This window comes from Burkholderia sp. MSMB1498 (assembly GCF_001526245.1).
In the GTDB taxonomy this organism is placed as follows: Bacteria; Pseudomonadota; Gammaproteobacteria; order Burkholderiales; family Burkholderiaceae; genus Burkholderia; species Burkholderia savannae.
This window is the reverse complement of sequence record NZ_LOYJ01000053.1, coordinates 57,672-114,800: the sequence shown is the minus strand read 5'-3', so window position 1 is coordinate 114,800 and position 57,129 is coordinate 57,672. Positions and strand designations below refer to the sequence as shown.

Annotated in this window: 48 protein-coding genes and 1 pseudogene (1 of these 49 cut by a window edge); 18 read left to right on the top strand and 31 right to left on the bottom strand. The window is 69.9% G+C overall.

Annotated elements, in window-relative coordinates; all coding sequences use genetic code 11:
- Positions 1-443: 443 nt before the first annotated feature.
- Positions 444-1,280, top strand: a complete 837-nt coding sequence (locus WS91_RS09600) for a thioesterase II family protein (RefSeq protein WP_081989791.1) — start codon at positions 444-446, stop codon at positions 1,278-1,280.
- A 660-nt stretch (positions 1,281-1,940) separates the two neighbouring features.
- On the opposite strand, the gene WS91_RS09595 is transcribed toward WS91_RS09600, so the two are convergent.
- On the bottom strand, positions 1,941-2,492 hold the full coding sequence (locus WS91_RS09595) for a hypothetical protein (protein WP_059670197.1): 552 nt from the start codon (positions 2,490-2,492) through the stop codon (positions 1,941-1,943).
- 311 nt (positions 2,493-2,803) lie between these two features.
- Between WS91_RS09595 and WS91_RS09590 the strand changes: the two genes are divergently transcribed.
- Positions 2,804-3,340 (top strand): TlpA disulfide reductase family protein, encoded by a 537-nt coding sequence (locus WS91_RS09590; protein WP_038750595.1) that lies wholly within the window; start codon positions 2,804-2,806, stop codon positions 3,338-3,340.
- 77 nt (positions 3,341-3,417) lie between these two features.
- On the opposite strand, the gene WS91_RS09585 is transcribed toward WS91_RS09590, so the two are convergent.
- From WS91_RS09585 to WS91_RS09555, 7 genes are all read right to left on the bottom strand, one after another.
- Positions 3,418-4,776 carry a sigma-54-dependent transcriptional regulator gene (locus tag WS91_RS09585; RefSeq protein ID WP_059670181.1) on the bottom strand — a complete coding sequence of 453 codons (1,359 nt, stop codon included), beginning with the start codon at positions 4,774-4,776 and terminating at the stop codon, positions 3,418-3,420.
- 46 nt (positions 4,777-4,822) lie between these two features.
- The gene (locus tag WS91_RS09580; RefSeq protein ID WP_059670180.1) at positions 4,823-6,856 is read right to left on the bottom strand and encodes a sensor histidine kinase; all 2,034 of its coding nucleotides are present in this window, start codon (positions 6,854-6,856) and stop codon (positions 4,823-4,825) included.
- 2 nt (positions 6,857-6,858) lie between these two features.
- Entirely contained in the window at positions 6,859-8,148 is a 1,290-nt protein-coding gene (locus WS91_RS09575; protein WP_038750637.1) for a dicarboxylate/amino acid:cation symporter, read from the bottom strand.
- A gap of 436 nt (positions 8,149-8,584) precedes the next feature.
- Positions 8,585-9,790, bottom strand: a complete 1,206-nt coding sequence (locus WS91_RS09570) for a CaiB/BaiF CoA transferase family protein (protein WP_038750604.1) — start codon at positions 9,788-9,790, stop codon at positions 8,585-8,587.
- A gap of 25 nt (positions 9,791-9,815) precedes the next feature.
- A complete protein-coding gene (locus WS91_RS09565) occupies positions 9,816-10,958 on the bottom strand; it encodes an acyl-CoA dehydrogenase family protein (RefSeq protein ID WP_059670179.1) in 1,143 nt (380 codons plus the stop codon).
- A gap of 402 nt (positions 10,959-11,360) precedes the next feature.
- Positions 11,361-12,572 carry an acyl-CoA dehydrogenase family protein gene (locus tag WS91_RS09560; RefSeq protein WP_038750609.1) on the bottom strand — a complete coding sequence of 404 codons (1,212 nt, stop codon included), beginning with the start codon at positions 12,570-12,572 and terminating at the stop codon, positions 11,361-11,363.
- Between the two features lie 51 nt (positions 12,573-12,623).
- The gene (locus tag WS91_RS09555) at positions 12,624-14,750 is read right to left on the bottom strand and encodes a 3-hydroxyacyl-CoA dehydrogenase NAD-binding domain-containing protein (protein ID WP_059670178.1); all 2,127 of its coding nucleotides are present in this window, start codon (positions 14,748-14,750) and stop codon (positions 12,624-12,626) included.
- Between the two features lie 158 nt (positions 14,751-14,908).
- Here WS91_RS09555 and WS91_RS09550 point away from each other — a divergent pair, with 158 nt between their 5' ends.
- Complete coding sequence (locus WS91_RS09550) at positions 14,909-15,811, top strand: LysR family transcriptional regulator (protein WP_038750614.1); 903 nt, start codon at positions 14,909-14,911, stop codon at positions 15,809-15,811.
- 156 nt (positions 15,812-15,967) lie between these two features.
- On the top strand, positions 15,968-17,857 hold the full coding sequence (gene ggt, locus WS91_RS09545) for a gamma-glutamyltransferase (protein ID WP_059670177.1): 1,890 nt from the start codon (positions 15,968-15,970) through the stop codon (positions 17,855-17,857).
- 391 nt (positions 17,858-18,248) lie between these two features.
- Here ggt and WS91_RS09540 read toward each other — a convergent pair whose 3' ends face one another.
- Positions 18,249-19,160, bottom strand: a complete 912-nt coding sequence (locus tag WS91_RS09540; RefSeq protein WP_059584344.1) for a LysR family transcriptional regulator — start codon at positions 19,158-19,160, stop codon at positions 18,249-18,251.
- Positions 19,161-19,263: 103 nt separating this feature from the next.
- Here WS91_RS09540 and WS91_RS09535 point away from each other — a divergent pair, with 103 nt between their 5' ends.
- Positions 19,264-20,253 carry a zinc-dependent alcohol dehydrogenase family protein gene (locus WS91_RS09535; protein WP_059670176.1) on the top strand — a complete coding sequence of 330 codons (990 nt, stop codon included), beginning with the start codon at positions 19,264-19,266 and terminating at the stop codon, positions 20,251-20,253.
- A gap of 612 nt (positions 20,254-20,865) precedes the next feature.
- On the opposite strand, the gene lipA is transcribed toward WS91_RS09535, so the two are convergent.
- The 3 genes from lipA to WS91_RS09520 form a co-directional block, all read right to left on the bottom strand.
- Complete coding sequence (lipA, locus tag WS91_RS09530) at positions 20,866-21,855, bottom strand: lipoyl synthase (protein WP_059584340.1); 990 nt, start codon at positions 21,853-21,855, stop codon at positions 20,866-20,868.
- Positions 21,848-22,621 carry a lipoyl(octanoyl) transferase LipB gene (lipB, locus tag WS91_RS09525; protein ID WP_059670175.1) on the bottom strand — a complete coding sequence of 258 codons (774 nt, stop codon included), beginning with the start codon at positions 22,619-22,621 and terminating at the stop codon, positions 21,848-21,850. Before lipB ends, lipA begins: the two co-directional genes overlap by 8 nt.
- A gap of 86 nt (positions 22,622-22,707) precedes the next feature.
- On the bottom strand, positions 22,708-23,034 hold the full coding sequence (locus WS91_RS09520) for a DUF2917 domain-containing protein (protein WP_059670174.1): 327 nt from the start codon (positions 23,032-23,034) through the stop codon (positions 22,708-22,710).
- Positions 23,035-23,135: 101 nt separating this feature from the next.
- Between WS91_RS09520 and WS91_RS09515 the strand changes: the two genes are divergently transcribed.
- Complete coding sequence (locus WS91_RS09515; RefSeq protein WP_038755299.1) at positions 23,136-24,101, top strand: transcriptional regulator GcvA; 966 nt, start codon at positions 23,136-23,138, stop codon at positions 24,099-24,101.
- 10 nt (positions 24,102-24,111) lie between these two features.
- Here the strand turns inward: WS91_RS09515 and WS91_RS09510 are convergent, their stop codons facing one another.
- The 3 genes from WS91_RS09510 to WS91_RS09500 all read right to left on the bottom strand — a co-directional run bounded on the left by WS91_RS09510 (position 24,112) and on the right by WS91_RS09500 (position 26,759).
- A complete protein-coding gene (locus tag WS91_RS09510; protein ID WP_009893214.1) occupies positions 24,112-24,420 on the bottom strand; it encodes an HP0495 family protein in 309 nt (102 codons plus the stop codon).
- A 30-nt stretch (positions 24,421-24,450) separates the two neighbouring features.
- Positions 24,451-25,362 carry a D-amino acid aminotransferase gene (locus tag WS91_RS09505; protein WP_059670196.1) on the bottom strand — a complete coding sequence of 304 codons (912 nt, stop codon included), beginning with the start codon at positions 25,360-25,362 and terminating at the stop codon, positions 24,451-24,453.
- Positions 25,363-25,448: 86 nt separating this feature from the next.
- The gene (locus tag WS91_RS09500; protein ID WP_038755301.1) at positions 25,449-26,759 is read right to left on the bottom strand and encodes a D-alanyl-D-alanine carboxypeptidase family protein; all 1,311 of its coding nucleotides are present in this window, start codon (positions 26,757-26,759) and stop codon (positions 25,449-25,451) included.
- 25 nt (positions 26,760-26,784) lie between these two features.
- On the opposite strand from WS91_RS09500, the gene WS91_RS36755 reads away from it, so the two are divergent.
- On the top strand, positions 26,785-27,042 hold the full coding sequence (locus WS91_RS36755; RefSeq protein ID WP_226377160.1) for a hypothetical protein: 258 nt from the start codon (positions 26,785-26,787) through the stop codon (positions 27,040-27,042).
- Positions 27,043-27,141: 99 nt separating this feature from the next.
- Here WS91_RS36755 and WS91_RS09490 read toward each other — a convergent pair whose 3' ends face one another.
- From WS91_RS09490 to WS91_RS09460, 7 genes are all read right to left on the bottom strand, one after another.
- Positions 27,142-27,786, bottom strand: coding sequence for an alpha/beta hydrolase (locus WS91_RS09490; RefSeq protein WP_038755302.1), 645 nt, complete (start codon positions 27,784-27,786; stop codon positions 27,142-27,144).
- A gap of 35 nt (positions 27,787-27,821) precedes the next feature.
- The gene (locus tag WS91_RS09485; RefSeq protein ID WP_038755308.1) at positions 27,822-28,139 is read right to left on the bottom strand and encodes a (2Fe-2S) ferredoxin domain-containing protein; all 318 of its coding nucleotides are present in this window, start codon (positions 28,137-28,139) and stop codon (positions 27,822-27,824) included.
- A gap of 91 nt (positions 28,140-28,230) precedes the next feature.
- Positions 28,231-29,442: a VanZ family protein gene (locus WS91_RS09480; RefSeq protein WP_197422229.1), complete on the bottom strand. Its 1,212-nt coding sequence runs from the start codon at positions 29,440-29,442 to the stop codon at positions 28,231-28,233.
- Between the two features lie 31 nt (positions 29,443-29,473).
- The gene (locus WS91_RS09475; RefSeq protein WP_038755310.1) at positions 29,474-30,112 is read right to left on the bottom strand and encodes an ABC-type transport auxiliary lipoprotein family protein; all 639 of its coding nucleotides are present in this window, start codon (positions 30,110-30,112) and stop codon (positions 29,474-29,476) included.
- Positions 30,113-30,130: 18 nt separating this feature from the next.
- Positions 30,131-31,060 (bottom strand): MlaD family protein, encoded by a 930-nt coding sequence (locus WS91_RS09470; RefSeq protein ID WP_059644218.1) that lies wholly within the window; start codon positions 31,058-31,060, stop codon positions 30,131-30,133.
- Positions 31,061-31,083: 23 nt separating this feature from the next.
- The gene (locus tag WS91_RS09465) at positions 31,084-31,926 is read right to left on the bottom strand and encodes an ABC transporter ATP-binding protein (RefSeq protein ID WP_059670173.1); all 843 of its coding nucleotides are present in this window, start codon (positions 31,924-31,926) and stop codon (positions 31,084-31,086) included.
- Entirely contained in the window at positions 31,923-33,047 is a 1,125-nt protein-coding gene (locus WS91_RS09460; protein WP_038755306.1) for an MlaE family ABC transporter permease, read from the bottom strand. Before WS91_RS09460 ends, WS91_RS09465 begins: the two co-directional genes overlap by 4 nt.
- Before the next feature lie 311 nt (positions 33,048-33,358).
- Here WS91_RS09460 and WS91_RS09455 point away from each other — a divergent pair, with 311 nt between their 5' ends.
- From WS91_RS09455 to WS91_RS37260, 3 genes are all read left to right on the top strand, one after another.
- Positions 33,359-35,422, top strand: coding sequence for a bifunctional 2',3'-cyclic-nucleotide 2'-phosphodiesterase/3'-nucleotidase (locus tag WS91_RS09455; RefSeq protein WP_059670172.1), 2,064 nt, complete (start codon positions 33,359-33,361; stop codon positions 35,420-35,422).
- Positions 35,423-35,975: 553 nt separating this feature from the next.
- A complete protein-coding gene (locus WS91_RS09450; protein ID WP_059670171.1) occupies positions 35,976-36,863 on the top strand; it encodes a tetratricopeptide repeat protein in 888 nt (295 codons plus the stop codon).
- A gap of 722 nt (positions 36,864-37,585) precedes the next feature.
- Positions 37,586-40,282 carry a hypothetical protein gene (locus WS91_RS37260; RefSeq protein WP_231752009.1) on the top strand — a complete coding sequence of 899 codons (2,697 nt, stop codon included), beginning with the start codon at positions 37,586-37,588 and terminating at the stop codon, positions 40,280-40,282.
- Between the two features lie 349 nt (positions 40,283-40,631).
- Here the strand turns inward: WS91_RS37260 and WS91_RS09440 are convergent, their stop codons facing one another.
- Positions 40,632-40,961, bottom strand: coding sequence for a hypothetical protein (locus tag WS91_RS09440; protein WP_156432340.1), 330 nt, complete (start codon positions 40,959-40,961; stop codon positions 40,632-40,634).
- Between the two features lie 30 nt (positions 40,962-40,991).
- Between WS91_RS09440 and WS91_RS09435 the strand changes: the two genes are divergently transcribed.
- The 3 genes from WS91_RS09435 (at position 40,992) to WS91_RS09425 (ending at position 43,280) form a co-directional block, all read left to right on the top strand.
- Positions 40,992-41,990, top strand: coding sequence for a biotin--[acetyl-CoA-carboxylase] ligase (locus WS91_RS09435; RefSeq protein WP_059670168.1), 999 nt, complete (start codon positions 40,992-40,994; stop codon positions 41,988-41,990).
- The gene (locus WS91_RS09430) at positions 41,987-42,766 is read left to right on the top strand and encodes a type III pantothenate kinase (RefSeq protein ID WP_059670167.1); all 780 of its coding nucleotides are present in this window, start codon (positions 41,987-41,989) and stop codon (positions 42,764-42,766) included. Before WS91_RS09435 ends, WS91_RS09430 begins: the two co-directional genes overlap by 4 nt.
- Before the next feature lie 124 nt (positions 42,767-42,890).
- Positions 42,891-43,280, top strand: a complete 390-nt coding sequence (locus WS91_RS09425; RefSeq protein WP_038747150.1) for a hypothetical protein — start codon at positions 42,891-42,893, stop codon at positions 43,278-43,280.
- Between the two features lie 66 nt (positions 43,281-43,346).
- On the opposite strand, the gene rfaE2 is transcribed toward WS91_RS09425, so the two are convergent.
- The 7 genes and pseudogenes from rfaE2 to WS91_RS09395 all read right to left on the bottom strand — a co-directional run bounded on the left by rfaE2 (position 43,347) and on the right by WS91_RS09395 (position 49,792).
- Complete coding sequence (gene rfaE2, locus WS91_RS09420; protein ID WP_038747148.1) at positions 43,347-43,838, bottom strand: D-glycero-beta-D-manno-heptose 1-phosphate adenylyltransferase; 492 nt, start codon at positions 43,836-43,838, stop codon at positions 43,347-43,349.
- Between the two features lie 133 nt (positions 43,839-43,971).
- Complete coding sequence (locus WS91_RS09415; protein ID WP_038747145.1) at positions 43,972-44,847, bottom strand: ferritin; 876 nt, start codon at positions 44,845-44,847, stop codon at positions 43,972-43,974.
- 101 nt (positions 44,848-44,948) lie between these two features.
- Positions 44,949-45,427 (bottom strand): annotated as a pseudogene (locus WS91_RS37255) (hypothetical protein).
- 71 nt (positions 45,428-45,498) lie between these two features.
- Entirely contained in the window at positions 45,499-46,785 is a 1,287-nt protein-coding gene (locus tag WS91_RS09410; RefSeq protein WP_059670166.1) for a patatin-like phospholipase family protein, read from the bottom strand.
- A gap of 36 nt (positions 46,786-46,821) precedes the next feature.
- The gene (locus WS91_RS09405; protein ID WP_038747142.1) at positions 46,822-47,640 is read right to left on the bottom strand and encodes a PhaM family polyhydroxyalkanoate granule multifunctional regulatory protein; all 819 of its coding nucleotides are present in this window, start codon (positions 47,638-47,640) and stop codon (positions 46,822-46,824) included.
- An 85-nt stretch (positions 47,641-47,725) separates the two neighbouring features.
- Positions 47,726-48,553 (bottom strand): enoyl-CoA hydratase/isomerase family protein, encoded by an 828-nt coding sequence (locus tag WS91_RS09400; RefSeq protein WP_059670165.1) that lies wholly within the window; start codon positions 48,551-48,553, stop codon positions 47,726-47,728.
- Positions 48,554-48,799: 246 nt separating this feature from the next.
- Positions 48,800-49,792: a fumarylacetoacetate hydrolase family protein gene (locus WS91_RS09395; protein WP_038747134.1), complete on the bottom strand. Its 993-nt coding sequence runs from the start codon at positions 49,790-49,792 to the stop codon at positions 48,800-48,802.
- Between the two features lie 117 nt (positions 49,793-49,909).
- Between WS91_RS09395 and WS91_RS09390 the strand changes: the two genes are divergently transcribed.
- The 5 genes from WS91_RS09390 (at position 49,910) to metH (ending at position 56,686) form a co-directional block, all read left to right on the top strand.
- A complete protein-coding gene (locus WS91_RS09390; protein ID WP_038747131.1) occupies positions 49,910-50,773 on the top strand; it encodes an IclR family transcriptional regulator in 864 nt (287 codons plus the stop codon).
- 76 nt (positions 50,774-50,849) lie between these two features.
- Positions 50,850-52,205: a DUF3108 domain-containing protein gene (locus WS91_RS09385; protein WP_059670164.1), complete on the top strand. Its 1,356-nt coding sequence runs from the start codon at positions 50,850-50,852 to the stop codon at positions 52,203-52,205.
- Positions 52,206-52,391: 186 nt separating this feature from the next.
- A complete protein-coding gene (locus WS91_RS09380) occupies positions 52,392-52,649 on the top strand; it encodes a BTH_I0359 family protein (protein ID WP_009893251.1) in 258 nt (85 codons plus the stop codon).
- 193 nt (positions 52,650-52,842) lie between these two features.
- Positions 52,843-53,922: a homocysteine S-methyltransferase family protein gene (locus WS91_RS09375; RefSeq protein ID WP_038747125.1), complete on the top strand. Its 1,080-nt coding sequence runs from the start codon at positions 52,843-52,845 to the stop codon at positions 53,920-53,922.
- A gap of 46 nt (positions 53,923-53,968) precedes the next feature.
- Positions 53,969-56,686, top strand: a complete 2,718-nt coding sequence (metH, locus tag WS91_RS09370; RefSeq protein ID WP_059670163.1) for a methionine synthase — start codon at positions 53,969-53,971, stop codon at positions 56,684-56,686.
- Between the two features lie 224 nt (positions 56,687-56,910).
- Here the strand turns inward: metH and WS91_RS09365 are convergent, their stop codons facing one another.
- Positions 56,911-57,129, bottom strand: partial view of a DUF1840 domain-containing protein gene (locus WS91_RS09365; protein ID WP_038747120.1) — the 3' portion only. It continues 105 nt past the right edge of the window; the window shows 219 of its 324 coding nt (coding positions 106-324); its start codon lies beyond the right edge, outside the window — the gene reads right to left on this strand; it ends in the stop codon at positions 56,911-56,913.

Genomic DNA, 57,129 nt, shown 5'->3' with positions numbered 1-57,129 from the left:
CGGACCGTGCCGAGCCGCGATCGGGATGCCCACCGGGTTACGAGCGGCACGAAATCATCGCCTCGGCAACCGGTCGATCGACGCCCTCGCACGGCCGGCGATCGCCGCCATTCAAGCAGCGATTTTCAAGCGGCGCCTGCGTGACGCAAACGCGGAAAGGCGTTCGAAATGCGTTCCGGAATCGTCGCTCGCCGCCACGCGAGCGTCGCGCAATGGGTCCGGTAATCTCCGCGCCCGACGCGCTGCTGCCGAGGAAGAGGGCGCGGCCAGGCCGGGCGATCGTACCGCGAAGCGACGACGGGAAGCAGCGGCAAATCGTAATATAGTACGCCGATTGACGCACCGAACCTCAACGACGACACCGTCCGGCGTCCCGCGCCGCGAGCATTCGCGACGCCGCCGGACCGTCCAGGATTGGCCTTCCCTGACTGGAGCGATCGCGCATGGCCTTGCTGCCCGGCACCCTCACCATTCCCGACCGGCGCGAACGCGCGCGGCACCGGCTGCTGATGTTCCATCACGCGTGCGGCTCCGCGACGAATTACTACAGATGGGCGGCCGCGTTTCCGGCCCACATCGAGGTATGGCTCGTCGAGCTGCCGGGCCGCGGCAGAAGCCTCCACCGCCCCGCATTCGACACGCTGCCGCAACTGCGCGACTACCTGCGCGAACTCGCCCCCGAGCTTCCGGCCGATTACGCGATCTTCGGCCACAGCATGGGCGCGCTCGTCGCGTATTGCTTCGCGCACGATATGACGCAACTCGGGCGTCCGCCGCGCTGGCTCGGCGTGTCGGGAGCCGATTCGCCGTTTGCGGCGTCGCGACGCCGCGCGCATCCGGTCCACGCGCGTCCCGACGCGGCGATCGTCGATCATCTCGCGTCGCTCGGCGGCACGCCGCCCGAAGTCTTCGCGCACGACGAGCTGCGCGCGATCCTGCTGAAGCTCGCGAAGGCGGATTTCCGGATCGTCGAGGCGTTCTTCCCACTCGCGTCGCCGACGCCGCTGCCCGTGCCCGTCACGGTCTTCGCCGGCAAACGCGATGCGGTGCTGTCCGAGGACGGGCTGCACGACTGGCGGCGCGCGTCGACGCTCCCGATCGAACGCAAGACGTTCGACGGCGGACATTTCTATCTGCTCGACACCCCGTCCGCGGTCCGCGACGCGATAGAAGCCGCATTGACGAAGCACGAACGGCGCTCGAGCCTGCCAGCCACCCCGCAACCGGAGGAAGGCGGCACGGGCGCCGGCATATTCGACGGAGCGCGCTGCGCCGGTTAGCCGCAACGCCCGGCGCCTTCGTTTGCCCGGCAAATGTGGTTCAGGCGTCGCGCCACGGCCCGGCGGACCTCGCCCGCGATCAGACGAGCACCAAAGCGCGGCGCGCGAACGTGCGATCGCCACATCGACGCTCGATGCGCGAACGCGCCGGCAAGCTGCCGGCCGGCACTTTCCCGCCCCATTTCCGGCCCCCCTTTTCCGGCCCATTCCTCCTCCAGCCGGCCAGCCGACGTCGGCCAACGCGCCGCGCGAGGCGAGCGGAGACCGCCGGAGCCGGCCTCCCCCCGCCGTCAGCGGCCCTCCGCGCACAGCTTCGAGGTCGGCCACTTTCGATCGATTGGCAAAAAAATGCCTGTCAAGACTTGACTTATGCACAATTAGCGGAAACCGACCCGACTATCGCGCGCCCCAGCGATCACTTGAAGCCTATTTTGCAATGCATTGATTTTATTGATTTTTTGCAAGTGCGAAGATTGCGGGCAATCTAACTGAAAGCCCCTCCGGTGGGCCTTTGCCGCCCACCCGCCGAACTTTTCAACAAAGTTATCCACACAGTCTGTGGATAGCCGGAAAAATCCCGCAAAATCCGGCGATTAGCCACCGTTCTTGCGAAGGAACTTTCACTTTCGCATCGGCTCTTAGGCGGCCTGCGTCGCCCGATCAATCGAGTTTTAACGAGCCGAAAAATTGTTCGAGCGCCTCGGATGCGAGCGGCGCATCGGATATCACGATCACTTCGTACACGTGCCGGCCATGCGCGACGAGCCGCGCAATCACCGTCTTCGACGCTCGCACGCCGGACGACGCCCCGCCCGCCTGCCCCTGCGCGCCGGACGCGCCGTCGGGCGCTCCGCTCATCCGCAGCTCGACGCCCGCCGCCTGGCCCCCGGCCGCGAGCGGCACGAGCACCGCCTGCTCGGCGGGCTGCGTGCGCAGATTGCGCGCCAAACCAGTGCGCAGATAGTCGAGCACCGCGTGCTGGGTCGCGTCGCGATCGTCCGGCAGCATCACCGTGCCGACCGCGAACACCGCGCCGCCAACGTGCGCCGCCTGCATCCGCATTTTCATCGGCGCCCCGCCGATCGCGACCGGATGCTCTTCGACGGTCGGCTTGGCCGGCAGGTCGATCGTGTAGCCGGCGTCGTTGTGCAGCGTGCGCCAGTCGTAAGCGGGCGAGCAGGCGGCAAGCGACGCGAGCGCGCCGAGCACCATGGCCGCGCGGCGCGCGCGGGCGCCGAACGACGCGACAAGCGTGCGCGCCGGCCGCCGCGGGCGTAAAGGAGCCGACAGGCCGGCCACCCCGGGCCGACGAAGCGGACGAAGCGAGCGCGCGTGGCGAAGAGCGGCACGAATCATGAAGAAAACGGGTAGCAATGAACGTTGAACGAAGCCGCATTATGCCGGCCGGCGCGAACGCGCGGCGCCGGTGCGCGCGCCAGATTGACGGTACAATGAGCGCCGTTCGCACCGGTCGGACGCCCCGCGCGGCGTCGCCCGGAGTCCGCATTCCAGAGGTCTTGCAGATGAGCCCCGCTCCCGCCCCCACCGGCCGCCGCGCCGGCCCGTTGCGCTACGTGGCGATCGCCGTCGCCGCCGTCGCGATCGCCGTCGCCGGCTATTTCGCGTTCAACGGCAAGTCCAGCGCGCCCGAAGCAACGTTTACGCTGTTGTCCGGCCAGAAGATTTCGACCGCCGCCGATCTGAAGGGCAAGGTCTATCTCGTCAACTTCTGGGCGACGAGCTGCGCGACCTGCATGCAGGAAATGCCGCAGATGGTCGAAACGTACAACCGCTTCAAGGGCCAGGGGCTCGAATTCGTCGCGGTCGCGATGAACTACGATCCGCCGATGTACGTCGCGAACTACGCGCAAACGCGCCAGCTGCCGTTCAAGGTCGCGCTCGACGACGGCAGCGTCGCGAAACAGTTCGGCAACGTTCAGCTGACGCCGACGACGTTCGTGATCGGCAAGGACGGCAAGATCCTGAAGCGCTACGTCGGCGCGCCGCAGTTCGCGGAGCTCGACCAGCTGCTGCAAAAGGCGCTCGACACGAGCGCATAAAAGCACGCAAGCGCGCAAGCCTTCCGGCCGCGCCGCCTCCCCTCGAACTCGAACGGATCGCTCGACGACGGGCCGCGTCAGCGGTCCGTTTCTCCCTTCGCCGTCAATCCGTAGCGTTTCATCTTCTCGTAGAGCGTCGCCTTGCCGACGTGCAGCTTGTCGGCCGTCGCGGCGACCGCGCCGCCCGTGCGGTTCAGCGTCTCGGCGATCACCGCCCGCTCGAATTCCTCGACGCGCTCCTTGAGCGACTGCCCGGCATCCTCTTGCGCGTCCCCTGCGCCCGCGTCGCCGACGATGCCCTCCGTCACGCCGAGCACGAAGCGGTCGGCCGCGTTGCGCAGCTCGCGCACGTTGCCCGGCCAGTCGCGCTGCATCACGCTCGCGCGCTGCCGATCGGTGAGAAGCGGCGCGGGGCGCCCGTAGCGAACCGCCGCGTCGAGCATGAAGTGCTCGAAGAGCGGCACGATGTCCTCGCGGCGCTCGGCGAGCGGCGGCAGCGCGATCGTCACGACATTGAGGCGATACAGCAGATCGCGCCGGAACGTGCCGGCCGCGACGTGCTCGCTCATGTCGCCCTTCGCCGCCGCGATCACGCGGCAATTCACGCGAATCGGCTGATTCGAGCCGAGCCGCTCTAGCACGCCGTCTTGCAGCACGCGCAACAGCTTCACCTGCAGCGCGAGCGGCATGCTCTCGATCTCGTCGAGGAACAGCGTGCCGCCCGACGCGTATTCGAGCTTGCCGATTCGGCGTTTCGCCGCACCGGTAAACGCGCCCGGCTCGTAGCCGAACATTTCGGATTCGAACATCGGCTCCGGCAGCGCGCCGCAGTTGACCGCGATGAACGGCTTGTCGCGGCGCGGCGACAGCTCGTGCAGGCTGCGCGCGATCAGCTCCTTGCCGGCGCCCGTGTCGCCGTTGATGAGGACCGACGCGTCGGTCGGCGCGACGTTCGCAATCAGCCGCCGGACCTGCTCGATCGCCGGGCTTGTGCCGATGATCCGCGGCGCGACGACGCCCTGCCCCGCGAGCTCGCGCCGCAGCGCGTGGTTCTCGAGCACGAGCGCACGCCGCTCAAGCGCGCGCCGCACCGTCTCGATCAGGCGCTCGGCCGCGAACGGCTTTTCGATGAAATCGTATGCGCCGTCGCGCATCGCCTGCACGGCCATCGAGATGTCGCCGTGCCCGGTGACGAGCACGACCGGCACGTCGGGCGTGTGCTCGCGGCACTGCGCCAGCAGATCGAGGCCGCTCGCGCCGGGCAGGCGGATGTCGGACACGATCACGCCGGCCGCATCGCCGACGATCGCCTTCTCGGCCGCCTCGACCGAACCGAACCCGACGACGTCGAAGCCCGCGAGCTGCAGGCTCTGCACGCCCGCGCGGCGCACGAGCTCGTCGTCTTCGATGTAGATCACTTGCAGGCGGTTCGCCATCTTCTGTCACCCAATGATGCTGTGCGGGCCGCGCGCGGACGCGCGCTCAGCTCGCGGCGGAAGTGTCCGGATGATGCGTGCGCGCGCGGCGCAGCGTCAAGACGAACTCCGCGCCGCCCGCCGGCGCGTTGCGCGCGGTGAGCGAGCCGCCCGCGTCGCGCGCGATCGACGACGAGATCGCGAGGCCGAGGCCGAGCCCGCGCCCCATTTCCTTCGTCGTGAAGAACGGCTCGAACAGCCGCGCGAGCGATTCCGGCGCAATCCCCGGCCCATTGTCGCGCACGACGATCGCAAGCGTCGCGGCCGTCGCGTCGATCGTCACGTCGATGCGCGGCGCGGCGGCCGCCGCGACCGCGTCGAGCGCGTTGCCGAGCAGGTTGATGAGCACCTGTTCGAGCCGCAGATCCTCGCAGCGCGCGACGAGCGCCGGCTCGTCGCGCGACGGATCGAAGCGCGCCGCTTCGGCGGGATCGCGCGTTTCGTCGCGCAGCGTGATCGCGAGCTCGACGCCCTTCAACCGCTCCTTGAGCAGCGCGAGCACGTTGCGCAGCGCGCGCGCGACGTGCGCCTGCTCGTTGCGCGGCTTCGCGCGCCCGACGAACAGCTTCAGCTGATTGGTGATCTTGCCCATGCGCTCGGTGAGCGCCGCGATCGCCTCGAGGTTCTCGCGCGCGGCCGCCTGATCGCCGCGGTCGAGCAGCACGCGCGTGTTGTCGGAGAAGCTGCGCAGCGCGGCGAGCGGCTGGTTCAGCTCGTGCGTGATGCCGGCCGCCATCTGGCCGAGCGCGGCGAGCTTGCTCGCCTGGACGAGCTCGTCGTGCGCCGCGCGCAGCTCGTGCTCCGCGCGAATCCGCTCGCCGACTTCCTGCTTGAGCCGCGCGTTCGCCTGCGACAGATCGGCCGTGCGCTCCTCGACGCGCCGGTTCAGCTCCGCATACGCGCTTTGCAGCAGCACGCGGCTGCGCAGCATCTCCTTCACGCGCGCGCGGCGGGTGCGCCAGTAGAACGCGAGCAGGCTGAGCGACACGAAGCCGAACGCGGTGACGATCGTCGCGTTGCGCGCGTCGGCGTCGACGGGCTCGATCGGCGCGAGCGTGACGAGCTGCCAGTCGGGCTCGCCGAGCAGGCGGCGCGTCGCGAGATAGCGCGGCGCGCGCCGCCCCGCGCCCATCCGGACGATCTGCGCATCGGGCCCGAGCACGCGCTCGACGCGCAGCGGCAGCGGCGTCACCGGATGCTGCGCGTACTGGCGCGTCTCGTGAATCGACGTCGCGATCGGCCCCGGCAGCGGCTTGAGCGTGTGGTACTTCCATTCGGGCACCGACGACAGGAAGATCACGCCGTGATCGTCGGCGACGACGAGCGGCTCCGACGCGTCCGCGCCCTGGAACCATTCGAGATTGAGCTTCACGACCGCGACGCCGATGATCTTGCCGTCGCGCCGCACCGGCTGCGAGATGTAGTAGCCGGGATCGCGCGAGATCGTGCCGATCCCGAAGAAGCGGCCCGTGCCGCCCTTCACCGCATCGATGAAATACGGACGGAACTGGTAGCCGATGCCGGTGAAGCTGTCCGGGCCGCGCCAGTTGCTCGCGGCGACGCACAGCCCGTTCGCGGCGATCACGTAAGTCGCCGTCGCGTGCGCGTGGCGGTTCATGTCCTCGAGGTACAGGTTCGCGCGGTTCACGCGGCGGCGATTGCCGGGCGCGGCGAGAACGTCCTGCACGAACGGGTGGCCGCCCAGCAGGTAAGGCAGCGATTCGTAGCGGTCGAGCGTGCTCTTCAGCGCGTTGGTCGTGCGGTCGACGCGCGCCGCCGCGCTGTCGCGCAGATCGGCGACGCCGCGCCGCCACGTGACGGCCCACGTGAGCGCGCACGCCACCGCGAGCATCGCGGCGAGCGCGAGAAGGACGAGCAGGCGGCGCTTCACGGTGACGGCTTCCGGACTGTAAGGATCGTCTATTGTGGCATAGCCCCCGCCCGAAAAGGCCGCGGGGCCGAGCGAAGCGCGCGTCGGCGCGCCCGGCCCGGCCCCGCCCGGCGCGGGCGCCGCTGCGCGCCCCGCCGTGTTCCCGCTCATCGTCAGACGCGGGCGGTTTCGCCCGCGGCGGCTTCGCCGTTGCCCGTGAGCGCCGCGCGCAGCTTCGCGCGGTCGAGCTCCTTCTCCCACGCGGACACGACGACCGTCGCGACGCCGTTGCCGACGATGTTCGTCAGCGCGCGGCACTCGCTCATGAAGCGGTCGATGCCGAGAATCAGCACCATGCCGGAGAGCGGAATGGTCGGCACGACGGCGAGCGTCGCGGCGAGCGTGATGAAGCCCGCGCCCGTCACGCCGCTCGCGCCCTTCGATGTCAGCATCGCGACCGCGAGCAGCGTGAGCTGCTGCATCCACGTGAGCTCGATGTTGGTCGCCTGCGCGATGAAGAGGACGGCCATCGTCATGTAGATGTTCGTGCCGTCGAGGTTGAACGAGTAGCCGGTCGGCACGACGAGGCCGACGACCGAGCGCGAGCAGCCCGCCTTCTCGAGCTTCTCCATCAGCTGCGGCAGCGCCGCCTCCGACGAGCTCGTGCCGAGCACGATCAGCAGCTCTTCCTTGATGTAGCCGACGAAGCGGATGATCGAGAAGCCGGTGAAGCGCGCGATCGCGCCGAGCACGACGAGCACGAACACGACCGAGGTCAGGTAGAACGTGCCGATCAGCTTGAGCAGCGGCACCAGCGAGCCGACGCCGTACTTGCCGATCGTGAACGCCATCGCGCCGAACGCGCCGATCGGCGCGAGCTTCGTGACGATGTGCACGATGCCGAACAGCACGCGCGTGATGCCGTCGATGAAGTCGGTGACGACGCGGCCCCGATCGCCGAGGTGCGCGAGCACGCTGCCGAACAGCAGCGCGATCAGCAGGATCTGCAGGATCTCGCCTTGCGCGAACGCGTCGATCATCGTGTTCGGGATGATGTGCATCAGGAAGTCGACGGTCGACTGGCCGTGCGCCTTCGCCGCGTACGACGCGACTTCCTTGCCGTTGAGCGTCGCCGGATCGATGTTGAAGCCGACGCCGGGACGCAGGATGTGCGTCGCCGCGAGGCCGAGCACGAGCGCGAAGGTCGACACGATCTCGAAATACAGCAGCGCCTTGCCGCCGACGCGCCCCACCTTCTTCATGTCCTGCATGCCGGCGATGCCCGTCACGACGGTGCAGAAGATGATCGGGCCGATCACCATCTTGATCAGCTTGATGAAGCCGTCGCCGAGCGGCTTCATGTCGACGGCGAGCGACGGGTAGTAGTGACCGAGGAGCACGCCGACGACGATGGCGAAGATCACCTGCACGTAGAGGACTTTATAGAACGGTTTCTTCACGATGGTTCCAGAGAAGAGAGAGGATGAGTCGAAGCCGGCCGGCGTCACGCGCGCGGACGAATGTCAGGGGTGCCACTCGCCCGCGCGGCTGCCGCGCCGCAACAAGCGATGGCCTCAGCGAATCCGAGGGAGGTGGACGAGGTGGGGCATCGAATGTCTCCTTGCTGTAGTAATGAGGCCCAGGCGGGCCTTGGGCGTTTACTTCGCAAGGTCGATGCCAGCCGCTCGATCAGGCTCAGCCTGTTGATTTCTCTGGCTTTTCCGAATCGTGACGAGCGCGCGCAATCCGGAAATCCGGATTTCCGGATTGCGGCTGTCCGGATCGCCGGACGATTCGTGCGCACCCGCGCATTTCGTCTGATGTTTCGGTGCGCGACGGCCCGCGCGGCGAGCGCGCCCGTTTGCGCGCAGAACGCCTGCCGTGCGAACGCGCCGCGCGCTAGACGACGCGCTCGCTGCGCAGTTGCGCGATCTCGCGCGCGGACAGGCCGAGCCAGTCGCCGAGCACGCGTTCGGTATCCGCGCCGAGCGCGGGCGGCGCACCGCGCACGGGCAGGCGCTCGCCGTCGAACCGGTACGGCGGCGCGAGCACGTCGACTTCGCCCGCGACCGGATGCGGCTGCCGCGTGACGAGCCCCGCCGATTGCGCGCGCTCCGACATGAGCGCCTCGCGCAAGCCGAGCACTTCGCCGCACGGGATGCCCGCGTCGGCGAGCGCGGCGAGCAGCGCGGCGCGCGGCCGGCGGCCGAGCTCGCGAAGAATCTCCGGCAGCAGTTCCGCGCGATTCGCGGCGCGCGCGATGTTCGTCGCGAAGCGCGCGTCGGCCGCGAGCTCCGGCCGGCCGATCACGTCGCAAAAGCGCGCGAACTGCTGGTTGTTGCCGACCGTGATCACGACGGGGCCGTCCGCCGCGTCGAACACGCCGTACGGGACGATCGACGGATGCGCGTTGCCGTAGCGCGGCGGGTCCTCGCCCATCATGAGCGCCTCCAGCCCGTAGTACGACGTGACCATCAGCCCGCAATCGAAGAGCGCCATCTCGATGCGCCGGCCGCGCCCCGTCGCGTGCCGCTCGTAGAGCGCGGCGAGGATCGCCTGCGCCGAGTACATGCCGGTGAAGAGATCCGCGACCGCGACGCCGAACTTCAGCGGCGGCCGCCCCGCTTCGCCGTTGAGCGCCATCAGGCCGGCCTCGCCCTGCACGACGAGGTCGTAGCCCGGCCGGCTCGCCTCGGGGCCCGAGCGGTCGTAGCCGGAGATCGCGCAATGAACGAGCCGCGGATTCAGCGCGGCGAGCGCGCCGTAGCCGAGGCCGAGCTTCTCCGCGCCGCCCGCCTTGAAGTTGTGCACGACGACGTCCGCCTGCGCGGCGAGCTCGCGCGCGATGCGCTGCCCCGCTTCCGTCTGCAGATCGACGCAGATCGAGCGCTTGCTGCGGTTCACGCTGTTGAAGTAGGTCGTCTCGGTATCGCCGACGCGCAGGCCCCAGTCGCGCGTATCGTCGCCGCGCGCCGGGTGCTCGACCTTGATCACCTCCGCGCCGAGATCGGCGAGCACCATCGCGCACCACGGGCCGGCCAGCACACGCGAGAAATCGAGCACCTTGACGCCCGCGAGCGGCTGCGCGCCCAGTTCGTTGCGCATCTTCGTCTCCTCCGTTGGTCCGCGGTCATTGCATCGACTGCGGCTTCGACAGCGCGACGTAGCGCGCGAGATGATGATCTTCGTCGCCGAGCTGGTGATCGATCATCACGAGCCGCTTCGCGTAGTGCGAAAGCGGCAGCTCCCACGTCATCCCGATGCCGCCGTGAAGCTGGATGCTCTCCTCGGCGACGAGCGCGCCGATCCGCCCGACACTGTACTTCGCGGCCGACAGCGCGCGCTCGCGCGCCACACGCGGCGCATCGAGCTGCGCGGCCGCGTTGATCACCGCCGAGCGCGCCTGCTCGATCTCGAGCAGCACGTCCGCCATCCGGTGCTGCAGCGCCTGGAAGCTGCCGATCGGCGCGCCGAACTGGCGGCGCGTGCGCAGGAATTCGAGCGTGTGCGCCTTCGCGACGTCCATCGCGCCGAGCGCTTCCGCCGCGAGCGCGAGCAGGCCGAAGCCGATCGCGCGCTCGATCGCGCCGGCCGCTTCGCCCGGCGCGCCGACGAGCGCGTCGCCTTCGAGCGCGACGCGCGCGAAGCGCACGTCGGCCGCGCGGCCGCCGTCGATCTTCCGGTAGCCGCGCACCGACACGCCCGGCGCCGCCTTCGGCACGACGAACAGCGACAGGCCCGCCGCGTCGTCGTCGGCGCCCGCGGTGCGCGCGCTGACGACGTAGAACGTCGCGTACTCGCCGCAGTCGACGACGGCCTTCGTGCCGTCGAGCACCCATCGATCGCCCTCGCGCGTCGCGCGCGTCCTCACCGTGTGCAGTTCGTAGTGCGTATCGGGCTCCGCGTGCGCGAACGCGCCGATCGCACGGCCGTCGATCAGCGCCGCGAGCCGCGCGCGATGCGCGTCGCCGCCCGCCTGCGCGAGCGCGCGGCCTGCCATCAGCGCGCCCGCGAACGGCTCGACGACGAGCCCGCGCCCGAGGCACTCGAACACGAGCGCGATGTCGAAGCCCGCGCCGCCGAAGCCGCCGCAGTCCTCCGGAAAGAGCGCGCCGATCGCGCCCAGCTCGGCGAAGCGCCGCCACATGTCGCTGCTGTAGCCGGCATCCGACAGCGCGATCCGGTCGCGCGCGGCGAACGGATATTGCTCGGCGATGAAGCGGTTCAGGCTGTCCGCCAGCATCCGGCGGTCTTCGGTGTGTTGAAAGTCCATAGTCGTTTCCTGTCGACCAAGGTTAGCGCTTCAGCGCTTACCCTGGTCCCATGCAAAGCTGTCGACCAGGGTTAGCGCTTTAGCGCTTATCCTGGTCCCATGCAAAGCTGTCGACCAGGGTTGGCGCTTCAGCGCTTACCCTGGTCCCATGCAAAGCTGTCGACCAGGGTTAGCGCTTTAGCGCTTATCCTGGTCCCATGCAAAGCTGTCGACCAGGGTTGGCGCTTCAGCGCTTACCCTGGCCCCATGCAAAGCTGTCGACCAGGGTTGGCGCTTTAGCGCTTATCCTGGTCCCATGCAAAGCTGTCGACCAGGGTTGGCGCTTCAGCGCTTACCCTGGCCCCATGCAAAGCTGTCGACCAGGGTTGGCGCTTCAGCGCTTACCCTGGTCCCATGCAAAGCTCAAAGCCCGAGAATCATCTTCGAGACGATGTTCTTCTGGATTTCGTTCGACCCGCCGAAGATCGACAGCTTGCGATTGTTGAAGTACTGCGCCGCCGCGCTCGCCGCTTCGGGCAGGCCGCCCGGCGGCTCGCCGTCGTAGTCGGCGTCGAGCGCCGCGTCGACGAACGGCTGCGCGTACGGCCCCATCGCGCGCCGCAACAGCGACGAAATCTCCTGCCGGATCTGCGTGCCGCGGATCTTCAGCATCGAGCTCTCCGCGCCCGGCGCGCCGCCGCCCGCGACGGCCGCGAGCACGCGCAGGTTCGTCGTCTTCATGTTCTCGAGCTCGATCTCGACGCGCGCGAGCCGCGCGGCGAAGAGCGGATCGTCGGCGAGCGGCCGGCCGTTCTTCTTCACCTTCGCCGCGACCGCGCGCAGCTTTTCCAGCGCCGCGACCGAGAAGCCGATGCCCGCGATGTTGGTGCGCTCGTACGTGAGCAGGTATTTCGCGTAGGTCCAGCCCTTGTTTTCTTCGCCGACGAGGTTCTCGGCGGGCACGCGCACGTCGGTGAGGAACACTTCGTTCACTTCATGCTCGCCGTCGAGCGTGACGATCGGGCGCACCTCGACGCCGGGCGAATTCATGTCGACGAGCAGGAAGCTGATGCCTTCCTGCTTGCGCACGTCGGTCGCAGTGCGCACGAGGCAGAAGATCATGTTCGCGTAGTGGCCGAGCGTCGTCCACGTCTTCTGGCCGTTCACGACGTAGTGATCGCCCTGCGCGTCGACACCCCGCACCGCGCTCGTCGCGACCGACGCAAGATCGGAGCCCGCGCCCGGTTCCGAATAGCCCTGGCACCACCAGTCGGTGCCGTCGAGGATGCGCGGCAGCCAGCGGCGCTTCTGCGCTTCGCTGCCGTACTTGATGAGCACGGGGCCGAGCATGTTCACGCCGAACGGCACGATGCGCGGCGCGCCCGCGAGCGCGCACTCGTTGTCGAACAGGAACTTCTGCGCGACGCTCCAGCCGGGGCCGCCCCATTCGCGCGGCCAGTGGCTCGCGAGCCAGCCCTGCGCGTTGAGCGTCGCGTGCCATTCGCGCATGTCGTCGCGCGTGAGCCGCAAGCCGCCCTTCACCTTGCGCGAGATGCGCGGCGGCAGCTTGTCGGCGAGAAAGCGCTGCACCTGCGCGCGAAACGCTTCCTCGTCTGCGGTGAAATTCAGATCCATGTGACGTCGTTCTCGAGTGCGGGATAGGCGATCGCCGATTGACGATCGGCGTCAGTCGATGCGGTTCAGGCTCGCGAAGGTCTCGCCGCGCGCGACGAGATCGACGAGAAGCGGCGACGGCTTCCAGAAGACCGGGTCCTCGCTCGCGAACGCGCGGATGTCGGCGAGCACGTTTGCGAGGCCTACCGTGTCCGCGTAATGCATCGGGCCGCCGCGATGGCGCGGGAAGCCGTAGCCGTGCAGGAACACCGCGTCGACGTCGAGCGGGCGCAGCGCGATCTTCTCGTGCACGACGTTCGCGCCTTCGTTGATCATCGCGGCGAGATAGCGGCGCACGATTTCGTCGTCGGCGAACGCACGCGGCGTCACGCCCTTCTTCGCGCGCTCGCCGGCGATGATCGCCTCGACGTCCGGGTCCGGCGCGCCGACGCGCGCGCCGTCCGGATACAGGTAGTAGCCGCGGCCCGTCTTCTGGCCGAACCAGCCGCGCTCGCACAGGCGGTCCGCGATCTCGACGTAGCGCAGCCGCGGATCGCGCGTCGGCGCGCGGCGCTTGCGGGTCGCCCAGCCGATGTCGCCGCCCGCCAGATCGACGACCTGGTACGGCCCCATCGGAAAGCCGAATTCGCGCACCGCGCGGTCGATCTGATACGGCGACGCGCCGTCTTCCATCATGTAGTCGGCGGCCGTCCGGTAGACGGCGAGCACGCGATTGCCGATGAAGCCGTCGCACACGCCCGCGCGCACCGGGATCTTCTTCAGCTTCTTCGCGAGCGCGAACGCGGTCGCGACGACGTCCGCGCTCACCTTCGCCGGCACCACCACCTCGAGCAGCCTCATGATGTTCGCGGGCGAGAAGAAATGCAGGCCGATCACGTCGGACGCGCGCTCGACGCTCGCGGCGATTTCGTCGATGTCGAGATACGACGTGTTCGTCGCGAGCACGGCGCCCGGCTTGCACGCGCGCGCGAGCGCCGCGAACACGGCCTTCTTCACCGCCATGTCCTCGAACACCGCTTCGATCACGACGTCGGCCTGCGCGAGCGCGTCGTACGACGTGCCGCCCTTGAAGCGCGCGAGGCGCGCGGCCTGCGCGGCGGGCGTCATCCGGCCCTTCGCGACGAGGCCCGCGTAAACCTTCTCGACGTGCGCGCGGCCGCGCTCGAGCGACGCTTCGTCGCGCTCGATCATCGTGACGGGCAAGCCCGCGTCGAGCGCCGCGACCGCGATGCCCGCGCCCATCGTGCCGCCGCCGACGACGCCGATCCGCTCGATCGCGCGCGGCGCGCCGCGGCGCGTCTCCGGCGATTTCGCCGCCTCGCGCTCCGCGAAGAACGCATGCACGAGCCCCGCGCGCTGCGGGCTGTCGAGGCATTCGAGAAACAGCTTGCGCTCGGTGCGCAAGCCTTCGTCGAACGGTTGCGCGAGCGCCGCGGCGACCGCTTCGACGATCTTCGCCGGCGAGAACAGCCCGCGCGACTTCTTCGCGACGTCGGCGCGCGCGGCGTCGAGCGCCGCTTCGGCCGCCGCGCGATCGGCGAGCCCTTGCGCGTCGCGCGTGCGACGCGCGGGCGCACCCGCCGCGAGCAGTTCCTGGACGTACGCGAGCCCTTCGGCGAGCGTGTCGTCGCTGCGCGCGAGCCGATCGACGAGGCCGAGCGTGAGCGCCTCCTCGGCCGACGCGTGCCGCCCGCTCAGCATCAGGTCGAGCGCGGCCTGCGCGCCGATCAGGCGCGGCGTGCGCTGCGTGCCGCCCGCGCCCGGCAGCAGCCCGAGCTGCACTTCCGGCAGGCCGAGCTTCGCGCCCGGCACGGCGATCCGGTAATGCGCGGCGAGCGCGATCTCGAGACCGCCGCCGAGCGTCGCGCCGTGCAGCGCGACGACGACCGGCTTGCCGCTCGTCTCGATCCGGTTGCACACGTCGGGCAGCAGCGGCGGCACGGGCGGCTTGCCGAACTCGCGGATGTCCGCGCCGGCGATGAAGTTGCGTCCGGCCCCGACGATCAGCACCGCGCCGACGGCCGCCTCGGCGTCGGCCGCGTCGAGCGCGTCGACGAGGCCGCGCCGCACGTCGGCGGACAGCGCGTTGACGGGCGGATGGTCGATCGTGACGACGAGCACCTTGTCGCGCCGCTCGCGCATGACGGTGCCGGTTGCGTGGGATGCCTGCTGATTCATGTGTCTCGCTCCGTACGGAAAGCGCGCGTTCGCTTCATCGCGGAAGGCGCGGGGTTTGCCACGATTCTCGATTGATCGAGATTGATTGACAATTCCATCACTCTTTAACAACCTGTCAAGCCGGTTTTGACAATGAATTTCGACACACGGGCACGGCGATGGATCTGAATGCGCTTACGCTGCTCGTCGACATCCTCGACGCGGGCAACCTCAGCAAGGCGGCGCAGCGGCTCAAGATGAGCCGCGCGAACGTCAGCTACCGGCTCAATCAGCTGGAAAAATCGATCGGGCTGCAGCTCGTGCGGCGCACGACGCGGCGCATCGAGCCGACCGAGATCGGGCTGCGCCTGTACGAGCACGGGCGGCGAATCCAGAACGAGCTGTTCGCCGCGCGCGAGGCGGTGACGACGCTCGGCCAGGAACTGCAGGGGCGCGTGCGGCTGTCGGTGCCGAGCGGCTACGGGCAGCTCGTGATGTCGAACTGGCTGATCGCGTTCAAGCGGCTCTATCCGGGGATCGTGCTCGACGTCGTGTTCGAGAACCGCGTCGAGGATCTGATGCGCGACGAAGTCGACATCGCCGTGCGCGTGATGTCCGAGCCGCCGCAAAACCTCGTCGCGCGCGACATGGGCGCGGTGCGCTACGTCGCGTGCGCGTCGCCCGGCTTCGCCGCGACGCACGGGATGCCGACCGAGCTCGATCAGCTGTTCGACGCGCCCGTCATCACGGCGACGGTGGTCGGCCGGCAATTGCGCGTCGCCGCGTATCTCGGCGACGAGCGGCACGAGGTGCTGCTCGAGCCGACGCTCATCTCCGAGAACTTCCTGTTCCTGCGCCAGGCGATCCTGGCCGGGCTCGGCGTCGGGATCGTGCCGGACTACGTCGTCCACGACGACGTGCGGCGCGGCGCGGTCGTGACGACGCTCGATGCATACCGGCTCAGCATCTTCGGCACGCACATGTACATGCTGTACATGCCGAACCGGCATCACACGCGCGCGACCTCGACGTTCATCGACTTCATGCTCGACGAGGCGAGAAACGCCGGGCGCGGCGCATGACGCGCCGCCCTTTTCCGACGCCCGCCCCCTAGGGTTTGTTGTCGGATGACAAGCCGCTTCCGACGCGGCGACAATACCCCGCCCGCGCGGCGGCGCACGGGCGTTCGTATTTGCTGCTGCCGTCTGACGCCGTCCTTCCTTCGCACCGAGGTATTCATGACCGACCGGATTCGCCCGCGCTCGACCAGCCCGTGGGCGGGCGCACTCGCCGCCGCCCTCCTCGCCGTCACCGCCGGCTGCGCGAACGCGCCCGGCTCGGGCGCGCGAAACGCCGCCGCCTCGGCCGCGCCGGCGTCGGCAACGGCTGAGGCTTCAGCGACGTCGGCCGCGGAATCGCCGGCCTCGCCCGCCGAGCTCTCGAGCTGGGTCGACAAGCCGGGCTGGACCGCGCAGCGCGACATGATCGCGGCCGCGCATCCGCTCGCCGCGCAGGCGGGCCAGGAGATGCTGAAGGCGGGCGGCACGGCCGTCGATGCGGCGATCGCCGCGCAGATGGTGCTGATGCTCGTCGAGCCGCAAGCGTCGGGCATCGGCGGCGGCGCGTTCCTGCTGCACGCGGACGGCAAGAAGGTCGAGGCGTACGACGGCCGCGAGACCGCGCCCGCCGCCGCGACCGATCGACTCTTTTACGACGCGAACGGCAAGCCGCTGCCGCGCGCGGCGCTCGGCGCGCGCGCGGTCGGCGCGCCGGGCGTGCTGCGCATGCTCGAGCTCGCGCACCGCGCGCACGGCAAGCTGCCGTGGCGGCGCTTGTTCCAGCCCGCGATCCGGCTCGCCGAACAAGGCTTTCCGCTCGGCCCGCGGCTTGCGGCGGCGCTCGCGAACGATCCGTCGCTCGCGAGCGATCCGGCCGCGCGCGCGGTCTTCTACGACAAGAACGGCGCGCCGAAGCCGGCCGGCGCGACGCTGAAGAACCCCCAGCTCGCGGCGACGCTCAAGCTCGTCGCCGCGCACGGCGCGAACGCGTTCTACACGGGCGCGATCGCGCGCGACATCGTCGCGAAGGTGCGCCAGGCGCCGAATCCGGGCGTGCTGAGCGTGCAGGATCTTGCGCAATATCGCGCGAAAGTGCGCGAGCCGCTGTGCGCCGACTATCGCAAGTGGACCGTGTGCGGAATGCCGCCGCCGTCGGCGGGCGGGCTCGTCGTCGCGCAGATGCTCGGCCTGCTCGAGGCCCAGCCGGACTGGCGGCAGATCGGCGCGCAGAAGCCCGTGCGCAACGCGACGGGTGTCGAGCCGACGCCGTTCGCCGCGCATCTGTTCAGCGAGGCGGGGCGCCTCGCGTACGCGGATCGCGCGCAGTACGTCGCCGATCCGGATTTCGTCGCGCCGCCGGGCGGCAGCTGGAAGAGCCTCGTCGAGCGGCGCTACGTCGCCGAGCGCGCGCGCCTGATCGGCGATGCGAGCCTCGGCGGCGCGAGCGCCGGCTCGCCGTCCGGCCTGCCGCCCGCGTCGGCCGCCGATCGCGGCGCGGAGCCGGCGTCGGGATCGCAGATCACGGTCGTCGACCGCTACGGCAACGCGGTGTCGATGACGTCGACCCTCGACGCGCGCTTCGGCTCGCGGCTGATGGTGCGCGGCTTCCTGCTCAACAGCCAGTTGCTCGACTTCTCGCCCGTATCGGCCGAACACGGCAAGCCGGTCGCGAACCGCGTGCAGCCGGGCAAGCGCGCGCGCTCGACGCTCGCGCCCGAGCTCGTGTTCGAGAAAGGCTCGCGGCGGCTGATGATGGCGCTCGGCTCGGCGGGCGGCGCGTCGACCGCGAACGATGTCGCGAAGACGCTCGTCGGCATGATCGATTGGGGCATGACGATGCAGCAGGCGATCGCGCTGCCGAACTTCGGCTCGCGCAACGGGCCGACCGAGCTCGAGAAGGGACGCGTGTCCGACGCGCTCGCCGACGCGCTGAAGGGGCGCGGGCACGACGTGCGCGTGGTCGAGCTGGGGTCGAGCCTGCAGGGAATCCAGCGGATCAATGTCGAGGGGCAGTCGGTGTGGTTCGGCGGTTCAGATCCGCGGCGCGACGGGGTGGTCGCGGGGGATTGAGCGCTTGACGGCGCTTCGAGCCGTGGTCGGGGCGCTCGTGCGCCGCGCCGTTGCCGCATGCGCCTGCGGCCGGAGCCGCGTGGCGCGTCGGGGCCGCGGCGCTGGCCCGGCTCGCCGTAACGATGGGCGGGCGGCCCGGCCGGTCGCCCGTTGGCCGTCCAATCAGCGATCGCAGCCGCCCGGTGAATCGCCCGGTGAATCGCCCGGTGAATCGCCCGGTGAATCGCCCGGTGAATCGCCCGGTGAATCGCCCGGTGAATCGCCCGGTGAATCGCCCGTCGGAACGCAGCCATCATGCCGCCCCACCGTCTCGCATCGCGGCGTCGCGATACCACGCCGCCGCCCGAGCGCGCCACACCCCGCCGCCCCGCCCCTCCGATGCCTCAACCGCTCACGGCCGCCCGTCGCCCGGCGCGCCGCCGAACGTCGCGATCACGTAGTCGATGAAGCTTCGCAGCTTCGGCGTCGGCCGCCGGTCCGGCGAATACAGCAGGTGGATCGGCCGCGCGGGCGGCTCGTAGCCCGGCAGCAGCCGCACGAGCCGCCCCGCGGCGAGATCGTCGCCGACGAGCTCGGTGGGCTGCAGGATGATGCCGAGCCCGTCGAGCGCGGCCATCCGCAGCGCCGCGCCGTTGTTGACCGCGAGCCGGCTCCTCACGCGCACCGCCTGCTGCCCGTGCGCGCTCTCGAACGGCCATTCGAGCGCCGCCGGCTGCCCCGAATACGAAAACCCGAGGCATTCGTGCGCGGCCAGATCGGCGGGCTCGGCCGGCGTGCCGTGCTCGGCCAGGTACGCGGGCGACGCGCACAACACGAGCCGGTACGGCGCGAGCGGCCGCGCGATCAGCCTCGAATCGGCGAGCGGCGCGATGCGGATCACCGCGTCGTAGCCCTCGTCGACGACGTCGACGACGCGGTCGCTCAGCGTGAGATCGACCTGCACCTCGGGATACGCGCGCATGTACACCGCGAGCATCGGCATCAGGCAATGCACGCCGAAGCTGATCGGCGCGTTGATGCGCAACGTGCCGCGCGGCGCGGCCATCAGGTTCGCGGCCAGCGCGTCGACGGCCTGCGCTTCGGCCAGCACCGCGCGGCTGCGCTCGTAGAACGCGCGGCCGGCTTCGGTCAGGCTCTGGCGGCGCGTCGTGCGATTGATGAGCCGCATCCCGTAATGGGTCTCGAGAAAGCGCACGTGCTTGCCGACCATCTGCGACGACAGGCCGAGCGACTCGCCCGCCGCCGCGAACGAGCCCGTTTCCGCGGCCTTCACGAACACCGCCATGCTGGTGAGTCGATCCATGATTCGAAACCATTCGTTTCAATAGCTGATTCGACTATACGATTTATCGTCGAATCGGCGCGAATTATAGTGGCCTCACCGATTTTTCTCATGGAGATCCGACATGGCACGCATCGTACGCATCCATCAGACCGGCGGGCCCGACGTCCTGCGCTTCGACGAAATCGAGCCGGCGCCGCCGGGACCGGGCGAAATCGCGCTGCAGGTGAAGGCGCTCGGCCTGAACCGCGCCGAGTCGATGTTCCGCTCGGGGCACTACGTCGAGGCGCCGGTCTTTCCGGCGCGGCTCGGCTACGAGGCGGCGGGCGTCGTCAGCGCCGTCGGCTCCGGCGTGACGGGCTTCGCGGTCGGCGACGCGGTCAGCATCGTGCCGCCGCTGTCGATCACGCGCTGGGGCACGTACGGCGAAGTCGCGACGGTGCCCGCCGACCTGGCCGTCAAGCATCCCGCATCGCTCGGCTGGACCGAGGCGGCCGCCGTGTGGATGCAGTACGTGACCGCGTGGGGCGCGCTGATCGACCTCGCGCAGATCAAGCGCGGCGATGCGGTCGTCATCACCGCGGCGTCGAGCAGCGTCGGGCTCGCGGCGATCCAGATCGCGCGGATGGCCGGCGCGGTCGCGATCGCGACGACGCGCACCAACGCGAAGGCGCAGGCGCTGCGCGAGTTCGGCGCCGACCACGTGATCGTCACGCAGCGCGAGGATCTCGCCGCGCGCGTGCGCGAGATCACGGGCGGCGCGGGTGCGCGGGTCGCGTTCGATCCGGTCACGGGCCCGATGCTGCCGCAACTGGCCGACGCGCTCGCGTACGGCGGCATCGTGATCGAATACGGCGCGCTCGCCGCCGAGCAGGCGCCCTTCCCGCTGTTCGCCGTGCTCGGCAAGATGCTGAGCGTGCACGGTTACCAGTACAAGCGCGTTGTCGGCGACCCGGCGAAGCTCGACGCCGCGAAGCGCTTCGTGCTCGACGGGCTCGCGTCGGGCGCGCTCAAGCCGGTGATCGACCGCGTGTTCCCGCTCGACCGGATCGCCGACGCGCACCGCTATCTGGAATCGAACGAGCAGTTCGGCAAGATCGTCGTCGCGGTGTGACGGCGCCGAGCGTGCGTTGATGCTTCGTCAGGCGAAGCGGCGGTGGTGCGCGGCGAGCGGTGAGCGGCGAGCGGTACGCGGTACGCGGTACGCGGTACGCGGTGCGCGGTGCGCGGTGCGCTGCGAGCGGCGTGCGACCTGTCGGCCGTTCCTCGTGCGCCGTCGACTTCGGACGCGAACGCTCGTCAACCGTGCATGCACACCACGCGCGCCGCTCACCATTCGCACCGCTGGCCGTCACGCCGCATCGGCGGCGCGCACGGGCTGCGTCGCGCACCCGCCCGACGCGAACCGTCGTTCGAACCGTGCGGCGACGAACGCGCGCACCCCATGCAATCGCCAGTCGGCGGTCGGCGGTTGGCGGTTGGCGGTCGACGGTCGGCGGTTGGCGGTTGGCGGTTGGCGGTTGGCGGTTGGCGGTTGGCGGTCGGCGGTCGGCGGTCGGCGGTCGGCGGTCGGCAATCGCCAGTCGCCAGTCGCCAGTCGCCAGTCGCCAGTCGCCAGTCGCCAGTCGCGCAAGCATAAAAAAACCCGCAGCCTTCGCCGCGGGTTTTCTTCATCCGGCCGCCGAACCACCGTCACTCGGTGCGGCGGCCCGCCAGCCCGCCGGGATCAAACCACCCCGGCGCCATGCGCCTGCAGATCGGCGTGATAGCTCGAGCGCACCATCGCGCCGACGGCCGCGTGCGTGAAGCCCATCTTGTACGCCTCTTCCTCGTACATCTTGAACGTGTCCGGATGCACGTACTCGCGCACCGGCAGGTGGTGATCGGACGGCTGCAGGTACTGGCCGATCGTCAGCATGTCGACGTCGTGCGCGCGCAGGTCGCGCATCACCTGCAGGATCTCGTCGGCCGTCTCGCCGAGGCCGACCATCAGGCCCGACTTCGTCGCGACGTCCGGATGCAGCGCCTTGAAATCCTTCAGGAGCTTCAGCGAATGCGCATAGTCCGAGCCGGGGCGCGCTTCCTTGTACAGGCGCGGCACCGTTTCGAGGTTGTGGTTCATCACGTCGGGCGGCGCGGCGTTCAGGATCGCGAGCGCGCGGTCGAGGCGGCCGCGAAAGTCCGGCGTCAGGATTTCGATGCGCGTTTGCGGCGACTGCTCGCGCACCTCGCGGATGCACTCGACGAAGTGGCCGGCGCCGCCGTCGCGCAGGTCGTCGCGGTCGACGCTCGTGATCACGACGTACTTGAGCTTGAGCGCGGCGATCGTGCGCGCGAGGTTCTTCGGCTCGTCGGCGTCGAGCGGATCGGGCCGGCCGTGGCCGACGTCGCAGAACGGGCAGCGGCGCGTGCACTTGTCGCCCATGATCATGAACGTCGCGGTGCCCTTGCCGAAGCACTCGCCGATGTTCGGGCAGCTCGCTTCCTCGCACACGGTATGCAGGTTGTGCTCGCGCAGGATCGTCTTGATCTCGGAAAAGCGCGAGCTGCCGGTAGCCGCCTTCACGCGAATCCAGTCGGGCTTCTTGAGCTTCTCGATCGGGACGATCTTGATCGGAATGCGCGCGGTCTTCGCCTGCGCCTTCTGCTTGGCGGTCGGATCGTATGCGGATGCGGCCGGTTCGGCGGGTGCGGGAGTAGCGGTAAGGTCAGTCATTCGATTGTTCCAGTGCCTGCTGCGGCGATACGGCGGCCGCGGTTGCGCCGTCGAGGTTGGCGATCAGACGGCGCACGAGCGTCCGTGAGACTTCGTGCCAGTCGGCGGTCGCGCCGAGGCTCGCCATGTCGACCGTTTCGAGCCCCGCGTAGCCGCACGGGTTGATCGCGAGAAACGGGCGCAGATCCATCTTCACGTTCACGCTCAGCCCGTGATAGCTGCAGCCGTTGCGAATCTTGAGGCCGAGCGCAGCGATCTTCGCGCCCCGATGCGGCCCCGATTCCACGTAGATCCCGGGCGCGCCGGCCCTGCGGACCGACGCGAGATTATACGCCGCGAGCGTCTCGATCACGGCCTCCTCGATCCGCGTGACGAGGGTGCGCACCATCAGCTTGCGCCGCCTCAAGTCGACGAGCAGATAAGCGACGATTTGCCCCGGGCCGTGGTAGGTGATCTGTCCGCCGCGGTCAACCTTCACGAGCGGCACGCCGCTGTCGGCGACGAGCAGGTGCGCGGGGTTGCCGGCCTGGCCGAGCGTGTAGACGGGCGGATGCTCGACCACCCAGATTTCGTCGTCGGTGTCCGGCGTGCGCGCGTCGGTGAACGAGCGCATCGCGTCGAAGCACGCTTCGTACGGCGTCTCGCCGAGCCAGCGGACCGTGACGGGCAGCGCGGACGATGGGCGGGCGCAGGCAGACGCGGCGGCGTCGGGCGCGGGGGGCGCGTCGGAGGCGGGAGGCACGATGGAAACCGGCGAGGCTGACATGGGCGGTAGTTTACCGAAAACCCATGCCCCTCGCCGGTGCCCGATGGAGACCGGCCGCGCGGCGGCGCGCGCCGGGCGGAGAATGCTCAGACCGTGCGCCACCCGTCGCGAAAGAGCACGGCGAACCGCGCCGCGAGCCGCAACAGGCCGGACACGGCTGCCTGCTGCGGCGGCACCGCGATCGAGAACGACACGCACGCGCTCGCCGCGCCGTCGGCGCTCAGCCACAGGCGCTCGCCGCGCCGCAGCTTCAGCGTCTCGCCCGGAAACAGGAAATAATCGGCGATGTCGTTGCTGCGCGTCGCCCACACGGGCGCGCCGCGCACCGCAAGCCGCGTGCTGCGCGCGACCTTCATCGGCACCGTTTCGCCGGGCTGGATCTCGAACGTGATGCTTGAAGAAATCTCTCTCATGACAGCCTCCGCCAAAAATGCTCCAGTGGCTACAATCGTAGTGTGCATAAGGCTTTGCACAAAACGATCGATTTTCACGTGCTTGTGAGAAAAACTAACCGATGAGCGTCCGTCAACTGCCGATGCTGAACGCGCTGCGCGTGTTCGAAGCCGCCGCGCGGCACGAGAGCTTCTCGCGCGCGGCCGACGAGCTGTCCGTCACGCACGGCGCGGTCAGCCACCAGATGCGCGCGCTCGAAGCGGAGCTCGGCGTGCCATTGTTCGCGCGGCACGGCAAGCGGCTCACGCTGACGGACGCGGGCGGCCGCTACGCACAGCAGGTGCGCGCCGCGCTGACGCTCCTCGCCGACGCGACCCGCGACATCCGCGCGACCGACCGCGACAAGCGGCTCATCGTGTCGACGCTGCCGTCGTTCGCCGCGCGCTGGATCACGCCGCGGATCGGCCCGTTCATCGAGCGGCATCCGGAAATCGATCTCGAATTGCGGGCGAGCGATGCGCTTGTCGACTTCGCGCGCGACGACGTCGACGTCGCGATCCGCTTCGGCTACGGCGTCTATCCGGGGCTGTACGTCGAGCCGCTCCTCGACGAGACGTTTTTTCCCGTCTGCGCGCCGGCGCTCAACGGCGGCGTGCTGCCCGAGACGCCCGCCGATCTCGTGCGCTACCCGCTGCTGCGCTCGGACGACGAGCTGTGGCGGCCGTGGTTCGACGCGGCGGGCCTCGACACGCTGACGGAGCCGAAGCGCGGCGTGCTGTATCAGGATTCGTCGAATCTGCTGCAGGCGGCGATCGACGGCCAGGGCATCGCGCTCGTGCGGCGCTCGCTCGCGGTGCCGGAGGTGGCGGCGGGAAGGATCGTGCGGCTGTTCGACATCGCGGGGCCAAGCCCGTGGCACTACTTCTTCGTGTGCCCGCCGTCGCTCGCGCAAACGCCGCGCGTGCAGGCGTTCCGGACGTGGCTGCTGGAGGAAATCGCGCGCTTCAAGGTGCTGTGCGCGACGCAGGAGGCGCAGCACGCGGCGGCCTACGCGGCCGCGCGTGCGCAAAGAAGGGAAAGGGACTAGCGGCCGGCCGTCACAGGACGACCTTCACCATCGGGTGGCCCGTCAGCGCGCGGTAGATGTTGTCGAGCTGCTCCTGGCTCGTCGCGCGCACGGTGATCGTGAGGCCCGTGTAGTTGCCGCCGCTCGACGCGCGCTCCTCGATCTTCTCGAGATCGATCTCGTTATCGTGGACGCTCACGACCTTGAAGATCGTGTCCTTGAACTCCGGATGCGCGCGGCCCATCACCTTGATCGGGAAGTCGCACGGAAATTCGAGCAGCGTTTCCTTGGGCGTCGCGATTTCGCCCGTCAGCTCGACGGTCTTGTTCGGTTCGGTCATGTCGTTCTCCACGCGTCGGCGGCGGCCCGCTCAGACGCTTTCCATCTCGCGCGCCTTCGCGCGCTGGTACGCGGCGTACAGCGCCTCGAACACCGGCCCCGGCTGGCCACCCTGCACGGGCAGATCGTCGAGCAGGGTCACGGGCAGGATTTCCTTCGTCGCCGACGTGAGCAGGATCTCGTCGGCCGCGCGCAGCTCCGCCTCGTTGATGTCGCGCGCGACGAAGCGTATCCCGCATTCGTCGGCGAGCTCCTCGACGAGCGAGTAGCGAATCCCTTCGAGGATCTTGTTGCTGCGCGGCGGCGCGATCAGCTCGCCGTTCTTCACGATCCACACGTTCGACGACGAGCCTTCCGTCACGTTGCCGTCGCGCAGCTGGATCGTCTCGACTGCGTCGCGCTCGGCCGCATGCTGCGCCATCAGCACGTTGCCGAGCAGCGACACCGATTTGATGTCGCAATGCAGCCACCGGCGGTCCTCGGCCGTCACGCAGCGCACGCCCTGCGCGCGCTGCGCGTCGGTCGGCAGCGCGAGCGGGCTCACCATCGCGAACACCGTCGGCACCGCGTTCGCCGGAAACGCGTGGCCGCGCTTCGCGACGCCGCGCGTCACCTGAATGTAGACGATCGCGTGCTGGCCGTCGCCGAGCGCCGCCGCGTTCGCGTCGACGAGCTGCGCGACGAGCGCGCGCCAGCCCGCCTCGTCGTGCGGATCGGCGATGCCGATCTTCTTCAGGCTGCGCGCGAGCCGCGCGAGATGCTGCGCGATCCGGAACGGCGCGCGGCGCGCGCCGTCCGCGTAGATCGGCACGACTTCGTACACGCCATCGCCGAAGATGAAGCCGCGGTCGAGCACCGGCACGCGCGCTTCGGCGAGCGGCACCAGCGCTTCCTGTGATGCGATGCTCAGATAGACGATCGGTTCGATGTCGGCTTGACTCATGACGTTCAACGGCGGTGGAAATCGTGACGAAGGGCAAGGGTTGCCTGCGGGCCGGGTTCGCCCCGGCCCGCAGGCATGCGGACAGCTTACTTCTTTTTGCTGAACATCAGCAGGATCGAATCCCAGATGCGGCCGAAGAGGCCCGCTTCCGGCACCGGCTGCAGCGCGACGACCGGGAATTCCGCGACCGTCTTGCCGTCGGCGACGAGCTTCACCGAGCCGACCGCCTGGCCGTCCGCGAGCGGCGCGATGAGCGGCGCGTTCAGCGCGACTTCCGGCTTCACCTTGTCCGCCAGGCCGCGCGGCACGGTGATGAACTGATCCTTCTTCACGCCGACCTGCACGTTGTTGCTCTTGCCCTTGTAGACGCGCGGCGTGTCGATCGGCTGGCCGGCCTTGTACAGGCGCACCGAATCGAACGCGGTGTAGCCGTAGTTCAGCATCTTCATGCTGTCCTGCACGCGGTCGCTTTCCTTCGTCTCGCCCATCATCACGGTGACGAGGCGGCGCGTCGCGTCGGCCGCGCCCGGCAGCGAGCGCTTCGCCGACGCGATCAGGCAGTAGCCCGCCGCCTGCGTGTGGCCGGTCTTCAGGCCGTCGACGGTCGGATCGAGCCACAGCAGGCGGTTGCGGTTCGGCTGCTTGATGTTGTTGTACGCGAATTCCTTCACCGAGAAGATGCTGTAGTAGTCGGGATAATCGCGGATCAGGTGCGTCGACAGCTTCGCGAGGTCGCCCGCCGTCGTGTAGTGGTTCGGGTCGGGCATCCCGTTCACGTCGGCGAAGTGCGTGTTCGCCATCCCGAGGCGCTGCGCCTCGGCGTTCATCATGTTGACGAACTGCGCCTCGCTGCCGCCGACGAGCTCGGCGAGCGCGATCGCGGCGTCGTTGCCCGACTGGATGATCATCCCGTAGACGAGGTCGTGCACGCTGACGGGCTTGTTCGCCTCGATGAACATCCGCGACTCGTCGCGGCCGACGCGGCGCACCGCCTCGCTCGGCGTGACGATCTGCTCCATCGTGATCTTCTTCGCGTCGAGCGCCTCGAACACGAGGTACGCCGTCATCAGCTTGGTGAGCGACGCCGGCTCGACGCGCTCGTCGGCGTTGCCCGATGCGAGCACCTGATTGCTCGACGCGTCGACGAGCACCCACGAGCGCGCGTTCACGCCGGGCGGCGGCACCGCGCCCGGCACGTACGTGGCGGGCGCGCCCGTCGGCGCGGCGGCGGGCGCGGCGGCCGCGTGCTTCGCCTTCGCGGCGGGCTTGGCCTGCGCGACGGCGATCGTCGACACGAGCGCGGCGGGCAGCACGACGCCGAGCGCGACGTTACGCGCGGCGACGGCAATGGCGGTGGAGGAAGCGAGTGACGTGAGGCCGAGGGAAGACAGACGCATATCGATTCAGGCTGATGGCAGAAATGTGCAGCGCGCACGGGGCGCGCGGTTGAAAGGCCGGGCGGCGGCGTTCCTGCGGCATTTCTGGGAAGGAAGGCTCGCGAAACGCGCCGATTGGACAGGCGGCGGCGCAATCGGTTCGCAGAGCGAAAAGCGGCGCGGCGGCCTGCACGGCGCATCGGACGTCCGTGCGGACGGGCCGACGCAAAACCCGGCCATTATACGGAAGTTCGCCGCGGCGCTTTTCGGGATTGGGGAGCTTGCCGCGCGGCGGGCGGTGTGATGCGGTTGCGCCGGGCCGGCCTATCGGGCGAGCGCCGGCCGGCTGACGGGCGATCGCCGCCGGCGCGAGCGCCGATCGCGGCGCGCGTCAGCGTCAGCGTCAGCGCCACGCGCCGACGACGACGCGCTTCAGGATATGCAGCTTGCGATGGAAGAAATGCTCGGCGCCCGGAATCACGACGACGGGCAGCTCCTGCGGCCGCGCCCAATCATAGACCGACGCGATCGGCACCGTGTCGTCGTTCTCGCCGTGGATCACGATCGTATCCTCCGGCACGTCGGCGACCTGCCAGCGGCTCGCCGCCGTGCCGACGAACACCATCCGCTCGATCGCCTGTCCGGCGTCGCGCAGCCGCTTGCCGACGTGCGACAGCACGAACGTGCCGAACGAGAAGCCCGCGAGCACGATCGGCAGATCCGCGTGCCCGGGCAGCGCGCGCATGTGCGCGAGCACCGCGAGCAGATCGTCGACTTCGCCGACGCCGTCGTCGTGCTCGCCTTGCGTCGCGCCGACGCCGCGAAAATTCGAGCGGATCACCGCGTAGTTCAACTGGACGAAGATGCGCGCGAGCGTCTGCGCGACCTTGTTGTCCATCGTGCCGCCGAAGAGCGGATGCGGATGCGCGACGAGCGCGATCCCGCGGGGCGCGGCCGAGCCGTCGCGCACGGCGTCGGGCAGGTCGATCGCGATCTCGATGTGGCCGACGGGGCCGGCGATCAGGGATTTCTGGGTGTAGGCGTTCATGCTGCTGCGTGCGGGGCGATTCGAAAAAACGGGGCTCAGATTCTCAGGCGCTCGACGACCTGGCCGTCGCGCAGATGCGATTCGACGATCTCGTCGATGTCGTTCTTGTCGACGTACGTGTACCAGGTGCCCTCCGGATAGACGACGATGACGGGGCCTTCCTCGCAGCGGTCGAGGCAGCCCGCCTTGTTGACGCGCACCTTGCCCGCGCCCGCGAGGCCGAGCTCCTTGACGCGCTTCTTCGCGTACTCCTGCATGTCCTGCGCGCCGCAGTTCGCGCAGCTCGGGCGCTCGGCGCCCTTTTCGCGCTGGTTCAGGCAGAAGAAGACGTGGTGTTGGTAGTAGGGTTCCATGATGTGGCTCATTGCGTGCGGGCGCCGCGTGAGCGACCGGCGTTATCGGACAGAAGCGATCGGACGGATTCGGCAGGCGAGTCGTGGCCGATTATAGCGACCGGCGCCGTTTGCCGCTGACGCCGCGCGCGGCGCGCGACGCGCGCCTCGCGAGCCACGCGCGTTCCGCGCGGCCGGCGAGCCAGACGAGCGCCGCATAGGGCCAAATCCACGCGAGCCAGCGCGCGATGCTGTTGAAGTGCACGTAGCGGCCCTGCTGCCAGCCGGACAGCGCGAAATCGAAGAACGGATTGACGGGCAGCACGTTGACGAGCGCGAGCGCGACGGCGAGCGCCGCCGCGGCGAGCGACGCGCGCCACGCGCCCGGCAGCCGCAGCGCGACGAGCGCGGCGGCGAGCCCCGCCGCGATGCCGCGCAGCGCGCCGGGGCTCGCCCAGTCGAACACGAGGCCCGTGTGCGACTGCATGAAGGTCGCGGCCGCCTTCAGCGCGAGCGCGAACGCGGTGAAGCCGACGACGAGCCGCACGCGCGGCGCGCGCTCGCGCATCGCGAGCGACGCAACCGCGAGCGACGCGAACAGGCCGAGCGCGGCGAGCAGCGTTTCCCACGCGGAATCGGACAGCAGGCCGTCGAGCCGGTCCGGCCACGCGGGCACGTTCCAAGCGTTCGGCGCCCATGCGAGGAGCGCGCTGCGCATCGACACGTCGGCGCTCTCCCAGAGCTCGCTCGGCCAATCGCCGATGCCGAACAGGAACGGCGACGGAAACAGGATCGCGCCTGCCCACAGCGCGGCGAGAAAGAGCGGCGTCGACGCATCGCGCTCGAACCACGCGAAGCGCACGCGCCGCACGGCGCCGCGCTCGATCAGCGCGGTCGCGGCGGGCGCGGCCGCCGCCGCGCCGACGAGCGCGCCGAGCGCATTCGCCGCGAGATCGAGGTTCGACGACACGCGCGTCGGCAGATAGGTCTGCAACGCCTCCATCGCGCCCGACAGCAGCGCGCCCGACAGCATCGCGACGAGCACGGCCGGCACGCCGCGCAGCGGATAGAGCGCGAGCACCGCGAGCGCGCCGAACGGCAGATAGCCGATCACGTTGGTGACGACGTCGAACGCGGTCAGATAGCGCGGCAGCGGCGCGAGCAGATAGTCGAACGGGCCGATGCCGAGCGAGCGCCAGCCCGTGAACGGATAGAGCGACGCATAGACGACGAGCGCCGCGTAGACGGCGAACGCCTGACGCGCGAGCGTCGAATGGCGGCGCTGCCGGCGCGCGGCGGGGGTCATCTCGGCGGCGCCGCGCACGGCGCGGCAAGCGCGGCGTGCGCGGCGGCGTTCATGGCGCGGCGGCGTACGCCTGGACGCCGAGCCACGCGACGAGCTGCGCGACGAGATCGTCGCTCGCCGCGGCAAGCGCCTGCGCGCCGCCCGCCGCATCCGGCGTGCTCGCCGGCGCGCGCGACACGAACGTGCGCTGGCCGAGCACCCTGCCTTCCTGCGTGAGCGTCGCGCGCGCGGTGACGGCCGCGTGGCTCTCCGAGCGGCCGTCGAACACCTGCTCGAACTCGGACAGCTCGACCTTCAGCACGGGCGCGCGCACGCTGTCCTCGCCCTCGAGCACCGCGCCGCGCCGCGACAGCGCGCCGCGCAGCCGCTGCGTCAGCAGTTGCGCGGGCGGCGCCGTCCATTTGCTGTCGCGGTAGACGGCGATCCGCTGCGCGTCCGAATACGCGAGCCGATAGACGAAGCGCTCCGAGTTGAGCGCGTCGGGCGCGCTCACGTCGAGCACCTTGAGCGCGGGCGCCGTGCCCGCCGTCGCGGCCGGCTGCGCCGGACCGAGATCGTAGCGGATGTTCGAGAGCGCGGCGGGCGTTCCCGCGCAGCCGCTCAGGCTCGCGATCGCGAGCGCCGCGGCGAGCGCGAGCGCCGGGCGGCCGCGGCGGAGGAAAAAACCTGACGTGTAGTGTGCGTGCATCGCGAATTCCAAGAAAACTTACTGGGCGGGCGCGGCGCCCGGCCACATGAATCCCGACTCGCCCGGACCGGGCTCGGCCGCCGGCGTGCCGAACAGCAGGCTGCGCGGATTGCGGCCGACGTCGCCCGCGACATCCTTCAGCGTGCGCGATGCGTCGCCGACGTTCGTCGCGAGCGCGTTGAAGCGCGGCAGCGTGTCGTAGCGCACGCGCGCGCTCAGCTCGGCGAGCGTGTCGTTCATCGACACGAGCGCCTGCCCCGCGCGGTTCAGGTTCGCGACGAGCGGCCCGCCCGGCGCGACGAGCGCGTTCGCCGATTCGAGCGCGTGGTTCACGTGCGCCATCGTCTGCGGCATTTGCGCGAGCGCGGGCTCGACCTGCTTCGACAATTGGGTGACGCCGTCGGCCGCGTGCTGCATGCTCGCCGCGGTCGCCTTCAACTGGTCGCGCATCTCGGGCGACAGCATCTCGTTGACGCTCTTCGCGGCGATCTCCATCTGCTTGAGCAGCACGTCGCCGCGCTGCTGGAGCTGGTCGAACAGACTCGGGCGCATCGGAATCTGCGCGACCGTCTTCGCCGACGTCGGCAGCGGCGCCTGATCGGCGCCCGTGTCGTCGAGCTGCACGAACGCGATGCCCGTCACGCCCTGGAAGCCGAGGCTGCCGAACGTCGAGCGCGTGATCGGCGCGTTCGTGTCGACGAGAATGCGGATCACGATCTCGCCCGGATGCCCGCGGTCGAAGTTGATCGACTGCACCTTGCCGACGTCGAGCCCGCGATAGCGGACGGCCGCGTCGGGAAAGAGCCCGGTCACGCTCGAGCGCGACACGAGATCGTAAGGCACGCGCACCGTCCGATCGACGTTGAACCAATAGACCGCCCCGACGATCGCGAGCAGCAGCCCGATCGTGAAGAGGCCGGCCCAGAACGCGTGTGATTTGTTTTCCATGCTGGGGTTCCCTCGTGTTCGTACTAAAGCTCGGCGTCCGAAGGCGCCGGTTCGAGCGCCGCCTTCGGCAGGCGCGCGCGCCGCGCGGGCGGCAGCGCCTGCAGCGCGCGGCGTCCGCGCCGGCCGAGAAAGTATTCGCGGATGAACGGATGATCGACGCCCGCCGCGTCTTCGACGGGCGCGGCGACGAGCACCTTGCGCTCCGCGATCACCGCGACGCGCGTCGACAGCGCGACCATCGTATCGAGATCGTGCGTGACCATCACGACGGTCAGGCCGAGCGTGCGATGCAGCGTCGCGATCAGCTCGACGAACTCGTCGGACGCGCCGGGATCGAGCCCCGCCGTCGGCTCGTCGAGGAACAGCAGCTCGGGCTCGAGCGCGATCGCGCGCGCGATCCCGACCCGCTTGACCATCCCGCCCGACAGCGCGGCCGGCATCTTCGACGCGTGCTTGCACGGCAGCCCGACCATCTCGAGCTTGAGCATCACGATGTCGTGCAGCAGATCCTCCGGCACGCGGCCGAGCTCGCGCAGCGGCTGCGCGACGTTGTCGAACACGGTCAGCGACGAGAACAGCGCGCCGTGCTGGAACAGCATGCCCGAGCGGCTGCGCATCACGCGCGCGGTGTCGGCGTCGATCTTCGACGTGTCCTGGCCGAACACCTCGATCGTGCCGGAGCTCGGCCGCTCGAGGCCGAGGATCTGCCGCACGAGCGTCGTCTTGCCCGAGCCCGAGCCGCCGACGATCGACACGATCTCGCCCGCGCGCACGTCGAAATCCAGATGCTCGTGGACGACGTTGCGCCCGTAGCGCTTCGTCAGGTCGCGCACCTCGATCACGAAATCGTCGTCGCGCGTGTTCATCCGAGCCCCACGTTCTGGAAGAGGATCGCGAACACCGCATCGGCGAGGATCACGACCGTGATCGACGTGACGACGGAAGTCGTCGTCCCTTCGCCGAGGCTCTGCGAATTCGCCTTGATCCGGAAGCCGAAGTGGCACGCGACGAGCGCGATCAGCATCCCGAACACGACGCCCTTGCCGAGCCCGATGAACACGTTCGCGATCGGCACGACGGACGGCAGCGAGCGCACGAAGAAGTTCAGGTCGATGCCGAGCACGAACTTCGCGGCGAGCGCGCCGCCCGCGAGCGCGATGATGTTGGTCCACATCACGAGCAGCGGCATCGCGACGCCGAGCGCGAGCACGCGCGGCAGCGTGATCCGCAGGCCGTGCGGAATGCCCATCACGCGCATCGCGTCGAGCTCCTCCGTCACGCGCATCACGCCGATCTGCGCGGTGATCGCGGAGCCCGAGCGGCCCGCGACGAGGATCGCCGACAGCACCGGCCCGAGCTCGCGAATCACCGAGAGGCCGAGGATGTTGACGATGTAGCGGTTCGCGCCGAAGAGCTGCAGCTGCTGCGCGGACAGATACGACAGCACGATGCCGATCAGGAACGCGACGAGCGCCGTGATCGGCAGCGCCTTCGCGCCCGCCGCGTAGACGTTCGCGGAGATCTCGGTCCACGGCATCGTGCGCGGCCGGCGCAGCACCGACAGCAGATCGACGATCAGGCCGCCGAGCAGCGCGATGCCGCCGTACAGGTGTTCGCCGAACGTGAAGAGGCCCTGGCCGAAGCGCGTGACCGGATCGATCCGCACGACGGGCTCGGGCGCCTCGCGGCTCTCGTCGAGCCGTTCGATGCGCTCGAACACGGTCCGCTGATTGTCGGTGAGCGCGATCCCGGCGGGCAGCTTGCGGCCCCACACGCGCCAGAGCGCCTGGCCGCCGACGTGGTCGAGCCGGTCGACGCCGGACAGATCCCACGCGCCGACCGGCTCCTTCGCGAGCCGTGCGATGCGGCGCGCGACGTTGCCGCGGTCGCGCGCGAGCGCGAGCGCCGTCCACTGGCCGGACAGGCGCACGGTCGAACCTTGGCTGCCGGCATCGACCGACAGGCCGGGAGGTGTCTGGAAGTCCAAAGGGCGATTTCGCAAAACGGTGACAGAGGCCATTGTAGCGAACCGCTTCGCCGCGCGAAGTCTCGTTTCGCCCGCGCGCGCGGCGCGGCCGGGCGTCGCGCGCGCACGCGGCGCGCGGCCCGCGCCGGCCGCTCCCGCGCCGCGCAAGCTTCCGGTATGCTTTCCGCGCGCCTTCCGGTTGGCCGTCCAAGCGCTTTCATTCTTCGGTCACGTTTCCTTTCGATACTCTCACGCGCTGGATGCCAGGCCGCCGGCGCATGCGCCGCTCACGCCATCCCCGGCTCAACGGAAACAGAACAGGAACAATCCCGATGCCCTTCCCCTCGCGTTTTCGCCGGCGGCTCTCGGCCGCCGCCCTCGTCGCATGCGCGGCGCTCGTCGCCGGCTGCAACGATGACGTCGATTCGACGCCGCCCGCCTCGTCCGGCGCGCCCACGCCCGCCGGCGCGAAGGCCACGCTCGCCGTGCTCGAGACGACCGATCTGCACACGAACGTGCTGTCGTACGATTACTTCAAGCTCGCCGCCGACAAGTCGCTCGGCTTCGAACGCGTCGCGACGCTGATCGCGCAGGCGCGCGCGCAGTATCCGAACACGCTCCTCCTCGACAACGGCGACACGATCCAGGGCACGGCGCTCGCCGATTATCAGGCGCTCGTGAAACCCGTGCCGTGCGACAGCGCGCTCGCGATCTACAAGGTGATGAACGCGGCGAAATTCGACGGCGGCGGCATCGGCAATCACGAATTCAACTACGGGCTGCCGTACCTGTCGCAGGTGACGGGCAACACGTTCGCCGTCGACGGCCTGCCCGACCCGGCGCAGCAGAAGAAATGCGCGGGCCCGAACTTCCCGCAGGTGCTCGCGAACGTGATCAGCGCGAAGACGAACGCGCCGCTCTTCACGCCGTACGCGATCCTCACGAAGACCGTCGCCGCGACGGCGCCGGACGGCCGCGCGATCACGGCGCCCGTGAAGATCGGCATCATCGGCTTCACGCCGCCCGCGATCATGAGCTGGGACAAGCGCTGGCTCGACGGCAAGGTCTACACGACGGGCCTGAAGGAAGCGGCCGAGAAGTACATCCCCGAAATGCGCGCGAAGGGCGCGGACCTCGTCGTCGCGATCTCGCACGGCGGCCTCGACAACTCGCCGTATTCGCCGACGATGGAAAACGGCAGCTGGTGGCTGTCCACCGTGCCCGGCATCGACGCGATGCTGATCGGCCACTCCCACCAGGTGTTCCCGGACGCGGCGAGCACGATCGCGCAGTTCAACCTGCCGGGCGTCGACAAGGCGAAGGGCACGGTCAACGGCGTGCCCACCGTGATGGCGAACTACTGGGGCAAGCATCTCGGCGTGATCAAGCTCGGCCTCGCATTCGACGGCAAGAAGTGGAGCGTCGACCCATCGCAGACGACCGTCGAGGCGCGCTCGATCCAGAATCCGGACAAGAGCTATGTCGACGCGGACCCGTCCGTCGCCGCGGCGATCGCGGCCGAGCATCAGGCGACGATCGATTACGTGAAGACGCCGATCGGCGGCACCGACTACCGGATGACCAGCTATTTCGCGGACGTCGGCGACCCGGGCGCGATCCAGATCGTCAACGAGGCGCAGGCCGACTACGTCGCGAGCTACGTCGCGGCGAACCTGCCGCAGTACGCGTCGCTGCCGGTGCTGTCGGTGAGCGCGCCGTTCAAGAGCGGCTTCGGCGGCGGCACGGACTTCACCGACGTCGCGGCGGGCGCGCTCGCGATCAACAACGCGGCCGATCTCTATCTGTACCCGAACACCGTCTACGCGGTGAAGGTGAGCGGCGCCGACATCAGGAACTGGCTCGAGACCGCGGCGAAGCGCTTCAACACGATCGATCCGACGAAGGCGACCGCGCAGAAGCTCGTGAGCAGCTTCCCCGGCTACAACTTCGACATGTTCACGTCCGCCGATCTGCGCTACGAGATCGACGTGACGCAGGCGGTGGGCAGCCGGATCAGGAACCTGACTTACAAAGGCGCGCCGATCGATCCGAACGCGCAGTTCATCGTCGCGACGAACAATTATCGCGCGAGCGGCGGCGGCAACTTCCCGGGCCTCGACGGCAGCAAGACGATCTTCGCGTCGCCCGACGCGAACCGCGACGTGCTGATCGCGTACATCAAGAAGCGCGGCCAGCTCACGCGCGCGGCCGACGGCATGCAGCGGAGCTGGCGCTTCACGAAGCTCGCGGGGTCGGTCGCGCACGTGCAGTTCGCGTCGGCGCCGAACCTCGTCGCGCTCGCGAACGCGGCAGGCGTCGCGGGCATCACGCAGATCGCGGCCGACGACGGCTCCGGCAAGGGACTCGCGACCTACGAGATTGATCTGACGCAATGACGAAGCGCGAGGGGCGGGACGGGCGCGGACCGGGACGGGCGCGAAGCAGCCGACGGCGGCCGCGATTCGCGCGACCGCGACACGCGAATCGTGCGGCTTGCCGCTTGCCGCTTGCCGCTTGCCGCTTGCCGCTTGCGGCTTGCGGCTTGCGGCTTGCGGCTTGCGGCTCGCGGCTCGCGGCTCGCGGCTCGCGGTTCGCGGTTCGCGGTTCGCGGTTCGCGGTTCGCGGTTCGCGGTTCGCGGTTCGCGGTTCGCGGTTCGCGGTTCGCGGTTCGCGGTTCAAAGTGTAAATGCGAAGTGCGAATGCGAAATGAGAAATGCGATGGCGATATGCGGTTCGCATCGAGCGATGCGCGCCATGCGCCGGTGCGTGCGAACCGGCCGCCTCGCCGCATGCGCTTCGCCATCTCGTTTTGCTCTCTCGTTTTGCTCCCTCGTTTCGCCCCCTCGCTTCGCTCGCTCCGTCTCGCCGCGCCCACACCGCCCGCGCCCCGCGCGCCCCTGGAGCGCCGGGCGCTGCCCCGCTCGCCAACCATGAAACCGACTCACTTCGATGATGAATGCAACCAAGAACCTGATCTCGACACGCGTCACGACGCCGCCCGGTGACGCGCCGCGCCCGTCGCCGCGGCAGCGCCTGCTGCGCGCGACGCTATCGCCCGTCGGCATGCTCGCCGTCGCGGCGGCGCTGGCGGCGGGCGTCGCCGTGGCGGACCGGCTCGAGCATCCGGCGCCCGGCGCGCAGTCCGTCACGCGCGCGCAGCTCGACAAATGGCGCGCGATGGTCGAACAGGCGGCCGAGCCGCGCGCGCTCGGCCGCCTTCGCGCGCTCGCGCAGCGCGGCTCGGCCGACGCGCAGTCGGCGCTCGGCCTCGCGCTCGTCGGCTCGCGCGATCTCGCGCTGCGCGACGAAGGCATGCGCTGGCTCGAAACGGCCGCGCGCGCGGCGCCGCTCGGCAGCGCGCCGACGAGCGCCGGCGTGCGCGACGCGCGCCTCGCGCTCGGCAAGGCATGGCTGCTCGGCACGGGCGGCGCCGCGCGCGACTACCCGCGCGCGCTTGCGATGCTGCGCCCGCTCGCCGCCGTGGGCGATCCGAACGCCGCGTACTACGTCGGCCTCATCTACCGCAGCGGCTACGGCACGCCCGCCGATCCCGCCGAGGCGGCCCGCTGGTTCGAGCTCTCGGCCCGCCACGACATACCGGCCGCGCAATTCATGCTCGCGAACGCGTACCGCGACGGCAGCGGCGTGCGCCGAGACGAGGCGCGCGCGCTCGCGCTGTACCGGCAGGCCGCCGACCGCGAGCTGCCGGAAGCGGTGCAAACGCTCGCGATCGCGTACCGCAACGGCGAACTCGGGCTGCCGCGCGACCCCGACGCGTTCCACGCGCAATGGATCGAGGCCGCGCACGCGCTCAAGCACCCGGCGCTCGCGCCTTGATCGAACGAATGCCTTGAACGGGCGCGGCGGCGGGCCACGGGAACCCGCCGTCGCGCGGATGCGGCGGATGCGCCTGCCGCCACGCGAACACACGAACGCGCAAACACGCAGGCGCGCACGCGCGCTTTACGCCCCTCCGCCCAGCCGATCGCGCTGCCCGCCGCGCGAACTCCGCCCCCCAAAAAACGAAGCGATCGACGAATTCAAAAAGAGGCGCGCGAGACGATCGTGTACGAATACGCATGGCGGCCGAACCACGCATTTCGGCCGCGCTTGCCTTCCGGCGAGCCACCCCGTTTACGCGAAGCCCTTGTTCCACACGACACTCATGACCGTCCGTTTCTCCGACCTCCCGCCGGGCATCCGCTCGGCGTCCGCGCCCTCCCCGCACGACGGCGCGACCGACGCGCTGCTCGCCGAGCTCGCGCAGCGGCTCGGCCTGCCCGGCCTGCACTTCGATTCGCAGGGCCTCTGCCGTCTGCTGATCGACGAATCCCTGCCGATCCTGCTGCGCCGTAGCTTCGCACGATCACACGGGCTTTCAGCAGACGACGAAGGAAGCCGGCATCAATTCCAACTGGAACTACGACGAGTTCGCGACCGACTACTTCGCGCACAAGGTCTATCGGACGCTTTATCCGGACGCCGACTACAAGACCAACTATTTCACGACGGATCTCGGCGGACGGCCGAAAGTCTGGGGCGGCAATCTGATCGGGTTCATGATCCAGTCCGGACACATGCGCGAGGCCGACATCAGGTCGGCCTACGCGAACGGCGACGGTTCGCTCGCGCTGCTCGAAGGCGAGAAGCTCGACGCGTGGAAGCAGTACGCGAAGACCGGGCGCGCGACGGGCGCGATCGCGCGCGCGGTCGCGACCGGCGCGACAACGCCGCCGGAAGGCGTCGCGCAAGCGGCCGACGCGACGCAGCGCGTCGATCACCGCATCAAGCAGGCGGCGACGGGCGCGGCGATCTCGAGCGCGGTCGCCGGCGCCGCCGGTGCGATTCCGCAGCCGCCGGCGAAGGTCGCATCGGGCGTGATCGGCGCGACGGACAAGCTCGCGACGGACACGCAGGCGTCCGACAGCCTGCGCGAGGCGGCCGGCTCGTCCGGCGACGCGAGCGCGACGAAGCAGGCGGCGGGCGAGATTCCGCGCGCGAAGCTCGACGGCGGCGCGCCGTCGGGCGACCGAAGCGCGCCGCAGCCGGAAGCCGGGGATGCCGGGGCGACGGCGTCCGCGCACCGGCCGTTGCCGACGAGCCAGCCGTTCAAGGCGTCGGACGCGTCAGGGGAGCGTCTCGCGGACAAACTGCTGGCGTCGTTCACGCCGCTCGATTTCCGTGCCGCCGCGCAGGCCGCCGCGCCCGGGAGCGCCGCGGCCGCCGCCCCATCGGCCGAATCGGCCATCGACGCGCGCGCGCGTCAACTGGCGCAGCCCGTGACCGGTCTGGCGGGCGCGCTGATCGATGCGCTCGGCGGTTCACGCGATCCGCAGGGCGGCGCGGCGCTACGCAGGCTCGCGCAAAAGAATCAGTACGGCGAATTCGAGATCGGCGCGGCGTTGGCGCGCCGTCTGACCGACCGGCCTTCGGCCGAGCGCGGCGCGGGAATCGAGCTGAACGACGCGTACCTGCAGTTGCTGCAGGCGGTCGTGACCGACAGCGACAGTCAGGCGGTCGCCCGGGAGGTCGCGAAACTGCTGCGTTCGCCGGATCACGAGAAGTCGGGCCTGAGCCGGCTGCTGCAAGGCAGGCTGCCGGGCTATTACAAGGCCGTGCTCGACCACGGCGTGAATCATCCGCAACTGCTCGCATCGATGAAGGGGTTGCTCGCGGAACTCGACGACAAGGCCGCGCAAGCGCGGCCGGGCGACCGAGCCGCGCTCGACAAGCTGACGGGCAAAATCAAGAACCAGTTCGACGAAGTGGTCGGCCACCTGCGGGAGCCGTTGCCGGAAACGGCCGCGGCGTCGAAGGACAGCGTGAAGGCGCGGCTCGAAAACATCAAGCTCCGGGCCTGGCAGATCGCGCAGCGCAAAGCCGCGGAAGAACATCGTCAGACGATGCTCGAACGCGCGCAGGAACAGCTCCAGTCGCAATTGAACGAGCGCCTGAAATCGCACGGCCTGAATCTGCCCGACTACATGCGGGCGAGCCTCGGCGACGCGCATCTGTCGCTGCTGCGCGCGTTGCACGAGCAGTTCGGGCAGCGTATGCAAGCGAGCGGCGACTCCGTCAAGGCGCGCTTCGCGCAGCGGCTCGACGCGGCGCGCGCGAGCGTCGGCGCGGTACGGGCGCGCGTCGACGAATTCGAGCAGCGGCTCGCCGAGCTCAAGGCGCAACCGCGCGCGAGCGCGACGAAGTCGGAAAAGGCGACGGTCGAAACGGCGCTCAAGGCCGAGAAGAAGGCGCTCAAGGAGGCGACGCGCGCGTTCGAGGACGTCACGGACAGCGCGCGACGCGCGCTCGACGGCGCGCAGTACGCATTGCGGCACGAAACGCGCGCCGAATTGATCCGCGCGATGCTCGACAGCGGCGTGTTCGTCGAGAACAAGACGGAGGAAGCCGATGCGCTGAAGCGGTGTCTCGAATCGAGCCAGGCGAAGGATATCGTGATGCGCGCGGTCGAACGGGCGAAGGATTATTCCGGGCTCGTCGACAAGGACAAGGCGATTCGCGTCGCGAGCGAGGCGCTCGTGCGCCACGTGATGAACGATCGCTTCTTCGTCGACAAGATGGCGCGAATTCAACAGAGCTTCTCGAATCTCGCCGCACGTCGCGAGGCCGGGCAGGCGGCGCCGGGCGTCGCGTTGCACGACGCGCGCCGCGAGGCGGCGTCCGGCGCGGAGCATCGGGTCGGCGAGGCGGTGTCGTCGCAGGTGAAGGCGCAGGCGGCAACGGCGGCCGAGCAGGTCGCGCGCAAACAGGCGCAGACCGAGGCGGCGCTGCAGGCCGAGCGCGCGGCGAAGGACGCGGCGATGCGCGCTGCGCAGCGCGACGCGCAGCAGCAGGCGGAGCGGGAGGCGCAGCGCAAGGCGGAGCAGGAAGCGGAGCGTCGCGCGCGCGAAAGCGCCGAATCGGCTGCGCGCGACGCCGCGCGTCGCGCGGCCGAGGAAAAGGCTGCTCAGGCGGCGCGACAGCAGGCTGAACAGGAAGCGAGGCGGGGGATCGAGCGGGCCGCGGCCGAGCGCGCGCATCGGATCTGGGCCGACAACTTCAATCGGCAATTGCAGCGCGCCGACGGCAACCTGCGCGACATCAACCTCGAGGAGCGCCTCGACAGGCTGCGCAACGGCGACATCGAGGAGCGTCTCGACAGGCTGCGGGAGGACCCACCGCGGCCCGATCCCGCGACGCGCGCCGGCGCTCGCCAGGCGCAAGCGCTGACGTCGGACGGCAAGCCGCGAATCGTCTGACGCGCCGTTTCGCCGTTGCCGGCCGGGCGCATCGCGCGACGCACCTGGCCGGCACGCGAACGCGGCGCCGGGCCGCGCCGCCGATCGGCGGCGCGTGCGCGGCTGTTTGGCGCCAGCGCATACCGTCGTCGCGCGGCGCGAGATCGCGCGCGCCGGCGAGCGCGAGGCCGAGCGCCGGAGGGCCAAAGCGCCGCGCCGCCTACTTCGCCGAAGCGCGGAGCCGCCGCGTTCCCGAATCGCCGAATCGTTCGGACGCTCGGACGCTCGGACGCCGAATCATCGGCGCAAATGCGCCGCGCCGTCCATTCATCGACAGACGGCGCGCGCCGATACCGCCCGAGCCTGTTCATCAAATGTGCTTTTTCAGCGCCGTCGACGACGCACCGCCCGGCGCGATCGCCGTCACGCCGCGAATTGCGTTCACGCCGTCCTTCGGTTGGCCGCCGCCTTGCTCGATCCTGTTGGCCGCGGCGCCGGGGGCTTTGATGAGCGCACGAACCTCGTCGGGCAGCGCGCCGCGCTTGTCGATCCGTGCGTCGAGGCCGTCGCGAAACGCGTTCGCCCGCGGCTGCGGCGCATTTCGGCGCGCCGCGTTGCGCGGCGTCGCGGCAACTCGATCGCGCCCGCGCGCTTCGAACGCCGTCGATCCGAAGCCCTCGTCGGTCACGTGGAAAGCCACGCGCGACACCCTGTCGCTACAATACGCGCCATGAATGCCGCCCCTCACCTCTCGACGCCCGCGAACGACGGGCCGCGCATCGACCGCGCACGCGTGGATGCACGCCTCGCCCCCGCGGCCCGCGAATGGTCGATCCAGATCGTCGACACGACGGGTTCGACCAACGCCGACCTCGCCGCGCAGCTGAAGTCGCTGCCGCGCAGCCGCGACGCGCTCGCCGCGCCGATCGCGCGCGTCGCGTACGAGCAGACGGCCGGACGCGGCCGGCAAGGCCGCCCGTGGTTCGCCCGGCCGGGCGACGCGCTGCTGTGCTCGATCGCGTGCGTGCTGCCGCGGCCCGTCGGCGAGCTCGCGGGCCTGAGCCTCGCCGTCGGCGTCGCGCTCGCCGAAGCGTTCGCCGAAATGCCGACCGGCGCGCGCGCCGAACCGGCCGCCCGCCAGCGCGCCGACACGACCGCCGCCGCAACCGCCGATACGACCGCCGCCGCCCCTCGCATCGCGCTCAAATGGCCGAACGACCTGCTCGTCACGTCGACGCAAGGCGGCGAGACCGCGATCGTCGGCAAGCTCGCCGGCATCCTGATCGAAACCGTCTGGAACACGAACGATGCGACCGCGGTCGTGATCGGCTTCGGCGTCAACGTGCGTGCGGCCGATGCCGCCGCGGCCGAAATCGACGCGCTGCGCGCGCGCGACGCGACGCTCGCGAGCGGCCTGCCGCCCGTCGCGCTGTCCGCCGTGCGCCCCGGCGCGACGCTCACCGACACGTTCGCCGCCGCGCTGAACGCGCTCGCCGTCGCGCTGCCCGCGTTCGCGACGAGCGGCCTCGCGCCGTTCACGGCGCGCTGGAACGCGCTGCACGCTTACGCGGGCCGCGACGTCGCGCTGCTCGAACGCGGCGCGGAGCTCGCGCGCGGCGTTGCGGCCGGCATCGACGCGACAGGCCAGTTGCTGCTCGACACGCCCGCCGGCCGGCAGGCGATCGCGGCGGGCGACGTGTCGCTGCGCGCGCAGGGGAGCGACCGATGAGCGGCTTGTGCTTGCTGATCGACGCGGGCAACAGCCGCGTCAAATGGGCGCTCGCGGACAGCGCGCGCCATTTCGTCGCGAGCGGCGCGTTCGAGCACGCGGACGACACGCCGGATTGGTCGACGCTGCCCGCGCCGAGCGGCGCGTGGATCTCGAACGTCGCGGGCGACGCGGCCGCCGCGCGCATCGACGCGCTGATCGACGCGCATTGGCCCGCGCTCGCACGCACCGTCGTCCGCGCGAGCGCCGCGCAATGCGGCGTGACGAACAGCTACGCGAAGCCCTCGCGCCTCGGCAGCGACCGCTGGGCGGGGCTCATCGGCGCGCACGCCGCATTCCCGGGCGAGCATCTGCTGATCGCGACGTTCGGCACCGCGACGACGCTCGAAGCGCTGCGCGCGGACGGCCATTTCGCGGGCGGGCTGATCGCGCCCGGCTGGGCGCTGATGATGCGCTCGCTCGGCATGCACACCGCGCAATTGCCGACGGTGTCGATCGACGCCGCGACGAGCCTGCTCGACGAAGTCGCCGCGAACGACGCGCACGCGCCGTTCGCGATCGACACGCCGCATGCGCTGTCCGCCGGCTGCCTGCAGGCGCAGGCGGGGCTCATCGAGCGCGCGTGGCGCGATCTCGAACGAGCGTGGAAAGCGCCGGTGCGGCTCGTGCTGTCGGGCGGCGCGGCGGAGGCGATCGTGCGCGCGCTGACTGTCCCGCATACGCGGCACGACACGCTCGTGCTGACGGGCCTCGCGCTGATCGCGCATTCGACGTGACGCGGGCCGCGCGCGCGAGCGGCCCGCAAGCCGCTCGCGCGCGAAGCGGCGCGGCGCCGCGATGCGATGCGATGCGATGCGCGGCGGATTGACGGTAACGGAACGATTCTCGGGAGTATTGACGATGCTGCGCTGGCTGATCTCTATTCTCTTTCTCGCCAACATGCTCGCGTTCGTGGTAGTGCGCGGCGTGTTCGGCCCGATGCCCGCCGCGGGCCCGCGCGAGCCGGGCCACGCGCTGCTGCAGGTGCGGCCGGACGCGCTGCGCGTTGCGCCCGTGTCGCAGGCAGCGGATCAACCGATCATCGGCGGGCCGATCGTGTCGCCGCCGCTCGACACCGCGCCGCTGAACGCGCTCGGCCCGACTTCCGGCCCGATGTCCGTTCCGGCGTCCGGCGCCGCGACGAGTTCGGCGACGCAGGCCCCGGCATTGCCGCCCGCCGCGGCCACGGCCGCGGCGCCGCCGGCTCGAGCGCCGGCCCAACCCCAGCCGAACGCCTCGGCCGCACACTGACGCCGTGACGCAGCGTCGAGCCGCCCGCGCGCCCCTGCGCGCGACGCCGGCCGCGCGAAGCGTCGATCAGTCGCCGTTCGACTGCGAGCGCACCTTCTTCAGCAGCTTGGTGGTCGAGCGATCGTGCTCGAACGGAATCGCCAGCGCCCGCCCGCCCCAGCCGCGCACGAGCGCGGCTTCGGGCAGCGCGTCCATGTCGTAGTCGCCGCCCTTCACGAGGATGTCGGGGCGCACCGCCTCGATCAGCGACACCGGCGTCTTCTCGTCGAAGCCGACGACCCAGTCGACGCATTCGAGCGCGGCGAGCAGCGCCATCCGGTCTTCCTGCACGTTGATCGGCCGGTCGTCGCCCTTGCCGAGCATGCGCACCGACGCGTCGCTGTTCACGCCGACGACGAGGCACGCGCCGAGCGCCTTCGCGTCGGCGAGATAGGTGACGTGGCCGCGATGCAGGATGTCGAATACGCCGTTCGTGAAGACGACGGGCGCGGGCAGCGACGCGCGCAAGGCGGCGAGCGCGTCGCGGGTGATCAGCTTGCGTTCGAACGAAGCGGGCATGGTCGGAAAACTCGTTGGTCGGGATGAACGGGGCAAACCGCGTCGCACCAGGCGCACGCCGGCTGCAACGCGAAACGGCAAAAGAAAAGCCCGCCGAACCTGCGAGCGGGCTTGTCGCGCGATGCGGCAGCGGTTACGCGGGCTGCGCGGCGGCCGGGCCGCCCTGCGCCTGCAGGCGCGCCGTGACTTCCTTCCGATAGCGGTTCAGTTCCTGCGCGGTCGCGAACGTGCGCTCGAACAGCACCGACAGGTTGTGCAGGATGCGGTCGACGACCTTCTTCTCCCACTCGCCGTCGAAACGGATCTGCTCGTCGAGCCAGCGCTCGAGCCATTCCGGATCGGGCAGGCGCGACTGCACGGTGTCGCGCGGGAACAGCGCCTGGTTCACATGCAGGTTCGTCGGGTGCAGCGGCTTCTCGGTGCGGCGCGCCGACGCCATCAGCACGCCGATCTTCGAGAACGCCGCGCGCGCGACGTCGCCGCAGTTGTTGAGCGCCTTCTTCATGTAGCGCAGGTACGCGCCGCCGTGACGCGCCTCGTCGCGCGAGATCGTCTCGTAGATGTGCTTGATGACGGGCTCGGTATGCCACTCGGCCGCGCGGCGATACCAGTGGTTCAGGCGAATTTCGCCGCAGAAGTGCAGCATCAGCGTCTCGAGCGGCGGCGCCGGATCGAACTCGAAGCGCACCGCGTGCAGTTCCTCTTCCGTCGGCATCAGTTCCGGCTTGAAGCGGCGCAGATATTCCATCAGCACGAGGGAGTGCTTCTGCTCCTCGAAGAACCACACGCTCATGAACGCGGAGAAATCGCTGTCGTGGTGATTGTCGCGCAGGAACATCTCCGTCGCGGGCAACGCCGACCACTCGGTGATCGCGTTCATCTTGATCGTCCTCGCCTGCTCGTCACTCAGGAGCGATGCGTCGAACTTGTCCCAAGGGATGTCCTTCTCCATGTCCCAGCGGACGGCTTCGAGCGACTTGTAAAGTTCCGGATAAAGCATGGTGTTCATGGTCCCACCCCTGTTCTGCGCAATGCGACAACCAAACGTGACTGTTGCGGCAAACACGCCTAGTGCAGGCGTTTTCGCAACCAAGTCGATAATTTTACGCGCTAATCCGGGCCCGGACGCAGGTTTCGCGCCGGACGCCGGGCGGCCGCACTTCCACCGTGGGGCAGGCCGCACTCAGCGCTCCCGACGATCGAAAGCCGCGTCGCGCATGCCTGAAAGGCGCCGGCGCACCGCCGGCTTCGTTGCCGGGCCCCGCGCGCGCCGTGGTGAACGGCTGCGCCCGAGCGGCCCGATGTGATGTATTCGGCGGCGGCCATAATAGCACGCGACTGTGACCGTTCCGAGACGGCGGCGGGCGCCGGGGCCGCGCCCATGCGGCAAAGCGTCGCAGCGAAAGCATTCCGTTAGCGTGGCGAAAACGCAACCCAAGCCGCAATGGCGGGCGAACGGCCGTTGAACGACGGGCGAACGGCGCTGAATCGCCGCGCCCGAATGCGCCGCCCCGCCGCAACGCGGGCGAACGGCGCGAGGCGGCAACGGGCCGCGTCGGCACGCATCGGGCCGCATGCGGGCGATTCATCCGGTCCGGGACGATCCCGTTCGTCGCGAGCGGCACGTCGAATCCGGACGCGGGCCGCCGCTGCGGCGCCGTCAGCGCCCGGCGGCCCGGCCGGACGTGCGCGCATCGCCGCTGCCCGCCACGCCGTCGTCCGTCCCCGCGACGCTCGCGCCCGCCTCGACGCCCGAGCCCGGGCCGCCTTGCGCTTCCGCGTCCGCGCCGGTGCGCTCGGCGGACGCGATCCACTGCGCGAGCCGCTCGCGCTGCCCGTGCGCGTCGCGGTAGCCGAGCTCGACGAGCTCGCGCGTGAACTCCGCCTCGAACAGCAGATAGCTCGCAAACGACGCGCCCGCCGGCTTGTTGCCGCCCACCGCGCCGAGCAGCCCGCGCACCGTGAGCGGCAGCCGCTTCAGATGCTTCGACGCGATGAGCTCGATCCGCTCGGACGGCGCGATCGCGAGCACGTCGACGTGCCGCCAGCCGCTCGCCGGCTCGACGTAGGCGGGCAAATGCTCGATCATCCGGTTCACGTGATCGATCCGCTCGATGTCGGCGCCGATCGAATCGAGGAACACGCTCGCGAGCACCTGCTGGCCGATCTGCGCAAGCGACGGGTAGCCGCGCCCGTTGCCGTTCGCGGCGGGCACCTCGGGCCGCGGGTCGGCGGCGCCGACCACGACGATCCGGTCGCTGCCGAAATGGATCGCGGGCGACAGCGGCGCGATCTGCCGGATCGAGCCGTCGCCGAAATATTCGATCTGGCCGTCGAGCACGAGCGGCACCGCGGGAAACACGAACGGAATCGCCGACGACGCGATCAGATGCCCCGCGGACAGATCGACCATCCGGGCCGTGCGCTCCGCGCGCCGCCACGCCTGAATCGGCTCGCTCGCCTGATAGAACGTCAGATGGCGGCCGCTCGTGTAGCTGAGCGCCGTCACCGACAGCGCATGCAGCTTGCGCGCCTCGAGCATCAGCTCGATCCGGTGGAAGTTGAGCTCGCGCCGCAGCAGGTGCGCGAGCGGCGCGTTGTCGAGCAGCCCGCGCGGCGAGCGGCGCGCCGCCCAGCCGATGCTCATCGCGGCGAGCCAGCGCGCGCCCGCGGCGGCAATGCCGAGCCAGTCGGTTCGATACACGTGCTCGGCGCGCAGCCGCTCCCAGAATTCGAGCAGACGCCGCACGCCGTGCTCGAAATCGTCGGCGTGGCTCGCGAGCGACGTCGCGTTGATCGCGCCCGCCGACGAGCCGCAGATCACCGTGAACGGCGATGTGCGCCGCTTCGGATCGACATCGTGCGCGATCTCGGCGAGCCCCTTCAGCACGCCGACCTGATACGCGGCGCGCGCGCCGCCTCCCATCAGCACGAGCGCGAGCCGCATGTCCGCCTCAGCGTGTCCTCATCGGCGCCGCGCGCGTCACGGGCTGCGCTTCGCCGGTTTCTTCGCGGCGGCGGGCTTCGCGTCGTCGGCCGCGCTCGACGCGCCGGGCGCGCGGTCGGCCGCCGAGCCGCTCGCGCGCGGCGAGGCGGCGCGGCGCGTCGCCGGCTTCTTCGCGGCGGACGGCTTCGGCGCCGCGTCGCCGCCCGGCTCGGACGCGCCGCCCGCGGGCGTCATGCCCGACTGGGCCATCGCGAAACGCGCGAGCTGATTGAATTGCGATTGCAGCAGGTTCCACCAGCCCGCCGGATCGAACGCGTCGGCGCCCGGCGCCGCTTGCGGCTGCTGCGCGCCTTCGGCCGCGGCCGCCGCGCCCGCATCGGCACTCGCGAACGCGCCGCCGCGCGTTTCGTCGCGCTCGCTCGCGCCGGCTTCGCGCGCCGACGCCGGCGTCGAAGCGGATTCGCGATGCGCCGAATCGTCGGGTGTCAGCGCGGCTTCGGCGGCGGCCATCGAGGTCTGCGCGAACGCGCCGAACGCGCGCAGCGTCGCGAGCGTCGCGCGCTGCACCTCGAGCGCCTGGATCGCGGACTGCAGCATGCCGAGGTTGAGCTTCAGCCACTGCTCGACCGCGCGCAGATCGGTGATCCGCTTGTCGAGCTCCTCGACGCTCGCGAGCGGCGCCATCAGGTCCGACATCGCCGACAGCGACGGCGGCAGCCCTTGCGACGCGCCCGGAAACGCGCCCAACCCGCCGAACGGCGTGAGGCGCATCATCTCCCACATCTTGTCGAGGAAGCCGGCGGGCTGAAAGCCGCCGAAGCCGGAAAACGGATTGGTGCCGTTGGTATCGGTCATCGTCGATTCCTTCGAAACGATTGAAGCGGGTCACGGGCGAACGCCGCGCGGCGGCGTCCATTGCCGATCATAGCGCGCGCGGCGCTCACGACGGCACGTCGCCCGAAAAATCCGGCGCGCGGCGCTCGCGCAGCGAGCGAATGCCTTCGCGCACGTCCGGCCCCGAAAACCCCATGAATTCGAGCGCGAGCGACGCGTCGAACGTCGGCCCCGCGAGCCGCAGCCAGTTGTTGAGCGCGTACTTGGTCCAGCGGATCGCGCTTGGCGAGCCGTGCGCGAGCCGCTCGGCGAGCTCGTACGCCTTCGGCAGCAGATCGTGATCGTCGACCGCGAGCGACACGAGCCCGATGCGCTCGGCCTCGTCGCCGCTCACGGGCTCGCAGAGGAGCAGGTGGTATTTCGCCTTCGCCATCCCGCACAGAAGCGGCCAGACGATCGCCGCGTGATCGCCCGCGGCGACGCCGAGGCGCGTGTGGCCGTCGATGATCCGCGCGCTCTTCGCGGCGATCGACACGTCGGCGAGCAGCCCCGCGACGAGCCCCGCGCCGACGGCGGGCCCGTGCATCGCGGAGACGATCGGCTTGCTGCAGTTGATCACGTTGTAGACGAGATCGCGCGCCTCGCGCCAGACGCGCTCGCGCACCGCGTGGTCGTCGGCCATCCGCTCGACCAGCGCGAGATCGCCGCCCGCCGAGAAGCCTTTGCCTTCGCCGCGAATCACGGCGACGCGCGCATCGGGATCGCGATCGACGTCGCGCCAGATGTCGGCGAGCTCGCGATGCATCGCTTCGCTCGCGACCGCGAGGCCGCTGCGGTTCGCGCCTTCGCCGCTCATCACGATTTCGACGACGCCGTGCGGCTGACGCCGGATGCGCAGCGCTTCGTAGCCGGCATAGGGAGCGAGATCGGACATGCTGAACCTTCCTTCGATTGGGATTGAGTGATCGGGAGGCTTCTTCGTCGCTTTCGATTCAGTGTAGCGAAGCCCGTTCGGGCGGGCATCGGGCGAAACCCGGCGCGGGACCGGCGAAGCACCGCGCGCACCGCGACGCCGGAACGTGCACGTCGCGCGCCGCGCCGGCGCGCGTTTCACGCGGCTTGCTCGCACGGCCTCTCGTCGCGGGGCTTCGGCTTCGCATCCTTCGCGTCCTTCGCTCGATTACGCAGCGCCGTCCACCGGCGCCACCGCCTGCTCGATCGCCCCGAAGATCGACTTCCCGGCTTCGTCGAACATCTCGATCTTGACCTTGTCGCCATAGCGCATGAACTCGGTCTGCGGCGCGCCGTGCTCGATCGTCTCGACGCAGCGCTTCTCGGCGATGCAGCAGTAGCCGCGCTTCGCATCCTGGTTCGACACCGTGCCCGAGCCGACGATCGAGCCCGCGCGCACGTTGCGCGTCTTCGCCGCGTGCGCGATCAGTTGACCGAAGTGAAACACCATGTCGACGCCCGCATCCGGCTGGCCGACCTTCTTGCCGTTCCAGTGAACGATCATCGGGCGATGCACGCGGCCGTCGCGCCAGTGCTCGCCGAGCTCGTCGGGCGTCACGGCCACCGGCGCGAACGCGCTCGCCGGCTTGCTCTGAAAGAAGCCGAAGCCCTTCGCGAGCTCGGCGGGAATCAGGTTGCGCAGCGACACGTCGTTGACGAGCGTGACGAGCCGCACCGCCTTCAGCGCCTCGTCGGGCGTCGCGCCCATCGGCACGTCGGCCGTGATCACCGCGACCTCCGCCTCGAAATCGATGCCCCACTCCTCCGACGCGCAGACGATGTCGTCGCGCGGCCCGAGAAAGTCGTCGCTGCCGCCCTGGTACATCAGCGGATCGGTCCAGAACTCGGGCGGCATCTGCGCGCCGCGCGCGCGGCGCACGAGCTCGACGTGGTTCACGTAAGCGGAGCCGTCCGCCCACTGGAACGCGCGCGGCAGCGGCGCCATGCAGTCGGCGGGCTCGAACGCAAACGCATTGCGCGCGCGGCCCTGGTTCAGCGCGTCGTACAGATCGCGCAGCTGCGGCGCATAGAACGCCCAGTCGTCGAGCACGCGCTGCAGCGTCGGCGCGATCGCGTCGGCGATCGCCGCCGTGTGCAGGTCGCGGGATACGACGATCAGTTGGCCGTCGCGCGTGCCGTCCTTGAGCGAAGCAAGTTTCATAGGGAAGAGAGCCGTTGTAGTGACGATGGAAGGAATCTATTTTACGATGGTGAATCCGCGCGGCGGCGCGCGCCGCAAGCCGCGCCGCCGTTCGATTCCCATTCTTCCCGCAACGCCGTGAACAAGTCCGCCTCAAACGCCTCCGATTCGCCCGACGACGATCTCGCCGACGACCACGACACCGCCGAGGAAAAGATCCGCTCGGGCATCCAGTCGATCGAGGTCGGCTTTCGCCTGCTCGACGTGCTGACGAGCGAGCCCCGCGCGATGATGCTGCGCGACCTCGCGCAGCGCGCGGCGATGAGCCCGGCGAAGGCGCACCGCTATCTCGTGAGCTTCCAGCGGCTCGGGCTCGTCTCGCAGGACCCGGTCTCGGGCCGCTACGAGCTCGGCGGCTTCGCGCTGCAAATGGGCCTGGCGCGGCTTGCGCGCGTCGACGGCGTGAAGCTCGCGCGGATCGCGCTCACCGCGCTGCGCGATCAGCTCGACCAGACGGTCGGCATCGCGGTATGGGGCAACCAGGGGCCGACGATCGTCCACTGGATGGAGTCGAGCCATCCGGCGAAGGCGTCGCTCAAGCTCGGCGACGTGATGCCGCTCCTCGGCTCGGCGACGGGCCTCGTGTTCGCCGCGTACCTGCCGCGCGGCAAGACGGCCGCGTTGATCGAGCGCGAGCTCGCCGACACGCGGCGCGCGACGCACTACACCGGGCCGCGCACGCTCGCCGAAGTCGACGCGGCGCTCGCCGACGTGCGCGCGCATCGCGCGGCCCGCGTCGAAGGGATGCTACTGCCGACGATCAACGCGTTCGGCATGCCGGTGTTCGACGCGCTCGGCGATCTCGCGCTCGCGATCATCGCGCTCGGCCACGAAGGCGCGTTCGACATCCGCTGGGGCGGGGAGATCGACGTCGCGCTGCGCGCTTGCGCGCAGAAGCTCTCCTACGAGCTTGGGTATAGTGAAGGGGCGCGCGACGCCTGACCGGCGCCGCCGCATCCCGGCCGCGCATGGCGCGCGCCCCCGCTTCCTCGCTGCTCGAGATGCTCGCCCGCTCCTGATGCCGCCGTCGTCCACCGTTTCGTCGAACCCGCGCATCGCGCCGCGCCGCGTGCGGCGCGCGGCGTTCGTGCTCGCGCTCGTGCTCGCGCTCCACTGGCTCGCCGCGCTGTGGCTCGTGCGGTTTCGCGAGCCGTTCAAGCCTGTCGAGCCCGAGAACGTGCCGGTTCAGGTCGAGTTGCTGAAGCCGCAGCAGATCGAGCGTGCGCCGGCGCCCGCGAAGCCCGCGGCCGTTCGGCCACGGGCCGTCCCAAAGCATGCGGCGCCCACGCCCATGCCCGCTCCGCAGCCGAGCGCCCGCGCGCCGCGTCGCGCGGAACCCGTGTTGAGCGCCGTGGAGTCGCCCGCCGAAGCGCCTACCGAAGCGCCCGTCGCAGCGCCCGCCGCCGCTTCCGCGGCCAAGTCCGCGAGCGCGGCGACAGCCGCAACGGACGAGCCGGCGAGCGGCGCATCAGGCAACACGGCGGGCGGCGCGTCGGGCGCGGACGCAACCGCGCAGCCCGGCGCGGCATCGCCCGGCGAAGCGCAGCCCGGCTCGAAGTTCACGCTCCCGCCTTCGGGCGAGCTGCAATACGACACGTTCTACAACGGCATGCAGAACACGCCGGGCACGATCCTCTGGCAGACCGACGGCCGCGCCTATTCGCTGTACGTGTCGATGCCCGTGCCGTTCGTCGGCCCGTACACGTACGAGAGCCGCGGCCGCGTCGACGCGTTCGGCATCGCGCCGCAGCGCTACGTCGAGACGCGCGGCAGGCGGCCGCCCGACTTCGCGATCTTCAATCGCGAGACGAGGCAGATCGTGTTCACGGGCACGCCGAATTCGCTCGCGCTGCCCGACGGCGCGCAGGACCGCTTCAGCATGCTGATGCAGCTCGCGGGCCTCGTCGGCGGCGATCCCGACGCGTATCGCCCGGGCGTCACGCGCGAGTTCTTCGTCGTCGATCGCGACAGCGGCGAGACCTGGCCGATCACGACGATCGGCGACGAGACGATCTCGACCGGCATGGGCAGGCTCGACGCCCGGCATTTCATGCGGCTGCCGCGCCGCGAGGGCGACACGCGCCGCATCGACATCTGGCTCGCGCCGTCGCTCGGCTGGCTGCCCGTGCGAATGGTCCAGACGGAACCGAACGGCGCGCAGATCGAGTTGCTATTGCACCGTCGCTCGGATGCGCGCGACGCGGCGGGCGAACGCACCGGCGCGAACGGCGGCGCGAGCGCCAACGTAGGCGCCGGCGCGGACGCCGCACGGGCGCCGGCGTCCGGCGCGCCGCTGAACGCCGACGAATCGGTAAATACGACCGACGGCACGCCGGCCGAATCGCCCGCCGTTCACGAGCGGCAACAACCTTGACAATCTTTGACAACAACTTTCGTCCACTGGAGCAGAATCGGAAACGTTTTAAGGTCATCGGCATCAAACCGATACGCCGCGTGTAAAAACGACCGGCGTGCAGCGCCAACCCCCTTGAAACCGGCTCGGTCTGCCCCACCTACGGTGGCAACGAGGCCGAAAGCCACAGCAAAGAGGAGTGCCGCCATGCAAATGATCTACAACAGCCCCAACTACTGCGTCGTCGAGTTTCCGCCGCAGGACGGCCACCATGCGATGAACTCGGGTGGCTACGAGATCGTCGACAAGAACGCGCAACGCGAAATCTTCATCGACGGCGAACTCGCCGCGCGCTTTCGCGAGCACGTGAAGCAGTTGATCCAGGCCGAGCCGTCGCTCGACGAGGTCGACGAATTCCTCGGACAGTTCGACAGCCTGATGACGCAACCCGTGGTTCTCCACTAACGTCGCACGGACGCGGCCGCTTGCCGGACCCGCGGGTCCGCGAAAGCGCCGCCGCCCGACGCGATCCGGCGCACTCCAACCCGCCCCCGCCCGGTCCGCCGCGCGGGGGCTTTGTTTGCCCGCGAACGGCCGCCTCACGTACGACGGGAGCAGCGGCTACAATGACGGCTTTCCGATACGCCGGTAATCCGCCATGTCCGAGCCCACGCCGATCGCGTCTTCCGCCCAATCCGCCGCCCTCGCCGCGCCGTACACGCGCGGCGCCGAGCTGCCGACGCTGCTTCGGCAGCGCATCCTGATCCTCGACGGCGCGATGGGCACGATGATCCAGCGCTACAAGCTCGACGAAGCCGCGTATCGCGGCGAGCGCTTCAAGGATTTCCCGCGCGACGTGAAGGGCAACAACGAGCTGCTGTCGATCACGCAGCCGCAGATCATTCGCGAGATCCACGACCAGTACTTCGCCGCGGGCGCCGACATCGTCGAGACCAACACGTTCGGCGCGACGGCCGTCGCGCAGGCCGATTACGGGATGGAAGACCTCGTCGTCGAGATGAACGTCGCGTCGGCCGCGCTCGCGCGCGAATCGGCCGCCAAATACACGACGCCGGCCAAGCCGCGCTTCGTCGCGGGCGCGATCGGGCCGACGCCGAAGACGGCGAGCATCTCGCCGGACGTCAACGATCCGGGCGCGCGCAACGTCACGTTCGACGAGCTGCGCGACGCGTACTACACGCAGGCGAAGGCGCTGCTCGACGGCGGCGTGGATCTGTTCCTCGTCGAGACGATCTTCGACACGCTGAACGCGAAGGCCGCGCTGTTCGCGCTCGACCAGCTGTTCGAGGACACCGGTGAACGGCTGCCGATCATGATCTCCGGCACCGTCACCGATGCATCCGGCCGCATCCTGTCCGGCCAGACGGTCGAGGCGTTCTGGAATTCGCTGCGCCACGCGAAGCCGCTCACCTTCGGCCTGAACTGCGCGCTCGGCGCGGCGCTGATGCGCCCGTACATCGCCGAGCTCGCGAAGCTGTGCGACACCTACGTGTCGTGCTACCCGAACGCCGGCCTGCCGAACCCGATGGCCGAGACGGGCTTCGACGAGACGCCGGACGTCACGTCGGGGCTCCTGAAGGAATTCGCGCAGGCGGGCCTCGTGAACCTCGCGGGCGGCTGCTGCGGCACGACGCCCGAGCACATCGCCGAGATCGCGAAGGCGCTCGCCGAAGTCAAGCCGCGCCGCTGGCCGAACCAGTACAGCGAAGCCGCCTGACGCTCACAGCCGCCCCCCACTCCAACCCGAATACGCACGCACCGCCATGACCGACCATACGATGCGCCTAGCCGGCCTCGAGCCGTTCAACGTCACGCCCGGAACGCTCTTCATCAACGTCGGCGAACGCACCAACGTCACCGGCTCGAAGGCGTTCGCGCGCATGATCCTCAACGGCCAGTTCGACGAGGCGCTCGCCGTCGCGCGCCAGCAGGTCGAGAACGGCGCGCAGGTGATCGACATCAACATGGACGAGGCGATGCTCGATTCGAAGGCGGCGATGGTGCGCTTTCTGAACCTGATCGCGTCGGAGCCGGACATCGCGCGCGTGCCGATCATGATCGACTCGTCGAAGTGGGACGTGATCGAGGCCGGCCTGAAATGCGTGCAGGGCAAGGCGATCGTCAACTCGATCTCGCTGAAGGAAGGCGAGGAAGCGTTCCGCCACCACGCGAGCCTGATCCGCCGCTACGGCGCGGCGGCCGTCGTGATGGCGTTCGACGAGACCGGCCAGGCCGACACGTACGAGCGCAAGACCGAGATCTGCAAGCGCTCGTACGACTTCCTCGTGAACGAAGTCGGCTTCCCGCCCGAGGACATCATCTTCGACCCGAACATCTTCGCGGTCGCGACCGGCATCGAGGAGCACAACAACTACGCGGTCGACTTCATCGAAGCAACCCGCTGGATCAAGCAGAACCTGCCGTACGCGAAGGTGAGCGGCGGCGTGTCGAACGTGTCGTTCTCGTTCCGCGGCAACGACCCGGTGCGCGAGGCGATCCACACCGTGTTCCTGTACCACGCGATCCAGGCCGGGATGGACATGGGCATCGTGAACGCGGGCCAGCTCGGCGTGTACGCGGATCTCGACGCCGAGCTGCGCGAGCGCGTCGAGGACGTGATCCTGAACCGCCGCGACGATTCGACCGACCGCCTGCTCGAAATCGCCGACAAGTTCAAGGCCGGCGGCGCGAAGAAGGAAGAGAACCTCGAGTGGCGCAACCAGCCGGTCGAGAAGCGGCTTTCGCATGCGCTCGTGCACGGCATCACGACCTTCATCGTCGAGGATACCGAAGAAGTGCGCGCGAAGATCGACGCGGCGGGCGGCCGCCCGATCAACGTGATCGAAGGCCCGCTGATGGACGGGATGAACATCGTCGGCGACCTGTTCGGCCAGGGCAAGATGTTCCTGCCGCAGGTCGTGAAATCAGCGCGCGTGATGAAGCAGGCCGTCGCCCACCTGATCCCGTTCATCGAGGAAGAAAAGCGGCTGCTCGCGGAAGCGGGCGGCGACGTGCGCGCGAAGGGCAAGATCGTGATCGCGACCGTGAAGGGCGACGTGCACGACATCGGCAAGAACATCGTGTCGGTCGTGCTCCAGTGCAACAACTTCGAAGTGGTCAACATGGGCGTGATGGTCCCGTGCAACGAGATCCTCGCGAAGGCGAAGGTCGAGGGCGCGGACATCATCGGGCTGTCGGGCCTCATCACGCCGAGCCTCGAGGAAATGGCGTACGTCGCGTCCGAAATGCAGCGCGACGACTACTTCCGCGTGAAGAAGATTCCGCTCCTGATCGGCGGCGCGACCACGTCGCGCGTGCACACGGCCGTGAAGATCGCGCCGCACTACGAAGGCCCCGTCGTCTACGTGCCGGACGCGTCGCGCTCGGTGTCGGTCGCGTCGAGCCTGCTGTCCGACGAAGGCGCGGCGAAGTACCTCGACGAGCTGAAGTCCGACTACGAGCGCATCCGCGCGCAGCACGCGAACAAGAAGGCGCTGCCGCTCGTCACGCTCGACGAGGCGCGCGCGAACAAGACGCGGATCGACTGGGCGCACCACGCGCCCGTCAAGCCGAAGTTCATCGGCCGGCGCGTGTTCAAGAACTACGACCTCAACGAGCTCGCGAACTACATCGACTGGGGCCCGTTCTTCCAGACCTGGGATCTCGCGGGCCCGTATCCGGCGATCCTGAACGACGAGATCGTCGGCGAATCGGCGCGCCGCGTGTTCTCCGACGCGAAATCGATGCTCGCGCGCCTGATCCAGGGCCGCTGGCTGACCGCGAACGGCGTGATCGCGCTCTTGCCCGCGAACACGGTGGGCGACGACGACATCGAGATCTACAAGGACGACACGCGCTCGGAAGTGCTGCTCACGTGGCGCAACCTGCGCCAGCAGAGCGTGCGCCCGGTGGTCGACGGCGTGATGCGGCCGAACCGCTCGCTCGCCGATTTCATCGCGCCGAAGGAGTCGGGCGTCGCCGACTACATCGGGATGTTCGCGGTGACGGCCGGGATCGGCGTCGACGCGAAGGAAAAGCAGTTCCTGGCCGACCACGACGACTACAGCGCGATCATGCTGAAGGCGCTCGGCGACCGCCTCGCGGAGGCGTTCGCCGAGGCGATGCACGCGCGCGTGCGCCGCGAGCTATGGGGCTATGCGGCAAACGAGCAGCTCGACAATGACGCGCTGATCGCCGAGCGCTACTCGGGCATCCGCCCCGCGCCCGGCTACCCGGCATGCCCGGATCACCTCGTGAAGCGCGCAATGTTCGAAGCGCTTCATACAGACGAGATCGGGATGAGCATCACCGATTCGCTCGCGATGTTGCCGGCCGCGAGCGTGTCGGGCTTCTATCTCGCGCATCCGGACAGCAAGTACTTCTCGGTCGGCAAGATCGGGCAGGATCAGCTCGAGGATTTCGCGCGCCGCACCGCGCTGTCGAAGGCGGACGCCGAGCGCGCGCTCGCGCCGCTGCTCTGACGGCCGCCGCGGGCGCCGCGCACGGCGGCGGGCATTCGGTCGGCTCCGCGGCCGGCGGCGCGTTTCGGCCGCGGGCCGCGCGCGCGGCCGGCGGCGGCCCGCGCCAGGCGCGGTCGCACGGCCGGCCGACGGCGGCCGGAGCGCGCCGCGCGCCCCGGCCCCCAACATGCAAAAAGCCCGCGCGAGGCGGGCTTTCCGGGTATCGGAAGGCCGGCGAACGGCGCTCAGAAGCCCCAGTGGATGTCGGCGTTCTGCGCCTTCGCTTCGCGCAGCATCACGAGAAACGGCGCGACGCGTTGCGCGAGGCTCGGCGAGACTTCGTGGTGCGGGTGATCGGGTTCGTCTTCATGGAAATGGCCCGCATGCTCGGCCCGCGCCTGCTTGGCCTGGCTGACGGCGTCCTCGAGCTTCGCGATCGCGTCGTCGAGCTCGTCGGACGTGAT

Bases quoted from the DNA above. Each gene is read 5' to 3' on its own strand.
- WS91_RS09425 (WP_038747150.1), top strand. From the start codon at position 42,891: ATGCTGCGCTGGCTGATCTCTATTCTCTTTCTCGCCAACATGCTCGCG.
- WS91_RS09465 (WP_059670173.1), bottom strand. From the start codon at position 31,926: ATGAACACGCGCGACGACGATTTCGTGATCGAGGTGCGCGACCTGACG.
- WS91_RS09580 (WP_059670180.1), bottom strand. From the start codon at position 6,856: ATGAGCGGGAACACGGCGGGGCGCGCAGCGGCGCCCGCGCCGGGCGGG.
- WS91_RS09405 (WP_038747142.1), bottom strand. From the start codon at position 47,640: ATGACCGATACCAACGGCACCAATCCGTTTTCCGGCTTCGGCGGCTTT.
- WS91_RS09455 (WP_059670172.1), top strand. From the start codon at position 33,359: ATGCCCTTCCCCTCGCGTTTTCGCCGGCGGCTCTCGGCCGCCGCCCTC.
- WS91_RS09380 (WP_009893251.1), top strand. From the start codon at position 52,392: ATGCAAATGATCTACAACAGCCCCAACTACTGCGTCGTCGAGTTTCCG.
- WS91_RS37260 (WP_231752009.1), top strand. From the start codon at position 37,586: ATGATCCAGTCCGGACACATGCGCGAGGCCGACATCAGGTCGGCCTAC.
- WS91_RS09400 (WP_059670165.1), bottom strand. From the start codon at position 48,553: ATGTCCGATCTCGCTCCCTATGCCGGCTACGAAGCGCTGCGCATCCGG.
- WS91_RS09570 (WP_038750604.1), bottom strand. From the start codon at position 9,790: ATGCGCAACGAACTGGGCGCGCAGCCGCTCGCGGGCGTCAAGGTGCTC.
- WS91_RS09600 (WP_081989791.1), top strand. From the start codon at position 444: ATGGCCTTGCTGCCCGGCACCCTCACCATTCCCGACCGGCGCGAACGC.
- WS91_RS09385 (WP_059670164.1), top strand. From the start codon at position 50,850: ATGCCGCCGTCGTCCACCGTTTCGTCGAACCCGCGCATCGCGCCGCGC.
- WS91_RS09550 (WP_038750614.1), top strand. From the start codon at position 14,909: ATGGATCTGAATGCGCTTACGCTGCTCGTCGACATCCTCGACGCGGGC.
- ggt (WP_059670177.1), top strand. From the start codon at position 15,968: ATGACCGACCGGATTCGCCCGCGCTCGACCAGCCCGTGGGCGGGCGCA.
- WS91_RS09470 (WP_059644218.1), bottom strand. From the start codon at position 31,060: ATGGAAAACAAATCACACGCGTTCTGGGCCGGCCTCTTCACGATCGGG.
- WS91_RS09585 (WP_059670181.1), bottom strand. From the start codon at position 4,776: ATGGCGAACCGCCTGCAAGTGATCTACATCGAAGACGACGAGCTCGTG.
- WS91_RS09565 (WP_059670179.1), bottom strand. From the start codon at position 10,958: ATGGACTTTCAACACACCGAAGACCGCCGGATGCTGGCGGACAGCCTG.
- WS91_RS09510 (WP_009893214.1), bottom strand. From the start codon at position 24,420: ATGACCGAACCGAACAAGACCGTCGAGCTGACGGGCGAAATCGCGACG.
- WS91_RS09535 (WP_059670176.1), top strand. From the start codon at position 19,264: ATGGCACGCATCGTACGCATCCATCAGACCGGCGGGCCCGACGTCCTG.
- WS91_RS09490 (WP_038755302.1), bottom strand. From the start codon at position 27,786: ATGAACGCCTACACCCAGAAATCCCTGATCGCCGGCCCCGTCGGCCAC.
- metH (WP_059670163.1), top strand. From the start codon at position 53,969: ATGACCGACCATACGATGCGCCTAGCCGGCCTCGAGCCGTTCAACGTC.
- WS91_RS09430 (WP_059670167.1), top strand. From the start codon at position 41,987: ATGAGCGGCTTGTGCTTGCTGATCGACGCGGGCAACAGCCGCGTCAAA.
- WS91_RS09560 (WP_038750609.1), bottom strand. From the start codon at position 12,572: ATGGATCTGAATTTCACCGCAGACGAGGAAGCGTTTCGCGCGCAGGTG.
- WS91_RS09505 (WP_059670196.1), bottom strand. From the start codon at position 25,362: ATGAGTCAAGCCGACATCGAACCGATCGTCTATCTGAGCATCGCATCA.
- WS91_RS09515 (WP_038755299.1), top strand. From the start codon at position 23,136: ATGAGCGTCCGTCAACTGCCGATGCTGAACGCGCTGCGCGTGTTCGAA.
- WS91_RS09475 (WP_038755310.1), bottom strand. From the start codon at position 30,112: ATGCACGCACACTACACGTCAGGTTTTTTCCTCCGCCGCGGCCGCCCG.
- WS91_RS09485 (WP_038755308.1), bottom strand. From the start codon at position 28,139: ATGGAACCCTACTACCAACACCACGTCTTCTTCTGCCTGAACCAGCGC.
- WS91_RS09540 (WP_059584344.1), bottom strand. From the start codon at position 19,160: ATGGATCGACTCACCAGCATGGCGGTGTTCGTGAAGGCCGCGGAAACG.
- WS91_RS09395 (WP_038747134.1), bottom strand. From the start codon at position 49,792: ATGAAACTTGCTTCGCTCAAGGACGGCACGCGCGACGGCCAACTGATC.
- WS91_RS09410 (WP_059670166.1), bottom strand. From the start codon at position 46,785: ATGCGGCTCGCGCTCGTGCTGATGGGAGGCGGCGCGCGCGCCGCGTAT.
- WS91_RS09520 (WP_059670174.1), bottom strand. From the start codon at position 23,034: ATGAGAGAGATTTCTTCAAGCATCACGTTCGAGATCCAGCCCGGCGAA.
- WS91_RS09375 (WP_038747125.1), top strand. From the start codon at position 52,843: ATGTCCGAGCCCACGCCGATCGCGTCTTCCGCCCAATCCGCCGCCCTC.
- WS91_RS09500 (WP_038755301.1), bottom strand. From the start codon at position 26,759: ATGCGTCTGTCTTCCCTCGGCCTCACGTCACTCGCTTCCTCCACCGCC.
- WS91_RS09435 (WP_059670168.1), top strand. From the start codon at position 40,992: ATGAATGCCGCCCCTCACCTCTCGACGCCCGCGAACGACGGGCCGCGC.
- WS91_RS09415 (WP_038747145.1), bottom strand. From the start codon at position 44,847: ATGAACACCATGCTTTATCCGGAACTTTACAAGTCGCTCGAAGCCGTC.
- lipA (WP_059584340.1), bottom strand. From the start codon at position 21,855: ATGACTGACCTTACCGCTACTCCCGCACCCGCCGAACCGGCCGCATCC.
- lipB (WP_059670175.1), bottom strand. From the start codon at position 22,621: ATGTCAGCCTCGCCGGTTTCCATCGTGCCTCCCGCCTCCGACGCGCCC.
- WS91_RS09450 (WP_059670171.1), top strand. From the start codon at position 35,976: ATGATGAATGCAACCAAGAACCTGATCTCGACACGCGTCACGACGCCG.
- rfaE2 (WP_038747148.1), bottom strand. From the start codon at position 43,838: ATGCCCGCTTCGTTCGAACGCAAGCTGATCACCCGCGACGCGCTCGCC.
- WS91_RS09595 (WP_059670197.1), bottom strand. From the start codon at position 2,492: ATGGTGCTCGGCGCGCTCGCGTCGCTTGCCGCCTGCTCGCCCGCTTAC.
- WS91_RS09555 (WP_059670178.1), bottom strand. From the start codon at position 14,750: ATGAATCAGCAGGCATCCCACGCAACCGGCACCGTCATGCGCGAGCGG.
- WS91_RS09590 (WP_038750595.1), top strand. From the start codon at position 2,804: ATGAGCCCCGCTCCCGCCCCCACCGGCCGCCGCGCCGGCCCGTTGCGC.